The organism is Actinoplanes sp. NPDC051851 (genome assembly GCF_040681165.1).
Taxonomy (GTDB): Bacteria; Actinomycetota; Actinomycetes; order Mycobacteriales; family Micromonosporaceae; genus Actinoplanes.
This window is the reverse complement of the sequence record NZ_JBFAYF010000007.1, coordinates 171,150-226,986: the sequence shown is the minus strand read 5'-3', so window position 1 is coordinate 226,986 and position 55,837 is coordinate 171,150. Positions and strand designations below refer to the sequence as shown.

At 71.6% G+C, this 55,837-nt stretch carries 54 protein-coding genes, 2 pseudogenes and 1 riboswitch (1 of these 57 running past the window's edge); of the genes and pseudogenes, 35 read left to right on the top strand and 21 right to left on the bottom strand.

The annotated features are described in order from the left end of the window. Positions 1-506: the 3' portion of an arylamine N-acetyltransferase gene (locus AB0M08_RS10325; protein WP_364491213.1), read on the top strand. 367 nt of this gene lie to the left of the window's left edge; only the last 506 of its 873 coding nucleotides appear in the window; its start codon lies off the left edge, out of view; its stop codon occupies positions 504-506. Between the two features lie 81 nt (positions 507-587). Here the strand turns inward: AB0M08_RS10325 and AB0M08_RS10320 are convergent, their stop codons facing one another. The 3 genes from AB0M08_RS10320 to AB0M08_RS10310 all read right to left on the bottom strand — a co-directional run bounded on the left by AB0M08_RS10320 (position 588) and on the right by AB0M08_RS10310 (position 1,934). Then, positions 588-1,022, bottom strand: a complete 435-nt coding sequence (locus AB0M08_RS10320; RefSeq protein WP_364491211.1) for a hypothetical protein — start codon at positions 1,020-1,022, stop codon at positions 588-590. Between the two features lie 44 nt (positions 1,023-1,066). After that, positions 1,067-1,441 carry a hypothetical protein gene (locus AB0M08_RS10315; protein WP_364491210.1) on the bottom strand — a complete coding sequence of 125 codons (375 nt, stop codon included), beginning with the start codon at positions 1,439-1,441 and terminating at the stop codon, positions 1,067-1,069. Between the two features lie 70 nt (positions 1,442-1,511). Continuing rightward, a complete protein-coding gene (locus tag AB0M08_RS10310; protein ID WP_364491208.1) occupies positions 1,512-1,934 on the bottom strand; it encodes a hypothetical protein in 423 nt (140 codons plus the stop codon). Between the two features lie 48 nt (positions 1,935-1,982). Here AB0M08_RS10310 and AB0M08_RS10305 point away from each other — a divergent pair, with 48 nt between their 5' ends. The 4 genes from AB0M08_RS10305 (at position 1,983) to AB0M08_RS10290 (ending at position 5,675) form a co-directional block, all read left to right on the top strand. Then, complete coding sequence (locus tag AB0M08_RS10305) at positions 1,983-3,122, top strand: acyl-CoA dehydrogenase family protein (protein WP_364491206.1); 1,140 nt, start codon at positions 1,983-1,985, stop codon at positions 3,120-3,122. Between the two features lie 28 nt (positions 3,123-3,150). Further along, positions 3,151-3,612 carry an Lrp/AsnC family transcriptional regulator gene (locus AB0M08_RS10300; RefSeq protein WP_364491204.1) on the top strand — a complete coding sequence of 154 codons (462 nt, stop codon included), beginning with the start codon at positions 3,151-3,153 and terminating at the stop codon, positions 3,610-3,612. 149 nt (positions 3,613-3,761) lie between these two features. Continuing rightward, entirely contained in the window at positions 3,762-4,331 is a 570-nt protein-coding gene (locus AB0M08_RS10295; RefSeq protein WP_364491202.1) for a maleylpyruvate isomerase N-terminal domain-containing protein, read from the top strand. A 480-nt stretch (positions 4,332-4,811) separates the two neighbouring features. Then, positions 4,812-5,675, top strand: a complete 864-nt coding sequence (locus AB0M08_RS10290; RefSeq protein ID WP_364491200.1) for a glycosyl hydrolase — start codon at positions 4,812-4,814, stop codon at positions 5,673-5,675. A gap of 85 nt (positions 5,676-5,760) precedes the next feature. Here the strand turns inward: AB0M08_RS10290 and AB0M08_RS10285 are convergent, their stop codons facing one another. Next, positions 5,761-8,454 (bottom strand): DUF6493 family protein, encoded by a 2,694-nt coding sequence (locus AB0M08_RS10285; RefSeq protein ID WP_364491198.1) that lies wholly within the window; start codon positions 8,452-8,454, stop codon positions 5,761-5,763. Between the two features lie 61 nt (positions 8,455-8,515). On the opposite strand from AB0M08_RS10285, the gene AB0M08_RS10280 reads away from it, so the two are divergent. Then, positions 8,516-9,046 (top strand): hypothetical protein, encoded by a 531-nt coding sequence (locus tag AB0M08_RS10280; protein ID WP_364491196.1) that lies wholly within the window; start codon positions 8,516-8,518, stop codon positions 9,044-9,046. Positions 9,047-9,122: 76 nt separating this feature from the next. On the opposite strand, the gene AB0M08_RS10275 is transcribed toward AB0M08_RS10280, so the two are convergent. The 3 genes from AB0M08_RS10275 to AB0M08_RS10265 are packed head-to-tail and all read right to left on the bottom strand — an operon-like array spanning position 9,123 to position 11,209. Beyond that, the gene (locus AB0M08_RS10275) at positions 9,123-9,542 is read right to left on the bottom strand and encodes a nitroreductase family deazaflavin-dependent oxidoreductase (RefSeq protein WP_364491195.1); all 420 of its coding nucleotides are present in this window, start codon (positions 9,540-9,542) and stop codon (positions 9,123-9,125) included. A 54-nt stretch (positions 9,543-9,596) separates the two neighbouring features. Continuing rightward, positions 9,597-10,295 carry a response regulator transcription factor gene (locus AB0M08_RS10270; protein WP_364491193.1) on the bottom strand — a complete coding sequence of 233 codons (699 nt, stop codon included), beginning with the start codon at positions 10,293-10,295 and terminating at the stop codon, positions 9,597-9,599. Continuing rightward, a complete protein-coding gene (locus tag AB0M08_RS10265; protein WP_364491263.1) occupies positions 10,292-11,209 on the bottom strand; it encodes a histidine kinase in 918 nt (305 codons plus the stop codon). Before AB0M08_RS10265 ends, AB0M08_RS10270 begins: the two co-directional genes overlap by 4 nt. Positions 11,210-11,325: 116 nt before the next feature. Here AB0M08_RS10265 and AB0M08_RS10260 point away from each other — a divergent pair, with 116 nt between their 5' ends. Both AB0M08_RS10260 and AB0M08_RS10255 read left to right on the top strand, forming a co-directional pair. Further along, positions 11,326-12,021, top strand: a complete 696-nt coding sequence (locus tag AB0M08_RS10260; protein ID WP_364491191.1) for an ABC transporter ATP-binding protein — start codon at positions 11,326-11,328, stop codon at positions 12,019-12,021. Beyond that, positions 12,018-14,351 (top strand): FtsX-like permease family protein, encoded by a 2,334-nt coding sequence (locus tag AB0M08_RS10255; RefSeq protein WP_364491189.1) that lies wholly within the window; start codon positions 12,018-12,020, stop codon positions 14,349-14,351. Before AB0M08_RS10260 ends, AB0M08_RS10255 begins: the two co-directional genes overlap by 4 nt. A gap of 121 nt (positions 14,352-14,472) precedes the next feature. On the opposite strand, the gene AB0M08_RS10250 is transcribed toward AB0M08_RS10255, so the two are convergent. After that, positions 14,473-15,120 (bottom strand): response regulator transcription factor, encoded by a 648-nt coding sequence (locus AB0M08_RS10250; RefSeq protein ID WP_364491187.1) that lies wholly within the window; start codon positions 15,118-15,120, stop codon positions 14,473-14,475. Continuing rightward, complete coding sequence (locus AB0M08_RS10245) at positions 15,117-16,652, bottom strand: histidine kinase (RefSeq protein ID WP_364491186.1); 1,536 nt, start codon at positions 16,650-16,652, stop codon at positions 15,117-15,119. The genes AB0M08_RS10250 and AB0M08_RS10245 overlap by 4 nt, the downstream gene beginning before the upstream one ends. 122 nt (positions 16,653-16,774) lie before the next feature. Here AB0M08_RS10245 and AB0M08_RS10240 point away from each other — a divergent pair, with 122 nt between their 5' ends. From AB0M08_RS10240 to AB0M08_RS10195, 10 genes and pseudogenes are all read left to right on the top strand, one after another. Then, a complete protein-coding gene (locus AB0M08_RS10240) occupies positions 16,775-17,500 on the top strand; it encodes an ATP-binding cassette domain-containing protein (protein ID WP_364491261.1) in 726 nt (241 codons plus the stop codon). Beyond that, positions 17,497-18,189, top strand: coding sequence for a hypothetical protein (locus AB0M08_RS10235; protein ID WP_364491184.1), 693 nt, complete (start codon positions 17,497-17,499; stop codon positions 18,187-18,189). The genes AB0M08_RS10240 and AB0M08_RS10235 overlap by 4 nt, the downstream gene beginning before the upstream one ends. Before the next feature lie 99 nt (positions 18,190-18,288). Beyond that, positions 18,289-19,066 (top strand): annotated as a pseudogene (locus AB0M08_RS10230) (aldo/keto reductase). A 505-nt stretch (positions 19,067-19,571) separates the two neighbouring features. Next, positions 19,572-21,329: a cytochrome c oxidase subunit I gene (gene ctaD / locus AB0M08_RS10225; protein ID WP_364491183.1), complete on the top strand. Its 1,758-nt coding sequence runs from the start codon at positions 19,572-19,574 to the stop codon at positions 21,327-21,329. Between the two features lie 85 nt (positions 21,330-21,414). Beyond that, positions 21,415-22,353, top strand: a complete 939-nt coding sequence (locus tag AB0M08_RS10220) for an LLM class F420-dependent oxidoreductase (RefSeq protein WP_364491181.1) — start codon at positions 21,415-21,417, stop codon at positions 22,351-22,353. A gap of 157 nt (positions 22,354-22,510) precedes the next feature. Then, positions 22,511-23,725 (top strand): endonuclease, encoded by a 1,215-nt coding sequence (locus AB0M08_RS10215; protein ID WP_364491179.1) that lies wholly within the window; start codon positions 22,511-22,513, stop codon positions 23,723-23,725. An 85-nt stretch (positions 23,726-23,810) separates the two neighbouring features. Continuing rightward, positions 23,811-24,719, top strand: coding sequence for a 5'-3' exonuclease (locus tag AB0M08_RS10210; RefSeq protein ID WP_364491178.1), 909 nt, complete (start codon positions 23,811-23,813; stop codon positions 24,717-24,719). A gap of 104 nt (positions 24,720-24,823) precedes the next feature. Then, on the top strand, positions 24,824-27,871 hold the full coding sequence (locus AB0M08_RS10205; RefSeq protein ID WP_364491176.1) for an EAL domain-containing protein: 3,048 nt from the start codon (positions 24,824-24,826) through the stop codon (positions 27,869-27,871). Positions 27,872-28,106: 235 nt separating this feature from the next. Beyond that, positions 28,107-28,769, top strand: a complete 663-nt coding sequence (locus AB0M08_RS10200) for a GNAT family N-acetyltransferase (protein ID WP_364491174.1) — start codon at positions 28,107-28,109, stop codon at positions 28,767-28,769. Between the two features lie 286 nt (positions 28,770-29,055). Then, the gene (locus tag AB0M08_RS10195; RefSeq protein ID WP_364491172.1) at positions 29,056-29,394 is read left to right on the top strand and encodes a hypothetical protein; all 339 of its coding nucleotides are present in this window, start codon (positions 29,056-29,058) and stop codon (positions 29,392-29,394) included. A 169-nt stretch (positions 29,395-29,563) separates the two neighbouring features. Here the strand turns inward: AB0M08_RS10195 and bluB are convergent. The 8 genes and pseudogenes from bluB to AB0M08_RS10155 form a co-directional block, all read right to left on the bottom strand. Then, positions 29,564-30,190: pseudogene (gene bluB, locus AB0M08_RS10190) on the bottom strand (5,6-dimethylbenzimidazole synthase); the annotation flags it as partial. A 15-nt stretch (positions 30,191-30,205) separates the two neighbouring features. Continuing rightward, positions 30,206-30,463, bottom strand: a riboswitch (cobalamin riboswitch). Between the two features lie 97 nt (positions 30,464-30,560). Next, entirely contained in the window at positions 30,561-31,196 is a 636-nt protein-coding gene (locus AB0M08_RS10185) for a response regulator transcription factor (RefSeq protein ID WP_364491170.1), read from the bottom strand. A gap of 263 nt (positions 31,197-31,459) precedes the next feature. After that, a complete protein-coding gene (eccB, locus tag AB0M08_RS10180) occupies positions 31,460-32,884 on the bottom strand; it encodes a type VII secretion protein EccB (protein WP_364491168.1) in 1,425 nt (474 codons plus the stop codon). A 600-nt stretch (positions 32,885-33,484) separates the two neighbouring features. Continuing rightward, the gene (locus AB0M08_RS10175; RefSeq protein ID WP_364491166.1) at positions 33,485-34,021 is read right to left on the bottom strand and encodes a hypothetical protein; all 537 of its coding nucleotides are present in this window, start codon (positions 34,019-34,021) and stop codon (positions 33,485-33,487) included. Between the two features lie 783 nt (positions 34,022-34,804). Then, on the bottom strand, positions 34,805-36,454 hold the full coding sequence (locus AB0M08_RS10170; RefSeq protein WP_364491164.1) for an EsaB/YukD family protein: 1,650 nt from the start codon (positions 36,452-36,454) through the stop codon (positions 34,805-34,807). Positions 36,455-36,623: 169 nt separating this feature from the next. Further along, complete coding sequence (locus tag AB0M08_RS10165; protein ID WP_364491162.1) at positions 36,624-37,127, bottom strand: YbaB/EbfC family nucleoid-associated protein; 504 nt, start codon at positions 37,125-37,127, stop codon at positions 36,624-36,626. 5 nt (positions 37,128-37,132) lie between these two features. Then, positions 37,133-37,717, bottom strand: coding sequence for a hypothetical protein (locus AB0M08_RS10160; RefSeq protein WP_364491160.1), 585 nt, complete (start codon positions 37,715-37,717; stop codon positions 37,133-37,135). A gap of 7 nt (positions 37,718-37,724) precedes the next feature. Beyond that, positions 37,725-38,069, bottom strand: a complete 345-nt coding sequence (locus AB0M08_RS10155) for a hypothetical protein (RefSeq protein WP_364491158.1) — start codon at positions 38,067-38,069, stop codon at positions 37,725-37,727. Between the two features lie 140 nt (positions 38,070-38,209). Between AB0M08_RS10155 and eccCa the strand changes: the two genes are divergently transcribed. The 5 genes from eccCa to AB0M08_RS10130 all read left to right on the top strand — a co-directional run bounded on the left by eccCa (position 38,210) and on the right by AB0M08_RS10130 (position 44,381). After that, positions 38,210-42,094, top strand: coding sequence for a type VII secretion protein EccCa (eccCa, locus tag AB0M08_RS10150; protein ID WP_364491156.1), 3,885 nt, complete (start codon positions 38,210-38,212; stop codon positions 42,092-42,094). A gap of 68 nt (positions 42,095-42,162) precedes the next feature. After that, positions 42,163-42,510 (top strand): WXG100 family type VII secretion target, encoded by a 348-nt coding sequence (locus tag AB0M08_RS10145; RefSeq protein ID WP_364491154.1) that lies wholly within the window; start codon positions 42,163-42,165, stop codon positions 42,508-42,510. 19 nt (positions 42,511-42,529) lie between these two features. Then, positions 42,530-42,832 (top strand): hypothetical protein, encoded by a 303-nt coding sequence (locus AB0M08_RS10140; protein ID WP_364491152.1) that lies wholly within the window; start codon positions 42,530-42,532, stop codon positions 42,830-42,832. Positions 42,833-42,983: 151 nt separating this feature from the next. After that, positions 42,984-43,346: a hypothetical protein gene (locus AB0M08_RS10135; protein ID WP_364491150.1), complete on the top strand. Its 363-nt coding sequence runs from the start codon at positions 42,984-42,986 to the stop codon at positions 43,344-43,346. A 3-nt stretch (positions 43,347-43,349) separates the two neighbouring features. Continuing rightward, the gene (locus AB0M08_RS10130; protein ID WP_364491148.1) at positions 43,350-44,381 is read left to right on the top strand and encodes a hypothetical protein; all 1,032 of its coding nucleotides are present in this window, start codon (positions 43,350-43,352) and stop codon (positions 44,379-44,381) included. Here the strand turns inward: AB0M08_RS10130 and AB0M08_RS10125 are convergent. Further along, positions 44,353-45,225, bottom strand: coding sequence for an ATP-binding protein (locus AB0M08_RS10125; protein ID WP_364491146.1), 873 nt, complete (start codon positions 45,223-45,225; stop codon positions 44,353-44,355). The genes AB0M08_RS10130 and AB0M08_RS10125 overlap by 29 nt on opposite strands. Positions 45,226-45,357: 132 nt before the next feature. On the opposite strand from AB0M08_RS10125, the gene AB0M08_RS10120 reads away from it, so the two are divergent. Genes AB0M08_RS10120 through AB0M08_RS10085 form a run of 8 tightly spaced genes read left to right on the top strand, consistent with a single transcriptional unit; the run spans position 45,358 to position 50,128 of the window. Next, positions 45,358-46,101, top strand: a complete 744-nt coding sequence (locus AB0M08_RS10120) for a hypothetical protein (protein WP_364491144.1) — start codon at positions 45,358-45,360, stop codon at positions 46,099-46,101. Further along, on the top strand, positions 46,098-46,646 hold the full coding sequence (locus AB0M08_RS10115; protein WP_364491142.1) for a DUF6529 family protein: 549 nt from the start codon (positions 46,098-46,100) through the stop codon (positions 46,644-46,646). The genes AB0M08_RS10120 and AB0M08_RS10115 overlap by 4 nt, the downstream gene beginning before the upstream one ends. A gap of 45 nt (positions 46,647-46,691) precedes the next feature. After that, positions 46,692-47,261 (top strand): sigma-70 family RNA polymerase sigma factor, encoded by a 570-nt coding sequence (locus AB0M08_RS10110; RefSeq protein WP_364491140.1) that lies wholly within the window; start codon positions 46,692-46,694, stop codon positions 47,259-47,261. After that, complete coding sequence (locus AB0M08_RS10105; protein WP_364491138.1) at positions 47,258-48,001, top strand: anti-sigma factor; 744 nt, start codon at positions 47,258-47,260, stop codon at positions 47,999-48,001. The genes AB0M08_RS10110 and AB0M08_RS10105 overlap by 4 nt, the downstream gene beginning before the upstream one ends. Before the next feature lie 27 nt (positions 48,002-48,028). After that, complete coding sequence (locus AB0M08_RS10100; protein ID WP_364491136.1) at positions 48,029-48,418, top strand: YbaB/EbfC family nucleoid-associated protein; 390 nt, start codon at positions 48,029-48,031, stop codon at positions 48,416-48,418. Beyond that, positions 48,415-48,726 carry a type VII secretion target gene (locus AB0M08_RS10095; protein ID WP_364491134.1) on the top strand — a complete coding sequence of 104 codons (312 nt, stop codon included), beginning with the start codon at positions 48,415-48,417 and terminating at the stop codon, positions 48,724-48,726. Before AB0M08_RS10100 ends, AB0M08_RS10095 begins: the two co-directional genes overlap by 4 nt. Then, the gene (locus AB0M08_RS10090) at positions 48,726-49,838 is read left to right on the top strand and encodes a hypothetical protein (RefSeq protein WP_364491132.1); all 1,113 of its coding nucleotides are present in this window, start codon (positions 48,726-48,728) and stop codon (positions 49,836-49,838) included. Before AB0M08_RS10095 ends, AB0M08_RS10090 begins: the two co-directional genes overlap by 1 nt. After that, a complete protein-coding gene (locus tag AB0M08_RS10085) occupies positions 49,835-50,128 on the top strand; it encodes a hypothetical protein (RefSeq protein WP_364491130.1) in 294 nt (97 codons plus the stop codon). Before AB0M08_RS10090 ends, AB0M08_RS10085 begins: the two co-directional genes overlap by 4 nt. On the opposite strand, the gene AB0M08_RS10080 is transcribed toward AB0M08_RS10085, so the two are convergent. Next, positions 50,125-51,567: a GGDEF domain-containing protein gene (locus tag AB0M08_RS10080; protein WP_364491128.1), complete on the bottom strand. Its 1,443-nt coding sequence runs from the start codon at positions 51,565-51,567 to the stop codon at positions 50,125-50,127. The two genes, AB0M08_RS10085 and AB0M08_RS10080, sit on opposite strands and share 4 nt — an antisense overlap. Before the next feature lie 106 nt (positions 51,568-51,673). On the opposite strand from AB0M08_RS10080, the gene AB0M08_RS10075 reads away from it, so the two are divergent. From AB0M08_RS10075 to AB0M08_RS10065, 3 genes are all read left to right on the top strand, one after another. Then, on the top strand, positions 51,674-52,855 hold the full coding sequence (locus AB0M08_RS10075) for an acyl-CoA dehydrogenase family protein (RefSeq protein ID WP_364491126.1): 1,182 nt from the start codon (positions 51,674-51,676) through the stop codon (positions 52,853-52,855). Positions 52,856-52,932: 77 nt separating this feature from the next. Then, entirely contained in the window at positions 52,933-53,406 is a 474-nt protein-coding gene (locus tag AB0M08_RS10070) for a hypothetical protein (RefSeq protein ID WP_364491124.1), read from the top strand. Between the two features lie 20 nt (positions 53,407-53,426). After that, a complete protein-coding gene (locus AB0M08_RS10065; RefSeq protein ID WP_364491122.1) occupies positions 53,427-54,164 on the top strand; it encodes a GNAT family N-acetyltransferase in 738 nt (245 codons plus the stop codon). Here AB0M08_RS10065 and AB0M08_RS10060 read toward each other — a convergent pair. Both AB0M08_RS10060 and AB0M08_RS10055 read right to left on the bottom strand, forming a co-directional pair. Beyond that, the gene (locus AB0M08_RS10060) at positions 54,161-54,460 is read right to left on the bottom strand and encodes a hypothetical protein (protein ID WP_364491120.1); all 300 of its coding nucleotides are present in this window, start codon (positions 54,458-54,460) and stop codon (positions 54,161-54,163) included. The two genes, AB0M08_RS10065 and AB0M08_RS10060, sit on opposite strands and share 4 nt — an antisense overlap. Then, positions 54,448-54,954: an Appr-1-p processing protein gene (locus tag AB0M08_RS10055; protein ID WP_364491118.1), complete on the bottom strand. Its 507-nt coding sequence runs from the start codon at positions 54,952-54,954 to the stop codon at positions 54,448-54,450. Before AB0M08_RS10055 ends, AB0M08_RS10060 begins: the two co-directional genes overlap by 13 nt. A gap of 163 nt (positions 54,955-55,117) precedes the next feature. On the opposite strand from AB0M08_RS10055, the gene AB0M08_RS10050 reads away from it, so the two are divergent. Continuing rightward, on the top strand, positions 55,118-55,753 hold the full coding sequence (locus AB0M08_RS10050; protein ID WP_364491116.1) for an HNH endonuclease family protein: 636 nt from the start codon (positions 55,118-55,120) through the stop codon (positions 55,751-55,753). Positions 55,754-55,837: the final 84 nt, after the last annotated feature.

Here is a 55,837-nt window from a genome sequence, read left to right as displayed (position 1 = left end):
ACGCGCCGGACGGGGAGTGGCTGGTCGACCTCGGGATGGGGGACGGTCTGCACGCACCGCTGCCGCTGGTGGCCGGGGATCATCGTCAGGGGCCTTTCCGGTACGCGCTCCGCACGTCGGCTGCCGAACCCGGGGGATGGCGGTTCGACCACGATCCACGGGGGAGCTTCCTCGGCATGGACTTCCGGGCCGAGGCGGTGGGGATGCCGGCGTTCGCCGAGATGCACCGGCACCTGACGACCTCGCCGGAGTCGGGGTTCGTGCAGGTGCTGGTGGTGGCGCGACGGGACGCGGGCGGCGCGGACATCCTGCGCGGGCGGACGCTGACCCGGATCGGCGAGGACAGCCGGCGGACCACGGTGGAGTCCGCGGACGACTACTTCGCGGTGCTCGCCGAGCTCTTCGGGATCCCCCTCGGCGAGCTGGACTCGAGCGGGCGCGCCGCGCTGTGGCGACGGGTGTCGGCGGCCCACGACGAGTGGCGACGCCAACAGGACGCGGCCTGAAAAGCAGACAGGACGCGGCCCGAGAGGCAGACAGGACGCGGCCTGATACGGCGTACGCTGGAAGCAGCGGAAGCGGAACGCTCAGAGTGACCCGACCGCATCGGCGTAGTAGTCGTCGGCCACGTGCAGCGCCACCTCGCGCAGGGTCCAGGCATCGCCCTCGACGAGATCCAGGCGGGCGTCGTCGAGCGTGCCCAGCCGGGCCGACCAGATCTGGGCGAGCCGGGTCAGGCGGCTGCGGGCCTCCTCGAGGTCCCGCTCGGTGAACGGCGCCAGGTCGGCGGGGGTGGTGATCGCCGAGGCGTGCCAGTGGTCGGGGAACGTGGGGAGGCCGGCCAGCCGCGCCTCCATCTCGGCGAGGTGGTCGATCAGGTGGTCGGTGATCCGGCGGAGCGCCTTGTGCGGGGTGTAGACGCGGTCGTCGACCCGGATCGGGGTGCCGTTCCACCGGGGCCAGGTCTCGGCGAGGGCGAGGGCGTGCGTGACGTGCCGTTCCACGGCGGAGGCGGGGTTCATGGACCGGACCGTAGGGCGCGCACCGTTCGGTCGCGGCCGAACCGTCAGCGGTAGACCTTGAGCGTCCAGGTGCAGTTGTACCAGGTGCTGACCTCGAAGTAGCCGTTGCGGGCGCCGCGCTTGCCGGTCAGTGTGATGGTGCCCTTGGCCTTCCGGGACTGGGCCATCTCGAAGGCGAACGGGGTGCCGTGCCAGGAGACGTAGAGGTATCCGCCGGCGGATCCGGTGCACTTGTAGGTGGCGACGGCCCGGTACTTCTTGGCGGGGAGTTTGACCGTGGCGCTGGTCCAGGACGTGGTGCCGGTGTACGTCCGGAAGAGCGTCGACGGGGTGGCGGCCCGAGCCGGGAGAACGGTGCTGGCGGCCAGCGCGCAGCCGGTGGTGACGGCGGCGAGGAAGCGGGTCAGCCGGGTGGGCATGCGGATCCTTCCGATGGGTACCGGGGGTCAGGGCGGCATATCGGGAGTTATCCGGCGGGCTTGAGGGGAATCAGCTCAGCAGCCAGGCGGACATCCGGGAGCCGTACTCGGTGAACGCGACCGCGGCCAGGATCCCCCACAGCCCGGTGCTGATCAGGAGCAGTCGCACCGTCCGGCGGTCCCCGACGCTCCCGGCGTGCAGGGCGGCCACCACTCCCATCACCACCAGCATCACGATCACCGGGAACCCGGCCGCCGCCAGCATCCGGCCGATCCCGAACAGCCACGTCAGCGGGTTCCGCGAGGAGGTCGGGCCGACCTCCGCCGGGTCACCGAGCAGAGCGGGGTTCGGGTCCACGATCCCGGCCAGGTCGCCGCTGCGGACGACGGCCGTCAGCAGTAGCCCGAAACTGCCCGCGACGTAGAAGACCAGCACCAACGCCTGTGCCCCGGCGACCACGCGGCCGCCACGTGAGGATTTCCCGCTTTTCATCGAGGGCAATCTACTCCGCGGGTGTTGAACGAGCGTTAAGCTGGAGCGGTGACTGTGGAGAGACTGCTTCCCACCCCCGAGGCGTACGACCTCCTCGACCTGACCCGCGAACTCACCACCCGTGAGCTGGCCGGACGGGTCGACGACTTCGAGGCACGCGGCGAGTTCCCGAGGGAGGTGCTGCGCACGCTGGGGCGCTCCGGACTGCTCGGACTCCCCTACCCGGAGGCCGACGGCGGGTCCGCCCAATCGTACGAAGTCTATCTCCAAGTCCTGGAGATCCTGGCCTCGACATGGCTGGGCATCGCCGAGGCGGTCAGCGTGCACACGCTCTCCTGCTTCCCGGTCGCGCTCTACGGCTCGGAACGCCAGCGCAAGGCCCTGCCGGAGATGCTCGGCGGCGAACTCCTGGGCGCCTACTGCCTCTCCGAGCCGCACGGGGGCTCGGACGCGGCGGGCCTCACCACCCGCGCGGTCTCCGACGGCGAGGACTGGGTGGTCACCGGCACCAAGGCCTGGATCACCCACGGCGGCCAGGCCGACTTCTACAACATCTTCTGCCGTACGGGAGAAGACGGGCCTAAAGGCATCTCGTGCCTCCTGGCCGCCGCCGACACGCCGGGCCTCCTGCCGCAGGCGACCGAGCGGCTGATGGGCCTGCGCTCGACGGCGCCGGCGCAGATCGTGCTCGACGGCGCCCGGATCCCGCACGACCGCCTCGTCGGCGGGGAGGGCCAGGGCTTCGCCATCGCGATGAAGGCGCTCGACGCCGGGCGGCTCGGCATCGCCGCCTGCGCGGTCGGGCTGGCCCAGGCCGCCACCGACTACGCGACCGGATACGCCAAGGAGCGCGAGCAGTTCGGCCGCCCCATCGGGCGCTTCCAGGGCGTCGGGTTCATGCTGGCCGACATGGCCACCCAGGTCTCCGCCGCACGGGCGCTGCTGCTCGCCGCCGCGCGCCTCAAGGACGCCGGGCGACCGTTCTCGATCGAGGCGGCCAAGGCGAAGCTCTTCGCCACCGACGCCGCGATGCGGGTCACCACCGACGCGGTCCAGATCCTCGGCGGGTACGGCTACGTCGCCGACCATCCCGTGGAGCGCTGGTTCCGGGAGGCCAAGGTGCTCCAGATCGTCGAGGGCACCAACCAGATCCAGCGCCTGGTGATCAGCCGGTCACTGACGGGCTGACCGGGGTGGGTCGGCTAGGGTTACCGCCGTGGAAGAGATCGACCGCGCGATCGTGTCGGCCCTCACCCTGGACGGGCGGTTGTCCTACACCGACCTGGCCGAACGGGTGGGCCTCAGCGTCTCCGCCGTGCACCAGCGCGTCCGCCGCCTCGAACAGCGCGGCGTCATCGCCGGGTACACGGCGAAGGTGTCGTACGAGGCGCTCGACCTGCCGTTGACGGCGTTCGTGGCGATCCGCCCGTTCGACCCCTCCCAGCCGGACGACGCCCCGGACCGGCTGGCCCACCTCTCCGAGATCGAGTCCTGCTACTCGGTCGCCGGCGAGGACTTCTACATGCTCCTCGTCCGGGTGAAGAGCCCCGCCGACCTGGAACGCCTGCTCCAGGACATCCGTACGGCCGCCAACGTCACGACCCGGACGACGGTGGTGCTGTCCACGCCGTACGAGAACCGCCCACCACGAATGACCGCCGCCGAGGACCACAGCTAGCCCGGGCGTTTCCGCTTCGTCCCGGGCGCCCGGCCCTCTACGGCTCTCCCTTTCCCTCACCCCTCCCTTCCTGCCGGCGGATCCGCCCCTCCCGCAGGCCCGGGCGAAAATCCGCGCGGGGCCGGCGGGGTGGGCTCTACGCTCGCGAAATGACGGGTGACGATGTCGAGCGGGCTCTGGGGGAACTGCTGGCGGCGTTGACGCCGCTCACCGAGGATGATTGGCAGGCCGCCGCCGGCGACCTGGAGTGGACCTGCCGCGCGACCGTCGCCCACATCGCTCACGACCTTTTCGCGTACGCGGCACAGCTCGCCACCGGTGCGAAGGACGCCTATCTGCCCCACGACCTCGTGGCGCGCCCGGTCGCGTCGAACGCGGAACTGCTACAGGTAGTGACGGCCGCCGGGCGCATCCTGGCGACGGTCGTGCGCTCCCGCGGCCCCGAAGCGCGCGCCTGGCACTGGGGCCCGACCGGCCCGGACGGGTTCGCGGCGCTCGGTGTCAACGAGATCCTGCTACACACGTGGGACGTGACCCGCGGCCTGGGCGCTCCGGAGTGGCGTCCTCCCGCCGACCTGTGCGCCGCGGTGCTGGCCCGGCTGTTCCCGAACGCCCCCGGCGCGGACCCGGTCGACGGCCTGCTGTGGTGCACGGGCCGGATCGCCCTGCCGGACCGCCCACGCTTGACATCCTGGAAGCTCCACGCCTCTCTGGACTGATCAGTTCCGGCCTACCGGACCGTCGGCCCCACCCACCCGCCCCGCCCGCCCAAGCCCGGCACCACCTCGCCCTGCCCGCCCTGTCCGCCCTGCCCACCCGGCCCACCCGGCCCGCCCGGCCCGGCCGGCCCGGCCTGTCCGGCCGCCCTCGCCCTCGCTCGCCCTCGCTCGCCCAGCCCGGATCCGTCGGTCTCGCACGGCCCCGTCCGTCGCCGCCCGCTCGTGCTTGCGGATATTTCCGATTTTCCGGATATTTCATGGCGCAGGATCGTCACAGCATCGCCCGGCATGATGGGACGCCGTATCTGCCGCCGGTCTTGAGGAGATGGTGTGAGCAACGGCCGTGGCCTGGGCCGCCGGAGCGTGCTGTCACTCTTCGCCCTGACACTCCCCGCAGCGTGTTCCGCTTCGCCGTCCTCGTCCGGCGCCGCCGTCTCCGAACCCTCGTCAGCAGCGGCTTCACCGAGCACCACATCATCCGTGACCTCGGCGAACACCGCCGGGGGCGCCGTACCGTTCGAGGAGGGCCGGGCCATGCTCGGCTCGTACCTCTCGCTCGAGGGGAAGACGTACGCCGAAGCCCTCGCCTTCCGTCGCGAACAACTCGGCCGGGACCAGGCGATCGAGCACGTCTTCTACCCGTGGACCGGCTGGATGCCTGGGTCACTTCCGGACATCGGCGCCGACAGCGTCCTGATGATCTCGTGGAAGGGCGGGGACCTCGGCCCGATCAACGACGGCTCGCAGGACGAGATGATCGCCACCGCCGCGAAGACCATGGCCGGGATGAACCGCCCGATCCTGCTCCGCTGGGCATGGGAGATGAACGGCTACTGGTTCGCCTGGGACGGCACCCACAACGACAAGAAGCCCGCCCTCTTCATCAAGGCCTGGCGCCGGATGCGCAAGATCTTCACCGAGAACGGCGCCGACGCCACGGTGGCCTGGTGCTGGGCCCCGAACTGGGCCGACAACCCGGACGCCTCCTGGAACGCCATGGACCACTACTACCCGGGCGACGACTACGTCGACTGGGTCGGCGTCTCCGGTTACAACTTCTCCGGCGAGTCCCCGACCACGCTCTTCACCCACATCGTGAAGAGCTACGGCGCCCGCAAGCCCATCGTCCTCGCCGAGACCGCCGCCGTCTCCGCCAAGGCCACATGGATCAAGAAGCTTTCCGCGTACGTCACCAAGACGTCCTCCATCGGCGCCGTCGTCTGGTTCGACACCGACAACCAGCCCGGCACGAAGTACAACTTCCGCTTCGACACGGACACCGCCGCGTTGGCCGCCTACAGATCCATGGCTTCCAGCACCCGTTTCTCCGGCTCCCTCCCGTAACTCACCACACCCGGCACCCGGCACCCGGCACCCGGCACCCGGCACCCGGCACCCGGCACCCGGCACATTGTCCCGTTTTCGCAGCTCAGCGTGTCAACATCGCCTGCAGACGTCTCGCCTCCTTGACCAGCCGGGAGCTTCCCCGCCGCTGAGCGACCACGGCGAGCCCCGGAATCTCGGCTCGGACACCAATCGCCCCGGCCACCTGCGATCCCAGTTCCAGCAGATCCGCCAGCCCTCGCTGCGCGGGTGCGGGCACCGTCGGATCCGATGCCTCCTGCGGTGCGGGCCGGAGAACGAGCGGCAGCATGGCGAACACGAGTTCGCCGACTGCCTGAGACGCACCACCATGATGAGCATCGGCCAGGGCGAGCACCGTACGGTTCAGCTTCACCATCCCGCCGTTCGCCAGCTCAGCGAGGTCCCGGCCCACGGCCACGGTGAACGGCTCTCCGGCCGGGGTTCGGGAGTCTCCCGAGGCGGCCAGGGCCAGAAAGGCGTCGACCGCGGCGACCCGATCGGCGTCATCGCGAGCGGACAGCCCATAGGCCAGCGCCAACGACATCGCCGGCCCGATCGGCCCGGAACACTCGGCGAGCCGGGGCAGGATCTCTCCCCCACCGCGCCTGTCCTCGTCGGCCTGCGCCGCGATCCCGGACAGCAGCCACGCCGCGCTCACCTCCCGGTGGTGCGGCAGCGTCGCGAGCAGGACCTCGGCGTTCAGGACCCAGCGCCCCCGGTCGAAGGCTCGCACCGGAAACCGGTCATAGGTGACCAATGGCTCCTCGACGCTGAGCCGCCCCGCACGGGCCGGCACCAGGCTGACCACGATCCGCGCGACGCCACCCGATCCTTCCCGGTCAGCGGTCTGCCCCACGCGCACACCGACCGGGTCCGTCAGACCGTCACCGGCCAGCCAGTCCGCCAGCCGCCGCCCCGCTGCCGTGGTCAGACCGTCCGTCACCGCCGGATCGGTGCCCCGCGGCAACCGCAGCAACGCCTGCTCCAGATCGAGCGGCAACGGCTCCCAGCCTTCCGCTTCCGCCCTCCGCAGCCGCGCGACCAGCGTCCCCGCATCCAGACTCCCGTTCGCCAGCGTCGGCGTCGCCATCAGCACCGGCACACCGGCCACCGTTCCCGGCCGGTCCTGTCGTCGTCGCGTCCCCGATGTCACCACACCTGAACCGCCGTTCCGGGCCGCCGCCTCATCGCCACTACCGTCGCCGCCCACACTGCTGTCCGCGCCGCCAGCGCCGTCGTAGCCACGACCGGCGTTTTGGTCCCCGCTCCCGCTCCCGCTCCCGCTCCCGCCGTCGCCGTCGCCGTCGCCGTCGCCGTCCATGGTGTGGGCTTCGTCGCCGGCCGGTGTGACGCTGTCAGCGCTGGTTGGGGTGCCTGTACCCGACAACGCCGCGGCCACCTCCGCGACTCGTAATGCCAGCAGCCGATCAGGCGCCGTGCGCAGTAGCGGCGTTTCCCCGGTGATCCGTTCGACGTCGACCGGCCTGCCGATCAGATGGCACATCGCGGCGTAGAGGCTGGTGAAATGCGGACGTGGGGGCCACACGACTCGCTCGAAGTCCGCACCGACCCGCCCGACGACGGTCCGCAGCACCGCGACGTCATCGGTGGGCCGCACGGCGACGAGGGCGGCTACGATTCGCTCCCACCGCACTGCGGTCTCCTGATACGGCAGCGCGCCGATCTCCTCAGCCAGCTCGACCACGCTCCCGATCGGCGCCGGCATCACCGCGACCGGCGCCGCGGCTCCCACCAGCGGCCCGACTCCCGCCGATGCCACGGCTCCCACCATCGGCGCGAATGCCACGGACAGCGCGGATCCCGTGGGCGCCGACGCGACCGTCGGTGTCACGACGGCCCGCTCCGGTGCCGAGCAGGTCGGCGAACCAGACGGCCGCGGTGGTGTGGGTGCCACGCCCCTCGGCACCAGGATGGGACCGGAGTCGGGCGTGGAGGAGGCTGCCGCGGGTCCAGAGGCTGCGGACAAGCGGGTGATGCGAGCGGGCAGGTCGGCGCCGAGCGTGTGTGCGACCTCGCTCAGTACGACGGCGGTGGTGGGGTCCAGGTGTGCCACATGGCGTTCGATCACGGTGACGGCATGGTCCTGGATGTCGAGCGCGGGGTGGGTGAACGCGGCCATCGCCGTCGCCGTGAGTTCGCCGGCGCGGGTGCCCGACCTGTGGGCCACTTTGTCGAGCCAGGACAGCTGGCTCTTGACCAGGGACTTCTCCGGACGGGCCAGGACCGGGCCGCTCACCTCGAGCAGCGTGTCGAGCGGGAGCAAGGCCGCGTCGTCGACGGCTCGCAACGCACGCTGGGCCAGCGTGGCGACAGCCGAGGGCGCGGTCATCAGGATCCGGGCGTAGTCGTCCGCGCGCGCCGCCAGTTCGGGAACGGTCGGCTGCAGGCCGTCGTGCAGCATCACGAAAGGGCGAAGGGCGGCCACGCTGTCACCGTGGAGCAGCCGCCGCACGGTCGCGTCGAGGACCGTCGTGCGATCGAGGCGGTCCTCGGCCACCAGCGCGACCACGGCGCCCGGGAACTCCGGGTTCGTGCCCCAGGCCCCGGTCCGCGCATCCCAGGTCTTCCCCGCCAGCTCACGACCGAACCCGTCGAGTTCGAAGAGGGCCGGAAAGAGCAGATCAAGGTACGGGTTGTCCCTAAGCCGATCGACCAGCCGGCTCCGACGCGACGCGACCGCCGGACGAAACAGGTCGGTGAGCCAGCCACGCACCACGGCCTCGGACGGCAGCGGCACCGAGCCCGTCTCGGCAGGCACTCCGGGCGCGGGGGACAACGCTGGCCCCACCCTCGCCGTCATGCGAGGAGCGGACGACAGCACCGATTCCACCTCGGCAGACGACGCCGAGCAGGCCGTGGCGGGGGTGGTGGACCTGGGTGATGGTGGGGCAGCAGCCTCGGTCAGCACGGCCGCGATCAGTTCCCAGCCACGGTCCCCGCTGCCCGCCGGGCGGAAACGAGTGCTCAACGAAGAACCGAGCTCGGCGAGCCACGGCAGGGGCCGCCGGGCCCGGAGCACCGCGGCGGCCGGGCCGGCGGGGATCCGGCCCCACTTCGATCGCATGTCCGCCCTGCTCAGGAGCGTGACGACCGCGGACGCGGAGGGCATCGTGCCGAGGACGGCCAGACCGTACGCACCGCTGGGGTCGGCCTCGGCGCGCCACCAGCTCTCCGGCGTCATGGCGCGCAGGCGGGCACGGACCTCGCCGGCGAACGCCAGCCGATCGGGCTCCGCGGCCTCGATCAGCATGGCGCCCACCGCCGCGATGTCGCCCGTGCGGGCGCGGCGGTCGAGGTCTTCCCAGGTCAAGCTCACGCGAGGACCCTAGAACAGGGGTACGACAGTTCCGGGCCGGCGACGATGGTGTGCTGACGGCGTACGCGAAAAGGAAGAAAAGCCGCCGGCTAGCGGCGCTCAAGGACCACGACGGGGATCTCGCGGGCGGTCTTCTTCTGGTAGTTGTCGTAGTCGGGCCAGGCCTCGACCATCGTCGCCCACATCGCCGGCTTCTCCTCCGGGGTGGCGACGCGCGCCGTGGCCGCGAAACGCTCGCCCTTGATCTGGACCTCGACCTGCGGGTCGGCCTCGAGGTTGACGAACCAGGCGGGCGGGGCGTCGTTGCCGCCCTTCGAGGCGACGACCAGGTAGGCGCCCGCGTGCTCGCGGAAGATCAGCGCGTGCGATCGCTGCTGACCGGACTTGCGGCCCTTGGTGAAAAGGATCAGGATCGTCGTCCCGTTCCGCCAGTGGAAGCCGTCCTCACCGGCGGTCTCCAGGTAGCGCTCGACGTGCGGGTCACCGTGCAGGTTAATGGCAGAGGTCATGATCTCGACATTACCCACCTGGGGCGGGCGAATCGTCCTCGGCGGGAGCGGACATCACCCACCTGGAGTGACCAGACCGGTCTCGTAGGCGAGCACCACGGCCTGTGCGCGGTCCCGCAGGTCGAGCTTGGCGAAGATCCGGGCCACGTGTGTCTTGACCGTCGCCTCGCTGAGGGTGAGCGTCGCGGCGATTTCGGTGTTCGACAGGCCACGGCCGAGCAGGGTGAGAACCTCCCGTTCGCGCGGAGTGAGCGGTGTCAGATCGCGGTGCGCCGTGCTCCGCTCGGTGGGGCCGCCGGCGAAGCGCTCCACCAGGCGCCGGGTGATCGACGGGGCGAGCAGGGCGTCACCGGTGCCGACCAGCCGGACCGCGTTGGCCAGGTGATCGGCGGTGACGTCCTTGAGCAGGAACCCGCTCGCGCCGATGGCGAGTGCCACGTAGACGTAGCGATCCAGGTCGAACGTGGTCAGCATGAGCACCCGGCAGCGCGGGCTCCGGGCCAGGATGCGGCGGGTCGCCTCCAGGCCGTCCATGGTCGGCATCCGGATGTCCATCAGGACCACGTCGGGGGCGAGCCTGCGCTCGGCGGCGACCGCCCCGGCGCCGTCGGCCGCCTCTCCCACCACCGTGATGCCGCGAACGGTGAGGATCATCCGGAATCCCGCCCGGATCAGCTCCTGATCATCGACGATCAGCACTCGGGGCGCCTCGGACTCTGCCGGGAGCGCGCACAGGTCGGCGGATGCGGTCATCTGCGGTCCTCCACCGGGATGCGGGCGCGGACGCGGTAGCCGCCGCCCAGACGCCGACGGGCGTCGAGGTCGCCGCCGTAGACGGCGACGCGCTGGCGCAGCCCGAGCAGGCCACGGCCGATCCCGGTTTCGGTCGGGACATGCGCGGCGGCGCTCTTCACATCCGCATCGGCGGGGCCGGCGCCACGCGGTGGCGGCGGGGCAGGGCTGGTGAGGACGCTCGGGCCGGTGGTCAGGATCTCGACACGGACGGCGTGGTCGGTATAGCGGATGGTGACCTCGGCCTTGCCGCCCGAGCCGTGCTTACCCGAGCCGTGCTTACCCGAGCCGTGCTTACCCGAGCCGTGCTTACCCGAGCCGTGCTTAAGGGCGTTGGTGAGCGCCTCCTGCACGATCCGGTAGGCCGTCGCGTCGATGCCGGAGGGCAGCGGGCGTGCCTCGCCGGAGAGGCGAACCTCGACCGGGAGACCGGCGAAGGCGATCCGGTCGACCAGCGCGCCGAGCCGGGTCAGGCCGGGCTGCGGCAGAAGATCGTCCTCGACGCCGTCGGCCGGGGGTGCCAGGAGGCCGAGCAGGTGGCGCAACTCCGTCATGGTGGTGCGCCCGGCGGCCTCGACCGCCTCCATCGCGCTCGCCGCGGCCTCCGGCGCGACGGCGAGCACCTCGCGGGCCGCCGTGGTCTGGACGATCATCACGCTGACGTTGTGGCTGACGATGTCGTGCAACTCGCGGGCGATCCGGGCGCGCTCCTCGTCGACCGCCGCGCGGGCAGCCGTCTCCCGATCCCGTTCGAGCAGCCAGCCGCGCTCCCCCAGCGCTCGCGCGTGGCGGCGCCGGGCGCCGGCGAGCGCCACGGCCAGCCAGGCGGCCACGGCGCTCGCCGCGACGGCGAGGAGAGTGGCGAGGAGAGTCAGGAGAAGCACGCGACCACCCTCGCAGACCGCGACGCTGGGCACATCATCCCGTGGATTGACATCCTTACATCCCTGGGTCGATGTTCCCGGGGACGGCGCTCCGTAGCGTTCCGGCCATGACCGATGACGACACTCCGGTGGTCCGCCTCGACGGCGTCCGCAAGGAGTACGGGGAGACCGTCGCGCTCGACGGCGTCAGCCTGGCGATCCGCTCCGGCGAGGCGGTGGCCGTGATGGGCCCGTCCGGCTGCGGCAAGTCCACCCTGCTCAGCATGATCGCCGGGCTGGACCGCCCGTCCGCCGGCACGATCGAGGTACGGGGTGAGCGCCTGGACACCATGAACGAGACCCGGCTGGCGCTCTTCCGCCGCCACCACCTCGGCATGATCTTCCAGTTCTTCAACCTCCTCGACGACCTGACCGCACTCGACAACGTGGCCCTCGCCGCCCAGCTGACCGGTACCTCGGCGGGAGCGGCCCGCCGCCGCGCCCTGGAGCTGCTCGACGAGCTCGGCATCGCGGGACGGCGGAACACGTACCCGGCCACGCTCAGTGGCGGCGAGCGCCAGCGGGTCGCGGTGGCCCGCGCGCTGATGAACCGTCCGGCGCTGCTGCTCGCCGACGAGCCGACCGGCGCGCTGGACAGCAAGGCCGGCGAGCAGGTGATGGACCTGCTGCTGGACCTGAACCAGATCGGTCAGACGCTGCTGATCGTCACTCATGACGAACGCCTCGCGCACCGCTGCGCGAGCCGCCTGATCGAGTTCGGCGACGGGAAGATCGCCCGCGAGTCGGACCTGGAGCGGTGGTGAACGCGGTCTGGACGGCCGCGCGCGCCGCGGTGCGGCGGCGACGGCTGCAGACCTTCGTGATCGGCCTGGTGATTTTCTTCTGTACGGCCACCGGCGTGGTCTCGCTGGCTCTCCTGGACGCGGTCTCGGCGCCGTTCGACCGGGCGTTCGCGGAGCAGAACGGCGCTCATGCGGTGGCCGCCTTCGACCCGGCCGAGGTCAGCGACGCGCAACTCACCGCGGCGACCACCGGGGTGAGCGCGATGAACGGGCCGTTCCCACAGGTGGTGGTGGAGCCGGAGGGAGCCGACGGCCCGCTCCTCTCGGAACCGCTGACGGTGGCGGGGCGGGCCGACCCGGGTGGCGCCGTCGATCGGCTCGACCTCTGGCGCGGCCGGTGGCCGAGCGCGCCGGGCGAGATCGTGCTCGCGTCCGCGCCCCATCCGGAGGATTTCGATCTGGGACCGCTCGCCCAGACCACCGCCGTCACCACCGGCACCACGACACTGCGGGTGGTCGGCTGGGCGTACAGCATCAGCGGGTCGGCCGACGGATGGGTGACGCCTGAGCAGGTGGCGGCGCTGCACCCGACCGCGACCCAGATGCTGTACCGCTTCACCGGGGACGTGTCGACACGGGACGCGATACGGTCGCGGCTGGCCGGGGTGACCACGGGGCTCCCCGACGGTGCGCTGCTCGCGTCCCAGCCGTACCTCGTACTCAAGGAGAAGGCCGCCGAAGGCGCCGGAACCTATCTCCCCTTCCTGGCCACCTTCGGGGTGCTCGGTCTGCTGGCCACGGTGATCATCGTGGGGAACGTGGTCAGCGGGGCCGTCGTCTCCGGATTCCGGCACATCGGCGTGCTGAAGGCGATCGGGTTCACCCCGCGCCAGGTGGTCGGCGTCTACCTGACCATGGTCACCGTCCCGGCCGTGGCCGGAGCGGTGCTCGGCACGGTGATCGGGGCGAACGCGGCACGGCCGATGCTGGCCGACACGTTCCGCGGACTCGGATTCGGACAGAACGCGGCGGCTCGCCCCTGGGTCTGGATCGCGGGGCTGGTGGGCGCGCCCCTGATCGTGGTCCTGGCCGCGCTGCTGCCAGCCCTCCGTGCTCACCGGCTCTCCGCGGCCGAGGCCATCTCGGCCGGCAGCGCGACGCACCGGGGCCGGGGTCCGCGGGTGCAACGCGCACTGAGCGGCACCCGGTTGCCCCGCTCGATCAGTCTCGGTCTGGGCCTGCCGTTCGCCCGGCCCGGCCGGACCGCGCTCACCCTGGCCACGCTGATCCTCGGCGTCACCACGGTGACCTTCGCGACCGGGCTGTCCGATTCGGTCATCCGGATCACCGACGTCGGCGAACGGGCGGCCGGCCAGATCGGCGTTCGCCCCTACGAACCTCGGCAGCACGCCACCACCACCCGATCGGACACCGAGATCGAAGCCATGCTGCGCGGTATGACGGGGGCCGCGCGGGTCGCCGTCTTCATCAGCCGGACGGTGTCGCTCTCCGGGTCGAGCGAGCCGGTCTTGATCAATTTCGGCCGTGGCGACGCCGCCGCGATGGGGTACGAGGCTCAGTTGCTGGAGGGGCACTGGATGACCGGCCCCGATCAGGTGGTGGCGCCGACACAGCTGCTCCATCGGCGCGGGCTCAAGGTGGGTGATCGTCTCACCGTCGAGCTCGGCGGCGGCCGCAGCACCTTGACCATCGTCGGCGAGACCGTCCGCGGCGTGCCCGGCCCGGAAGGCCTGTTCGCCGACGCGGCGGCCCTCGAGCGGCTCGACCCGGACGGGCCCCTGAGACCGGCCGACTACTTCTATCAGGTCCAGGTCGCCGAGGGCACCGACGTCGACGGGTACGTCGCCGCGGTACGGGCCGTCGACCCCGGGCTCTACACCTGGAACAACACCGGCGACAACACCTTCGCGGTGATCGTGACCGGCTTCTCCGGTGTGCTGTCGGTGCTGTTGTCCCTGGTGACCGCACTGGGCGTGCTGAACACCGTCGCACTCAACGTCCTGGACCGGCGCCGCGACCTGGGCATGCTCAAGTCGATCGGGATGACACCGCGCCAGGTGGTGACGATGATGGTCGCCTCGGTGGTCGTGCTCGGAACGGCCGGCGGACTGATCGGCATCCCTTTCGGCATGCTCGCCCACCGGATCGTCGTGCCGCTCGCCGCGAAGTCCGCCTCCGTCCGCCTGCCCGCGGAGGTGCTGCGGGTCTGGCATCCGGGAGTTCTGCTGCTGCTGGTGCTCAGCGGGGTGCTCATCGCCGTGGTCGGCGCGCTGATCCCGGCCCGGGCCGCGGCGCGCCTGACGATCGCCCAGGTGCTGCACAACGAGTAGCGCACCGGCTCCGAGCGAAACAGCTCCGAGCGAAACGGCACCGAGCGAAACGGCGATCAGGAGGGCGACCGTCATAATCCGGGTCATGGCTCGACCAGGAGGGCGACCGTCATGACCCGGGTCATGGCTCGACCAGGCCGGCGCGGTGAGCGAGAAGGACCAGATGGACTCGGTCGCGCGCCACCAGTTTCTGCATCAGCTTGCTGATATGGGATTTCACCGTCGCCACGGAGAGGTACACCTTCTGCGCGATCTCGGCGTTGTTCAGGCCGTAACCGACCAGGGTCAGCACCTCACGTTCCCGGTCGGACAGGCAGTCCAGCGCAGGCGCCGCGACCGGCGCGGGCAGGCGCAGGGCGCGCTCGATCAGGCGGCGGGTGACGCTCGGTGCCACCAGGGCGTTGCCCGCCGCGACAACCCGGATCGCGGCGACGATCTCATCGAGGTCCATGTCCTTGACCAGGAAGCCGGAGGCCCCCGCCTGCAGCGCGCCGTAGATGTAGGCGTCGTCGTCGAACGTGGTGAGCACGAGGACCCGGGAGCCGCTCTTCCCGGCGATGATCTGCCTGGTCGCCTCCATCCCGTCCACGCCGGGCATCCTGATGTCCATCAGCACCACGTCCGGGCAGAGGTCCTCGGTCAGGCGGATCGCCTCCGCCCCGGTCTCGGCCTCGCCGGCCACCTCGATGTCCTCGACGTCGGCGAGGATCATCCGCATCGCGTTCCGGATGAACCTCTGATCATCGACGAGCAGCACACGAACGGTCATCGCAGAGCATCCTCCGGCTCCGCGGGCAGCCGGGCGGCCACCCGGAATCCGCCCTCCGGCAGAACGCCGGCCGTCATCGAGCCGTTCAGGAGCGCCACCCGTTCCCGCAGCCCGAGAAGCCCGTATCCGGCACCGGCCGCGTCGGCGGAGTGGCCGTGCCAGGCCGCGATCCTGTCCCCGCCCGGCCCGGCGGAACCACCCACCGGATCGAGCCCGTGTCTCCCCGATTCGGCGACAGGGGCGGTGCCGGCATCGTCGAGGACGCCGGCCGGGAGGAAGGGCGAAGCAGTGGCCGTGCGGGACGGCACCGTGTCGCCCGGACCGTCGACCGCGGCGACGGGTAGAACCGGCATCGATGTGAGCGGCGAGCGACGACAGCCACCGAAACCGTAGCCGGCACGACCGTTGTCGACGACCTCGATGTCCACGGCGGCATGGCTGAACTCCACCGAGACACGGCATGCCGACGCACGCGAATGCCGCAGGACGTTGGTGAGCGACTCCTGGATGATCCGGTAGGCGGACAGGTCGACCTCGGCCGGCAGCGATCGCCCGGTGCCGGCCCAGCAGAGATCGACGGTGACCCCGGCGGTGGTGGCCGACCGGACGAGGCCGTCGATGTCGGCGAGGCCCGGCGCCGGAGCCAGGGGCAAGGCATCGCCGAGCGGATCCTGCGGACCGGGCCTGCCCGGCCGCGACGGGTTCTCTCTCGGATGCCCGGGTGACTCATCACGGAGGCGCAGGCCGACGAGCATGCGCCGCAGGCCGGCCAGGGTCTCCCGGCTGGTGCTCTCGATCGCACGGACCGCCTCCCGGGCCTGCTCCGGCTGGGTGTCCATGACACGTGCCGCCGCGCCGGCCTGGAACGCGATGGCCCCGATGTTGTGCGCCACGTGGTCGTGCAGTTCACGGGAGATCCGCAGGCGCTCCGCGACCACCGCCTGGACGGCCGCCTGATCGCTGAGGCGTCGCGCGTAGTTATGGGTCTGCCGGATCAGGAAGCCGACGAGCACGGCCACCACGGCGGGCATGAACGCGTAGGCCACCCAGATGGTGGTGCTCGTCCTGTCCCAGCCACCACCGTCCGCGGGATGGTCGAGGCGTGAGCCGAGAAGGCCTCCGGCGGGCAGCGCGGCCAGCACCGGGAGAATCCCCACGGCCCAGGTCCACCGGGCACGGGTCGCGACGAGAAGGGCCAACACCAGGTCGGCGGCGACCGTGAACTGGGCCAGCAGGATCGCCGGTGAGCCGGGCAGGCCGGCCGTCCCGACCGCGAAAACGATGATGACGGCCGCGAGCACGAGGCCATACAGCGCGGGGAGCGGGCGGGAGCGGACCTGGGCGGAGGCGGCGAGCGCCGCCGCCACGGCCACGGCCACCAGCGCCCACCGCCAGGCGGGCCGGTCCGGCAGGCCCGCCGGCATGCCGGGCAGACCGGAATAGCCGCGGAGCGCCACGAACGCCGCGACGCACCAGAGCAGCGCGGCCCAGGCGCCCAACGGCAGTGCTCGCAGGGATCGTGTCAGATGCATGTGGGGATGGTAGGCACCTGAGACGGCTCCGGGCATCAGCCTGTGGACGGACGACCACGGTCTATGTGGATCTAGACCGTGGTCTGATGACATCGCCGCTCCCGGAGCGGGACGGTATCGACATGATTCACGTCGACCAGCTCGTCAAACGCTTCGGATCCGGCACGGCGGTGGCCGGGCTCTCCTTCACCGCGCACCCAGGCCGGGTCACCGGTTTCCTGGGGCCCAACGGGGCCGGCAAGACGACCACCCTGCGGGTTCTGCTCGGCCTGGACGCGCCGACCAGCGGCACCGCGACGATCGGCGGCGTGCGGTTCCGCGACCATCGGCGCGGCCTTCGGCACGCGGGTGCGCTGCTGGACGCCGGGCAGGCTCATCCGGGGCGCAGCGCGGCGGTGCATCTCAGGGCTCTCGCCCTCGCCGGCGGGCTGCCGCGCCGCCGGGTGGACGAGGTCCTCGGCGAGGTCGGACTGGCCGATGTCGCGGGGCGCCGGGTCGGGACGTATTCGCTGGGCATGCGCCAGCGTCTGGGAGTGGCCACCGCACTGCTCGGCGATCCTCCGGTGCTGCTCTTCGACGAGCCGGTGAACGGGATGGACCCCGAGGGCGTCCGCTGGGCGCGGGGTCTGTTCCGGCGGCTCGCGGCCGAGGGCCGGACGGTCTTCCTCTCCAGTCATCTGATCGGTGAGATGGCAGCGACGGCGGACGAGGTCGTGATCATCGGCCGGGGACGACTGCTCGCCGCCGGGCCAGTGGACGAGTTGGCCGGGCCGTCGAGCTCGCTGGAGGACGTGTTCCTGGCGCTCACCGCGGGCAGCCTGGACTACCGGGCCGGGGGTGCACGATGACCGGGCTGATCGCGGCGGAATGGCTCAAGACCCGCTCGCTGCGCTCGACGTGGTGGGCGCTGGGCCTGACCACGGCCGCGGTGCTCGGCGCCTCGGCGCTGGATCGTGACGGCGCCTTCCCGCTGGCCGGCTATCTGATGCTCATCGTGGTGGCGACCGGCTCCGGGGCCGCCGCCATGGTCGGCGAGTACAGCAGCGGCCTGATCCGGGCCACCACGGTGGCGGTGCCGTCCCGGGCGGAGCTGATCATGGCCAAGGCCGTGGTGCTGGCCACGTACTGGACCGTCGCCGGCGCGCTCATCGCGGTCGGCTCGTATGCCACCGCACAATCGCCCGGGCCGATGCCCGGCGCCACGGCCTTTGTCGCGGCGGCTCTGGTCGCGCCGGTGTGCGCGCTGGTCGGGCTCGGGCTCGCGGTGGTGCTGCGACACGCCGGGGCGACGTATGTGACCGGGGTCCTCCTCGTGGTGCTCGCCCCGCAAATGTTCGGCGGCAACCACGACAGCACCCGGGCGGTCAACCACGCGATGATCGTGCCGGCCTGGGAGCGCCTGACCCTCGCGCACGGATCGCCGGAGGCGGTCGGAGCCGCCTACACCACTGCTACCGAGGCATGGCTGGTCTACGCCCTGTGGCCGCTGCTCGCCGTGGCCGCCGCGGTCCTGGCCCACCACTGGCGCGACGTGTGACAGCACCGCGATGTGTGACAGCACGGGGGTGAGGTACGGCACGGTAGGCCGCAGGAAACCGGGCGGCGAGGACAGTACCGGATGAATGGGGTGCGAATCATGGAATACATCCGGCTCGGTGGGACCGGCCTGAACGTCTCGCGCATCTGTCTCGGCATGATGACCTACGGATCGACCGACTGGCGGGGCGGGTGCTCGACGAGGAGCGGGCCGCGCCGATCGTGCGGTGGGCCGCCGAAGCAGGGATCACCTTCTACGACACCGCGGACATGTATTCGAACGGGGTTAGCGAGGCGACCACCGGACGGCTGCTGTGGTCGCTCTTCGCCCAACGGCACGACTACGTGCTGGCCAGCAAGGTGTTCTTCCCGAGCGGTCCGAGGCCGAACGATCGAGGGCTGTCCCGCAAGCACATCATGGCCTCGGTCGACGCGTCGCTGCGGAGGCTCGGCACCGACCACCTGGACCTCTACCAGATCCACCGGTGGGACCCGAACACGCCGATCGAGGAGACCATGGAGGCGCTGCACGATGTGGTCCGCGCGGGCAAGGCCCGCTACATCGGGGCCTCCAGCATGTACGCCTGGCAGTTCGCGACGGCGCAGCACACCGCCGAGCGGCACGGCTGGACGAAGGTTCGTGTCGATGCAGCCGCATTACAACCTGGCGTACTGGGAGGAGGAGCGGGACGTTTCCGGCAGCGCGGGTGGCTCTCGCCTGGCTGCTCGCCAAGCCCGCGGTGACCGCCCCGATCATCGGCGCGTCGAAGGAGCGACACATCGACGACGCGGTGGCTGCGGTCGACCTGAAGCTCAGTGAGGAGGAGATCGCCACGCTGGAAGCGCCCTACCGCCCGCACGCGGTGATCGGCCACTGACCGGCCGCGACGAGCGGCAAACGGCAGGAAGCGGCGAACGACGAGCGGCTGGGGCGCTCGGCGCGGCGGGACAGCCGGCGGCACGGCGAGCTGGCCCGCGGCGCGGCGGCCGCCCGGCGGGCTGCCGGGCTGCCGGGCTGGGCGGGCTGGGCGGCTGAGCGGGCTGGGCGGCTGAGCGGGCTGCCCGGCTGAGCGGGCTGGGCGGCTGAGCGGGCTGGGCGGCTGAGCGGGCTGGGCGGCTGAGCGGGCTGCCCGGCTGAGCGGGCTGGGCGGCTGAGCGGACTGCCCGGCTGAGCGGACTGCCGGGGTGGCGAGCCGACGGGCCACCCGGCAGCGGGCGCGCAGCGGGAGCTGGTGGGCCGATGTCGGGGCGGCGTCACCCGAATCGGCGTCAACGGCAGAAACGGAATGCGGCTGATGCGGCGATCTGGCACGTATTGCTCCGGGCAAAGCATATAACGGAGTGTGAGCAACAGCTCTCCGTATGTGCAGCTGAGGAGCTTGTATGACCACCGTCGCCGCGAGGCCGGTTCCGACACGGCCGCATCCGGTTCGCCGGCAGGTGAAAGGGTCGGCGCTAGCGCGGATCCTGCGCACCACCGATGCGAAGCAGATCGGCATCAACTACATGATCACGTCGATCATCTTCTACATCGTCGGCGGCATCATGGCGCTGCTGATGCGGGCGGAGCTGGCCCGGCCGGGTATGCAGATCCTCTCGCCGGAGCAGTTCAACCAGCTGTTCACCATGCACGGGACGGCGATGCTGCTGTTCTTCGCGACGCCGATCGTGTTCGCGTTCGCGAACTACGTGGTGCCGATCCAGATCGGTGCGCCGGACGTGGCGTTCCCCCGGCTGAACGCTTTCGCGTACTGGCTGTATCTGTTCGGGACGCTGATCGCGATGAGCGGCTTCCTGATGCCGGGCGGCGCGGCCGACTTCGGCTGGTTCGCGTACACGCCGCTGAGCGACTCGCTGCACTCCCCCGGCATCGGCGGTAACTGCTGGGTGGTCGGCCTGGCGATCGGTGGTCTCGGCTCCATCCTCGGCGCGGTCAACCTGATCACCACGATCCTGACCCTGCGCGCGCCCGGCATGACGATGTTCCGGATGCCGATCCTGACGTGGAACATGCTGGTCACGAGCCTGCTGGTGATCCTGATCTTCCCGTTCCTGGCGGCCGCGCTGTTCGCGCTCGCGGCGGACCGGGTGGTGGGGGCGCACGTCTTCGACATCCAGACCGGCGGGCCGATGCTCTGGCAGCATCTCTTCTGGTTCTTCGGCCATCCCGAGGTCTACGTCATCGCGCTACCGTTCTTCGGCATCATCACCGAGGTCATCCCGGTCTTCAGCCGCAAGCCGCTCTTCGGCTACAAGGGCCTGGTCGCCGCGACCATCGCGATCGCCGCGCTCTCGATGAGCGTCTGGGCGCACCACATGTACGCCACCGGCCAGGTCCTGCTCCCGTTCTTCAGCTTCCTGACCTTCATGATCGGCGTACCGACCGGTATGAAGTTCTTCACCTGGATCGGCACCATGTGGCGGGGACAGATCACGTTCGAGACCCCGATGATCTGGGCGGTCGGCTTCCTGGTGACGTTCCTCTTCGGCGGGCTCTCCGGCATCATCCTGGCCTCGCCGCCGATGGACTTCCACGTCTCCGACTCGTACTTCGTGGTGGCGCACTTCCACTACGTGCTCTTCGGCACGATCGTGTTCGCCGTCTTCTCCGGGATCTACTTCTGGTTTCCGAAGATGTTCGGCCGGATGCTCGACGAGCGGCTCGGCAAGCTGCACTTCTGGCTGACCTTCATCGGCTTCCACACCACGTTCCTGGTCCAGCACTGGGTCGGCACCGAGGGCATGCCCCGGCGGTACGCCGACTACCTGCCCGGTGACGGCTTCACCACGCTCAACACCATCTCGTCGATCGGCTCGTTCATCCTGGGCCTGGCCACGCTGCCGTTCCTCTACAACGTGTGGAAGTCGTACAAGGTCGGCACGATCGTGACCGACCCCGACCCGTGGGGCCACGGCAACTCCCTGGAGTGGGCCACCTCGACGCCGCCGCCGCTGCGCAACTTCGACAAGATGCCCCGGATCCGCTCCGAGCGCCCCGCCTTCGACCTGAAGTTCCCCGAACTGGCCGCGGGTGAGCAGTCCATCGCCGGCCCGCCCGAGGGCGGCGCGAAGCCCCGGACCCGGGCCTCCGACGGCGGCGCCACCTACAAGGACGACATCGGCGCCGACAAGGACAGATAATACGAAATAGCCGATAATTCGGGTGGAGAACGTGAGGGCGGAAAGCCGCGAGCACCGACGGACCCGCGCGTGGAAGGGTAAAGGTATGACCATTCGGCTCGGTTACCAGATCCCCAACTTCACCTACCCGGACACGCCGGTGGATCGGCTGTTCGAGACGGTGGTGGCCCAGGCCCGCGAGGCGGAGTCGTCCGGCTTCGACACGGTGCTGGTGATGGACCACTTCTACCAGCTCCCCGGCATCGGGACGCCGGACAACCCGATGCTGGAGGCGTACACCACGCTCGGCGCGCTCTCCGGCGTCACCTCGACGATCCAGTTGTCGACGCTGGTCACCGGAAACACGTACCGGAATCCGGCGATGCTGGCCAAGACGGTGACCACCCTCGACGTGGCCTCGAAGGGCCGCGCGATCCTCGGCATCGGCGCCGGCTGGTTCGAGCTGGAGCACCAGCAGCTCGGCTACGAGTTCGGCACCTTCACCGACCGGTTCGAGCGGCTCGACGAGGCGCTGCAGATCATCGCGCCGATGCTGCGCGGCGAGAACCCGACCTTCAGCGGGAAGTGGTACAGGGTCGAGTCCGCGATGAACAACCCGCGGCTGCGCCCGACGATCCCGATCATGCTGGGTGGCTCGGGTGAGCAGAAGACGTTCCGGATGGCGGCCCGCTTCGCCGACCACATGAACATCATCTGCCCCCGCGAGGCGATCGCGCACAAGGTGTCGGTGCTGGCGCAGCGCTGCGAGGAGATCGACCGCGACCCGGCGTCGCTGCCCACCAGCTTCCTCGCCTCGGTAGTGCTGACCGACTCGGACGAGGAGACGAAACGGATCCTCGACGGGCTGCCGCCGGAGGTCCAGGGCCGCCTCTTCATCGGCACCGGCGAACAGGTCGCCGAGGGATTGAAGCGGGACATCCTGGATCAGGGCATCACCGGCCTCACCATCAACATGGTGCTCAACGGCCACGTACCGGGCAAAGTCACCCAGGCCGGTGAGGCGCTGAAGCCGCTGGTCGCCTGAGTTTTGTTTCGCACACGTTACGGATCGGCGCCTTGGAGGCGCCGATCCGTAACCAACATTTCACAGGCGAGATTTACATATCGTTAATGTTCGATGGGTTGGCCGGCCTTAGCCTGATCGGAATCGAGCTGCTCCTCACCCCCGGAACGGAGCTCACATGTCCGGCTGGACTCCCCGCAAAAGAGCCCTGGCCTTCACCCTCCCGGCCGTCGTCGCTCTTTTCGCCCTTCTCGGCAGCATCACCATCGCACCTTTCAACCCCCCGGCGTACGCGGCCACCACGCTGACCGTCGCGCAGGCGATCAGCTCGCAGACCGGCAGCAGCGGCACGGTCCGCGGCTACATCGTCGGTGAGCCGACCGCCACCGACACCGTGCGCTTCAGCGACTTCACCGGCGACACCGCCTTCGCGATCGCCGACAGCAAGAGCACCACCAGCACCAGCAGCATGCTGTACGTGCAGATCACCAGCTCGTACCGGTCCGCCTGGGGCCTGGCCACGAACCCGAGCCTGATCGGCACCCAGATCGACGTGACCGGGACGCTCACCGCGTACTTCGCGCACGCCGGGCTCAAGTCGCCGTCGTCCATCGCCAAGGTGACCACCACGGCGACGGCGACCGCGACGGCGACCGCCACCGCGACGGCAACGGCGACCGCCACGGCGACCGCGTCCAGCAGCACCGACACGTACTACGCCAACGCGCTCGGCAAGTCGGGCTCCAGCCTGAAGACCGCGTTGCACACGATCATCTCGACCAACGTCACCAAGCTCTCCTACGACGGTGTCTGGGACGCGCTCAAGGCCACCGACCAGGACCCGAGCAACTCGTCGAACGTCATCCTGATCTACTCGGGGATCAGCCGGTCCAAGTCGCTGAACGGCGGCGACTCCGGCGACTGGAACCGCGAGCACGTCTGGGCGAAGTCGCACGGTGACTTCGGCACCACGGCGGGCCCCGGCACCGACCTGCACCACCTGCGCCCCGAGGACGTCACCGTCAACTCGATCCGCAACAACCTGGACTTCGACGAGGGCGGCAGCGCGGTCTCCGGCGCGTCCGGCAACTACTACGACTCGGACTCCTTCGAGCCCCGCGACGCCGTCAAGGGCGACGTGGCCCGGATGATCTTCTACATGGCGGTCCGCTACTCGGGTGACGACGGTTTCGCCGACCTCGAGGTCAACGACTCGGTCGGCAACGGCAGCAACCCGTACATCGGGCGTCTCTCCAAGCTGCTGGCCTGGAACGACGAGGACCCGCCGGACTCCTTCGAGATGAACCGCAACAACGTCATCTACAACACCTACCAGCACAACCGGAACCCGTTCATCGATCACCCCGAGTGGGTCGACTCGATCTTCGGCTGACGCCGGAAGAGCATCGGAAGGGACGTGGGCGCGCCTGGCGCCCACGTCCTCCTTTTTTGTCGTACGGCTATGGCAGGGTGGTCCCGTGAACCGACCTCTGCTGGCCGTCGACGCCCCCAGCCTCTACTTCCGGGCGTTCCACGGCATCCCGGAGAAGGCCGCGCAGACCGCCGACGGCGAGCCGGTCAACGCGATCCGCGGCTTCCTCGACATGATCGCCCAGCTGGTGCGCACCCGCCGCCCCGACCGCCTGGTCTGCGCCCTCGACGCGGACTGGCGCCCGGCCTGGCGGGTCGCGCTGGTCCCGTCGTACAAGGCGCACCGGGTCGCGCACGGCGAGGTCGAGGAGGTGCCGGCCTCGCTGGAGAAGCAGGTGCCGGTCCTCCTGGAGGTGCTCGCCGCGATCGGCATCCCGGCCTTCGGCGTCCCCGGTTACGAGGCCGACGACGTGCTCGGCACGCTCACGGCCACCCAGGCCGCCCCGGTCGAGGTGGTCTCCGGCGACCGTGACCTGTTCCAGCTGGTCGACGACGCCCGCGCCACCCGGCTGCTCTACTGCGGCCGCGGCGTCGCCAAGCTGGAGGACGCCGACGAGGCCCTGGTCACCGCGAAGTACGGCGTCGCGGCGCGGCACTACGCCGACTTCGCGGCGATGCGCGGCGACCCCAGCGACGGCCTGCCCGGCGTCCCCGGCGTCGGCGAGAAGACCGCGGCCCGGCTGATCGAGCGCTACGGCGGTGTCGCGGAGATCCTCGCGGCCCTGGACGACCCGGCGTCCGGGTTCGCGCCCGGGGTCCGGACGAAGTTGGACGCCTCCCGGGCGTACCTGGAGAAGGCCCTGCCGGTCTGCCGGGTGGCTCTCGACGTCAAGCTGCCCGATTTTGATCCGGCCCTGCCGACGGCGCCGCGCGATCCGGACGCCCTGCTGGCCCTCGCCGACCGCTGGAACCTGGCGAGTTCGGCCCGCCGCCTGGTGGATGCCATGGCCGGCTGAGACCCCGGACACTGCGGCGAAGAGCGCGGCGCAAAAGATCTCAGTTTCTCCCCGGGCACCCCGATATCGCCTGCATCGGTAGCCGCCAACCCCGGGGAGTACGCATGACGTCGCGTGTCGTTCGCGCGTGCTACGCCGTGTGGATCCTGCTGATCACCAGCCTGTACTACGCGCTGCCGGACGATCACCTCTACACGTGGGCGGCGCTCGGCTACTCCAGCGCGGTCGCGGTGCTGGTCGGCATCCGGATCTACCGGCCCGCCCAGCGGCTGCCGTGGTACCTGATCAGCGCCGCGCTGGCCACCTTCACCACCGGGGACAGCTGGTACAACCTGGTCCTGGCGCTCGGTGAGCAGCCCGGCTTCCCGGGGCTGGCCGACGTCTTCTACCTGCTGGTCTACCCGCTGCTGACCACCGCCCTGCTGCTGCTGATCCGGGCCCGCTCGGGCGGCGGCGACAACCGGGCGGCGCTGCTCGACGGGCTGGTCCCGACGGTCGGCATGGGCCTGCTCGCCTGGGTCTACTGGATCGCGCCGTTCACCCGTTCCACGGACCTCTCGCTGCTGGAGAAGATCGTCTCGATCGGCTACCCGCTCGGCGACATCCTGGTGATCGCGATGATCCTGCGGATGCTGACCGCGATCGGCAAGCGGCCGCGGGCGCTCTCCAGCCTCACCGCCGCGATGGTCGGCCTGCTGATCTCGGACATCTTCTACGGCCAGTCCCAGCTGCGCGCCGAGTGGTCGCTCGGCGGGCCGGTCGACCTCGGCTGGATCGTCTTCTACGCAGGCATGGGCTACACCGCGCTGCGGCCCTCCATGCTCGGTCTCGCCGAGCCCGCGCCGCACGCCCGCGCGGTGATCGGCCGGCACCGGCTGATCTGGCTGACCGGCGCCGCGCTGATCGCCCCGGCCGTCCTGATGCTGGAGGACGTGCAGGGTCACGACGTCGAGGTGGCCCGCGGCGGCATCGTCGACGCGCCGGTGATCGCGGCCGCCGCCACCGTGATGTTCCTGCTGGTCCTGGCCCGGGTCTCCGGCCTGGCTATGGCCCAGCGGCAGGCCGTCGCCCGGGAGCGGGCACTGCGCGAGGCCGGCGCCCTGCTGGTGCGGGCGAACTCGGTGGAGGAGGTGGCCGGCGCCCTGCGCGACGCCGTCGACCGGTTGATGCCCGCCGACTGCGCCTACCACCTGGACGTCGTCCCGCCCTCGCCGGGCACCGCGGAGGCGTCCGTCCAGCTGCGCGACGCCGCAGGCCTGCCCGACGGGCTCGGCTCGGGCGGCTTCCGCACCGTGCTGTACCTGACCCAGCCGCTCAGCGACGACCGGCACGGCACCATGATCCTCGGCGCGCCGGAGAACGTCCTGCACGCGGTCCGCCCCTCGTTGGAGACGCTCGCCGCGCAGGTCGACGCGGTGATCGAACGGATCTACCTCTCCGCCGAGGTGAGCCGCCGCGACAGTGAGGCCTATTTCCGTACGCTCATCCAGAACACCGCCGACGTCATCCTGATCGTCGAGGACGACGACACCGTGCGCTACGCCAGCCCGTCCGCGGTCAAGCTGTTCGGCGCGATCATCACGGCCGGCACCCCGCTGACCGGGCTCTTCACGCCCGACAGCCAGGACGGGCTGACCGAGGTGCTGGACCGGCTGCGGCGCGGCCACGGCGAGCTGGACGGCATCGAGCTGGCCGCGCACGGTTCCGGCCGCCGCCGCGTCGAGGTCGAGTGCGACCTGCGTGACCTGCGGGAGGACCCGACCGTACGCGGGCTCGTGGTCACCATGCGCGACGTCACCGAGCGCCGCCGCCTGGAGGACGACCTGACCCACCAGGCGTTCCACGACTCGTTGACCGGGCTCGCCAACCGGGTGCTGTTCCGCAACCGCCTGGAGCAGGCCTTCATGGTCGCCGAGCGGGACGGTGCCACCCTCGGCGTGCTCTTCGTCGACCTGGACGACTTCAAGGACGTCAACGAGACCCTCGGGCACGGCGTCGGCGACCAGTTGCTGATCACCGTGGCGCAGCGGATCTCGGCGATCATCGGCGCCGGCAGCACCGCGGCCCGGATGGGCGGCGACGAGTTCGCCATCCTGATCGAGCAGAGCCACAGCGCCGACGCGGCCGACGACGCCGCGGCCCGGATCGTCGCCGCGCTGGAGGCGCCGATCGAGGTCGCCGACGGCGAGGGAAACACCCACCTGGTCAGCGGCAAGGTCAGCGTCGGCGTCGCCACCAACCGGGACGCGGACGGCTCCACCGAGTTGCTGCGGCACGCCGATCTCGCGCTCTACCTGGCCAAGGGGATGGGCAAGGGCAGCTGGCAGCGGTACCAGAGTGACCTGCACCACGAGATGGTGCAGCGGCTGGAGATGCGCACCCAGCTGCACGAGGCGATCGAGGGCGAGCAGTTCGTGCTGCAGTTCCAGCCGATCGTCGAGATCGGCGCGAGCCGGGTCAGCGGCGTCGAGGCCCTGGTCCGCTGGCAGCACCCGGCGCGCGGGCTGCTCGGCCCGTTCCACTTCGTCGAGGCCGCCGAGGAGAACGGCGCGATCGTCGGCATCGGCAACTGGGTGCTGCGGGAGGCCCTGCGCCAGTTCGCCGAGTGGCAGGCCGCCGACCCGGACACCACGCTGCGCTACGTCAGCGTCAACGTGTCGCCGCGCCAGTTCCGCACCGGCGACTTCGTCGACCAGGTCCGGGACGCCCTCGCCACGACCGGGGCCCGGCCCGAGTGGCTGCTCCTGGAGATCACCGAGAGCCTGGTGCTCCGCGACGCCGACAAGGTGGTCCAGGATCTGCGTTCCTTGCGGGCGCTGGGGGTACGGGTGGCGATCGACGATTTCGGCACCGGATACTCGTCACTCAGCTACCTGCGGCAGATGCCGGTCGACGTACTGAAGCTGGACAAGTCCTTCATCGACGACGTCCTCACCAGCCGCCAGCAGCACGCTCTCGTCGAGGCGATCGTCACGCTCGCCGCCAACCTGGATCTGGACGTGGTCGCCGAGGGCATCGAGGAGCCGGGCCAGCGGGCGGCGCTGGACGCGATGGGCTGCCGCTACGGCCAGGGCTACCACTTCGCGAAGCCCCTCTGGCCCGCCGACATCCCGCCGATGACGTCCACGAGCCCGGCCCTGCTGAGCGCGTAGGACATCCACGAGCCCGGCCCTGCTGAGCGCGCAGCACATCCACGAGCCCGGCCCTGCCGAGCGCGCAGCACATCCACGAGCCCGGCCTTACCGAGCGCGCAGCCCGCCACTTTCGACCGATTTATCATCCTATATCCGGTGATCGCCTCGCTGTCGGTGATCGGTCAATAACACTTCGGGCGTGTCACGGCGATAACGGCTGGCGTGACTCGCCAGTAGGCGGCAGGGTCGGGGTGTGCTGAACAATTCCGTCTGGGCCGCACTCGAAGGACCGCACGCCGGGTTCGCCGAGGCCGCCGGCAACGCCGCCCGCTACCTGCCCGAGATCGCCCCGTTCTGCGCCGTCAGCGACCCCGCCGACCCGGCGGCCTGGCGCGACCTCGCCACCCTCACCGACCACGCCCTGCTGACCGGTCCGTCCCTGACCCCCCGCTCCGGCTGGGAACAGGAGTCGATCACGTACGGCGTGCAGATGACCGGCACCGCGATGACCGCCGTCGACGACCCGGAGGCCGTCCCGCTCACCGAGCACGACGTCCCCGAGATGCTGGAACTGGTGGCCCGCGCCCAGCCCGGCCCGTTCCGCAAGCGCACCATCGACCTGGGCCGCTACCTGGGCATCCGTGCCCGGGACGGCCGCCTGATCTCGATGGCCGGCGAGCGCTTCCGCCTCCCCGGCTGGACCGAGGTCTCCGCCGTCTGCACCGACCCCGCGTTCCGCGGCCAGGGCCTCGGCGCCCGCCTCACCGCCGCGGTCGCCGCCGGCATCCTGGCCCGCGGCGAGCTCCCGTTCCTGCACGTGGTCTCCGACAACGACAGCGCGATCCGCCTCTACGAACGCCTCGGCTTCCAGCAGAGCACCGAGGTCGTCTTCGCCTCCTTCCGCCACCACGGCTGACGAGCGCAGCCGACCACCACCGCAGCAGCCGGTGTGGCACCCCGCGGCGGGCGAGGCGAGCTTTCGCCCCCCTCCGCCGCCGGGGCCACATCCCTGTCGTTCATCACCGCACATCCCTGTCGTTCATCACCGCACATCCCTGTCGCTCATCACCGCACATCGGTGACGACGCCCGGACGGGACCTCCGTGGCGCGCCCCCTCACCGAGGTCGCGGCGGGCCGCACCGCGACGATGTCCGGCCGGACGGGTCGGGGTCCCTGATCCGCTCGCCGTAACCTGGTCGGCATGGCCCACTCGGACGACGTACGCCGGATCGCGCTCGCTCTCGACCACGTCGTGGAGATCGACAGTGACGGGTTCGACTTCCGGGTGCACGACAGGGGGTTCGTGTGGTCGTACCCGGAACGGACGCCGGGGCAGCGCCGCACCATCCGCACCGACGTCGCCGTGCTCTACGTCGGTGACGAGGCGGAGAAGCAGGCGCTACTCCTCGGTGAGCCGGAGCTCTTCTTCACCACGTCCGGCTACGACGGTCTCCCCCTGGTCATGCTGCGGCTGCCGGAGGTGACCGTCGACCGCCTGGACGAGTTGATCACCGACGCATGGCGGATGCGCTCGGAGTGAGCAGACCCGAGGCCGGCCCACCCGGAGTGAGCAGACCCGAGGCCGGCCCACCCGGAGTGAGCAGGTCCGGCGCCGGCCCACCCGAAGTGAGCAGGTCCGGGCCCGGCGCGCCCGAAGTGAGCAGGTCCGGCGCCGGCCCACCCGAAGTGAGCAGGTGCGAACCCGGCGCGCTCGGCGTGAACCGATCGTGGTGTACCGCGGCCTCCAGCGGACGGCGGGCGCGCCAGCCGTGCCGTTCGAGATCCGGTGTCCGCTGCAGGGCGCTCACCGGCCCGACGCAGAGCCAGGCCACCGCGCGCATCGGCGCCGGGATGCCGACCAGGTCGTTCAGGAAATCCTCGCGGTAGAATGACACCCAGCCCACGCCGAGCCCCTCCGCGGTCGCCGCCAGCCACAGGTTCTGGATCGCCAGGCAGACCGAGTAAAGTCCGGCGTCCGCGATCGCGTGCCGCCCCAGGATCGCCGGTCCGCCGCGTTCCGGGTCGTAGGTCACCACGATCGACAGCGCCGACTCCAGCACCCCGTCGATCTTGATCCGGGCGAACCGCTCCTTCGCCGCGCCGTCGAGCGTCGCCGCGAACACCGCCCGCTCCTCGTGCACGTGCCGGTGGAAGGCCTCCCGGATCACACGATCCCGGATCAGCACGAAATCCCACGGCTGCGACATTCCGACGCTCGGCGCGGCATGCGCGGCTTTCAACACCTTTTCGAGTACGCCGTCCGGCACGTCGTCACCGGTGAACTCGGCACGGACATCGCGCCGTGCGTGGATCACATCGTACAAATCGCTCAACATCTGGACAGACTCCCGCTGTGGTTCTCCACGCGAGGCCGGTCTTCGGACTCCCGGATCGTCGCCTCACCACCCGCCTTCCCAGCCGTTCCCAGCCAGTGGCTGCGCCCTCCCGCGCTCACCGGGCCGGGCCGATCTCACTCGGCCGTGATCCGAAAGCGCCCTCAGGCACACAGGTGGCGGCTCCCCGGTCACCGCGGCGGGCTCCGTGCCGGATTCACACCGGCTTCCCGATTCTCCCCACCGAAGCGGGGCACCTCGCTGACAGTTTCGTCGCCACCTTCACACTACCTTCCCCCTTCTCCGGTACGCCGCAGCCCGGGCAGGTCACGCAGCTCACACCGCTTCCCCAGTACGCCGGCCCCCGGACAGGTCAGGCCGCCACCCGCCGGGCGAGCAGGCCCTCGCCGATCGCGAAGCGGGTCAGCTCCGAACGCCGCCGGTGTCCCGTCTTCTCCCGGATCCGGTCCAGGTGCGACCGCACGGTTCGTACGCTGATCACCAGGGCCTCCGCGATGTCCACGTCGCGCTCCCCCTCGGCGAGCAGGGCCAGCACCTCGCGCTCCCGGGGCGTCAGCGTCAGCCGGGGCCCCGCATGCCGCCGGCCCGCACTGTCCAGCAGGAACGCCGCGAGCGTCGCCGACACGAACGTCCCGCCGTCGGCCACCTGCCGGACCGCCGAACCCACCTCGGCCGCGTCCGCCGACTTCGTCAGGTACCCCCGGGCCCCCGCCGCGAGCGCGGCCAGCACGTCCGCCTGCCCGGACTGCGCCGACACGATCAGCGGCCGGTGCCCGGCGGCGGAGAGGGCGAGCACCGCCGCGGCCCCCTGCAGCCCCGGCAGGTGCAGATCGAGCAGGACGACTCCCCCAGCCGCGGCCCGGTACGCCAGGAACTCCTCCACCGACCCGGCCACCGGACCCGCCTCGACCCCGGGAAGCTCCTCGACCACCCGGGCCAGCGCCGCGCGGAACAGCGGATGATCCTCGACAACAGATACCAGTGTCATCTCGCGACCTCCCATCGGGCGCATCCCAGCGTCATTCCCCAGCCCTCTCATACCCCAGCCCTCTCGTTCCGCGCCCTCTTCATCCCCCAGCCCTCGCATCTCCCCGGCCCTCTCAATCCCCAGCCCCCGCATCTCCCCCGCCCTCTCAATCCCCGGCCCCCGCATCTCCCCGGACCGTTTCACTCCCCGGCCCCCGCATCTCCCCGGACCGTTTCACTCCCCGGCCCCCGCTTCTCCCCGGACCGTTTCACTCCCCGGCCCCCTCATGCCGTGGCCTCCTCTCGGGCAGCCTCGGCGGAGAGCCGCGGTCCGGACGGCAGCAGGTCCAGCAGCTTCGCGTCGACCGGGGACGGCGCCACGTCGCGATAGCCCAGCGCATCGAGATCGTCCTCGTCGACCGCGAACCGCACCCCCTGATCGGTCACCAGCGTCGCGGTCCCGGCATCCCCACCCGCCAGAACCCCGTGACCGGCGGTGACGTAGATCCGGACACCGCCGGTCACGGTCAGCGCCTTCGCTCCCGCGGGGACCGGAGCCGCGCCCGACGCCCAGAGCCGGACGCCGTCACCGGTGGTGCCCGCGCAGATGACCTTGGTGGAGACCGGCTTCGGCAGCACGGTGGGGTACTGCTCCGCCCGTACCGGAGAACTGATCTCTCCTGATGCGGCGATGTCGGCGGCGGCGACGGGCAGCGCGCGCGGGACACCGTCCGGGTAGGCGACCCGGTTCTCCGGAGCGGCCAGGATCAGCGCCGCCTCGGCCGGCGTCACCGGGTTCAGTCCCCCCTTGGCGACCACGTAGTACCGATCCCGGCCCCCGATGTCCTCGGCGCGGAGCACCTGCCCCACCCGCCTCGCCTCGCCACCTACCCGGACACCCCGGTTCCCGGCACCGCGAACCGCTCGGGGAACCAGATCAGCACCGCTGGGCAGCACCCCCAGCCACCCATCACTCACCGCCAGCGGAACCACCCCGTCATAGCCCAGCGCCACGGCGGCATCCCCGCGCATCCGGTACTTCCGCCCATCCGCGACCAGATACGTCCCCCCATCCGACGCCGCGTCCGCACCACCGGCCGACGCCGCGTCCGCACCACCGGCCGACGCCGTTTCCGCACCACCGGCCGACGCCGTTTCCGTGCCTCCCGGCGCCGTGACGACGATCGCCTGGTCGGTGGGCAGGCCCGAGGCCGGGAGCGGGGTACCGACGAGAACCGTGGTGCCCTCCCCACCGGAACAGACCGTCCACGGCCCGGCGATCAGCCGCGACGCACCGGGCAGGCTGTCCGGGGCCGCCGGGATACCCAGAGGCCGCCCGCGGGGAGCATCGGCGAGCCGCCCCGCCGGGATCGACACGGTCTTCGCGCCCCCGGTGAGCAGTCGCGCCGAGGCATAGTTCACCACCGGATGCACCAGCCCGTCCGCCCCGAGCACGTGCACCGCACCGGACTCCTTCTCGATCAGGATCTGCCCCGGTACGCGCCAGTCCACCGTGCCACCCGGCCGCACCAGCCCGAACACGAGGAACCCGCTCATCACGAGCAGCGTCCCGGCCACCCCACTGATCGCACCCACGGACACCCGCCGCCCCGGCGCCACGGGATGGTTCGCATCCCCGAACTGCAACGCCGACACGGTCCTGCGCCGAAGAAACTGCCCCGCCTGCAACTGATCACGCTGCGTCCACATCGGTCATCCCGTTGCTCATCCAGCATCGTCACCAGTTACTCCGCCGCACACCCCCCTCCGGTTCTCACCCACCCCTTCCTCTTTCTCCCCGCCCCGCTCCCAGCTTGTTCCCACCTGACGCCCAGCTTCTTCCCGCCCTGCCTCCAACCTCGCCGCCCTGCCTCCAACCTCGCCGCTCGGCCTCCAACTTCGCCGCCCTGCCTCCAGCTTCGCCACCCGGCTTCCAGCTTCGCTCCGCCCGGCTCCGGCCCTCTCCCCCTCACGGCGCCTCCCGTTCACGGCATGCGCTGCTCGCCTTCCGCCCGCCGCCACCCGCCCGCCGCCCGTGCCCAGGCCAGTGCTCCGGCGATGCGTTTTCCTCCCACCACCGAAATTCACCACAGCCAGTGTGGCGGATATTGTCGGAGTTAATCGATGAAATTGGCATGATCCAATACTGACCGAAGGGCTTGCGGACGGGGAAGAATTGAGGGCATGCGACAGGAATCGTTGTTCAGCAGAAGCGAAGTAGCAGCCATGCGCGACCGCACAAAGGCGCGCAATTATTCACCGTCACGCGAGGCATTCCGTCGCGACCATGAGCGACATCGCGCGTGGGGTTTACGACAACGCCACATCTCCCGGCTCCAGCAGCGGGGAAAGGATTCCCCCGAGAACATCCGGGCGTTGAACCACGCCTACTTCGCTCGCCTCCAGCAACTGAACCAGGCCGAGGCCCGGCACCCGATACCAAAGCCGAACATCCCCGCGAACCCGAGCTTCCCCACAAGGCCGGGCCGCCCCACACGCCCGGTCCGCCGCAGGGCCGATGCACCCTGTCCAGAGCAGTTGGCACTCCCCTTTCAGCCCAGCCCTCCACCCGAAGCCACCCCTCCAGCCCTTACCAACCACCCGGAACGCCCGGAAAGCCCGGAACGCCCGGAACGCCCGGAACGCCCGGAAGCACACGTCCTCCACATCGGCCCCGGCGCGCCACCCCAGGCGGATCCCACTCCCGCCGCACCCGACCAGCCAGCCCAGCCCGACCATCAGCCCGAGCTCAAGCGCGCGGACAATCCCGAGCACAAGCCCGAACGCGCGGACAATCCCGAGCACAAGCCCGAACGCGCGGACAATCCCGAGCACAAGCCCGAGCATGTGGACATGGATGAGCGCGTGGACACGGATGAACGCGTAGACACGGATGAACGCGTAGACACGAGTGAACGCGGTAGCCCGGCTCGATCAGGAGGCTTGGCCGAATCGGAGCATGCGGGCGCGCAGGGAATCCAGAAACAGCCGAATGGCCTGACCGAAGCGGTAAGACGAGCGGCTGCCGCGCCGCTTCCGCTCCTCGGCGTTGGGGCGCCTGCGGTGCGGGTCGGCTTGCCACTGAATGAATTCTGTTGCTCGAAATCCCGTGGTCCGTCAATAGCCTATCGCGCTTCGACTGCAACGCGCCGCTATCGGTATTCGGATCCACCCTATAAGGATGCCCCCAGCCCTCGCCCCGCAGAGGGTACTCCGCCGAGAGGGCCACCCGCCAACTCCGGCACTTTTCCCTCCTTCGCGCTTTGTTGCGCCTTCTGCAAATCTCTTGATCGACATTTTCAGCTTTCCCGGTCAGGGAGGATTGGTGGCTTTCCTGGGCTTCTCGCTCGGGAGAGAACACCTCGTGCAGACAGCCATCGGAACGGCGCTGGAGGACAAGGCCAGAGCGGCAACAGCTCACGGACGGGAGCCGACACCGGGTGGAAGCGTGCGGGGGCGCAGGCGGAAGCAGGCGCGGACCGAAGCCGAAGCAGGCACGGGCGCGGGGCCGAAGCAGGCGCGGGCGCAGAGGGCCGGCACGGGCGCGGGGCCGGCACGGGCGCGGGGCCGGCACGGGCGCGGGGGCCGGCACGGGCGCGGGGTGAGGTGGTTGGCGGGTGAGGGGGCCGGTTAGCCGGCTAGGGACTGGGCGGTGTGGTAGAGGCCGAGGACTGCGGCGGCGGTGGGGATCAAGGCGGTGACAGTGAGGAAATCGGTGATGTCGAGGAGGTGGGAGCGGTGTGGGGAAGGGGGGCGAGTGGTGGCGCGGAGGGCGTGGAGGGTGCAGCCGATGGCGGTGAGCAGGGTGGCGGCGGCGATCGAGTACGGGGCGGGCGGGCCGGAATGGAGGGCGAAGACCGTGGTGGCGGCGGGGAGTAGGAGGGCGCCTGTGGTCAGGAGGGTGGCCCGCTGTGGGGTGTGCGGGTAGGCGCGTGAACGGAGCAGGAGGGCCAAGCCTCCGAGGGCCGTGGTGAGCCAGGCGAAACTGTCGGGGGTGGAGAGGAGGATGGCGGCAGCCGGGAGGAGGAGGGAGACGGCCGCGGCGAGCAGGGCGGTCAGAGCTGTTTGGGCCAGGTGGGTGCGGGTGGTGACCTCGGTGGACGGGGTGGGCTGCTCGGTCTCGCGGAAAGCGGTCATGTCGGCGGGGACCTCCGGGATCGGGAGGGCGGCCAGACGGAGAGCGAGGGCGGGGAAGGCCGGGGTGATCAGGATCATCAGGACGAAGAGGACGGCGGCGGCGGCCGGTGCGGGGACGGCGGTGAGCGCCACGGTGGCGGCGGTCGTCGTGGCCAGGGCGGCGGCTCCGGCGACGGTGAGGAACCAGACACGATGGGGGGTGAGCAGGGCGGCGGCCAGGATGGCGTACGCGAAGAGGGAGACGCAAGCGATGGCGCAGCTCGCGGCCTGACCCGGCAGGAAGCCCGCGCTGAGCGCCGCGGCGAGCGATGCGGGCATGCCGGCGGCGGCCAGCACGGCGCCGACGACCGAGCTGCCGACGGAGGCGGTACCAGCGGAGGCTGAGACAGCGCCACCATGCCCGGCGCCACCATGCCCGGCGGCACCATGCCCGGCGCCAGCGGAGACGGCGCCAGCGGAGACCGGGCCACCATGCCCGGTGCCAGGGGAGGCGGAAACGGGCATGGTGGCCGACGCCGACCAGCCGAAAGGGGCCGCGCCGGACATGTTGGAGGGCACGGCACCGCTGGAGGGCACGGCACCGCTGGGGGACGCGGGGCCGGGTGCGATGGCGAGTGCCGAACCGCTGGAGGACGCGGCACCGGGTGCGGTGGCGGGGCGGCGGGAGAGGGCTGTGCCGGTGATGAGCAGGAGCAGGGCGGTCAAGGCCGCGGCGACGGCGCCGAATGGGTGTGGGGCGGTCGCGGCGGTGGTCACCGAGGCGGTCGCGAACGTGGCGGCGGCTGTGGTCAGGGCCAGGCGGCGGGACCAGAGAGGGCGCCAGCGGGACGGGGACGTCGCGACGTTGTCGGCCACGGCGTCGATCATGTCGTCGAAGAGGACCTCGGCGGCGGGGAAGGTGGTGGGGAGCAGGTGAAGTACCTCGCCGTCGTGGAGGGCGGTCGCGGCGACGGTTCGCTCCGGGCGCAGGGCGGGGCCCGCCAAACGGTGCAGGGCCCAGCCGGCCGGGGCGCCGGGGGCGCCGACGGCGCGGAGCAGGGCGGGCATCAGCTCGGCGATCGTGCAGCGGGCCGGGAGGGCTACGTCGATGCGGGCACCCTCGGCGATCACCGTGACACGCCGGGGCGCGGACGGCGCGGGCATCGGCGGCCGCGTGAGCCAGCCGGGATCCGGGGCAGGGCCGGCGGGCCAGCCGGGACCCGGGGCAGGGCCGGCGGGGTGGGTGAGCTGCGGGGGTGAGCCCGGCGGCGCGATGAACGGCGGGAGCGGGGGCAGGGCCGTCGTCGGGGTAGGCGCGGAGGAGAACATCGGGTCACGCAGCCGGGTAGGAGACGGGCGGGCAGGCCGGGTATGAGGCGGCCGGGTAGACCGGGCCAGCAGGATGGGAAACGGCCGGGTAAGCCGGGCCGGGCGGACAGGAGGCCGCCGAAGCGGAGCCGGGCGGGTAGGAAGTGGGCGGGTAGGAAGTGGGCGGGTAGGCCGGGGTGGTGGAGGGTGTGGGAGGGGCCGGGGGTGGGGTGAAGACGGACTGAGTGGCGGACTGCAGGCGGGTCAGGGCGTCGTTGATGGCGGTGAGGACCAGCTGGCCGACCGTGAAGGCGTCGTAGCGGCGCAGGGTGTCCGGGTCGATCGTCACGTCCAGGAAGGTGCCGGTGCCGGAGAGGCGGACCGTCACGGCGCCGTCGGCGGCGTAACCGGTGATCTCGCGGCGCCAGAGGTCCTCCTGGAGGGCCACGATCCGGGTGGTGTCGGTGTGGACCTGCTGGAGCAGGGTGTCCAGACCGGAGCGGAGCCGGTCGACGTCGATGCTGTCCACTGTTCTCAGCCCCTCGGGGTGTCGGTGCGGAGCAGGGTGTCCAGTTCGCCGGCGATCGTGACCAGGGCGGCGCCGAGCGTGGCGATCTGGGCGAAGGCGATCTGGTCGAGCTGGGTGCGTACGCCCTGGACGTAACCGTGCAGGCCGGCCGTCGCGCTGAGTGCCAGCGCGGTCGCGGCCGGGCGGGTGTGGATGTTCGAGAGCAGGGCGCGGACCGTGGGGTCGACCGAGCCGACGACCGAGCGGTACGCCTGCTGGACCAGCTGGAGCACGGTGGCGACCGTCTGCATCTGGGTGTCCAGGTTCTGGACCGTGGTGGTGATCCGCTGGAACGTCTCCAGCATCGCCCGGAGCTTCTCGATCGCGCCGTCCGAGGCGGTTCCGGTGGGCCACGCCTGGCGCAGGGCCTGCTTGTTCTGCTCGACCTGCTCGGCGAGCGCGATCAGGCGGGACATCCGCTGGGTGAGCTCCACGGCGTACTGGAGAAGGGTCTGAGGTTCTGTGGTGGCGATCCAGGGCAGGACGACCGTGCCGGGGCCGCGACCGTGCGCGGCGATGTCCATGGCGGTGGAGCCGGGTGCGGCGAACATGACGGGCCTACCTCCCGAACTGGCCGGTGGGCCCGAACGGGGCCGTGGAACGGAGCTGGTCCAGCGTGGTGGCCGTGGACTCGTCGGCCGTGTCGTAGTCGCGGGCGCTCGCGGCGATCCGCTGGTCGAGAGCCTGCAGCACCCGGGCGAACGCCTGGAGGGCGACGGCCAGCTGGGCGTGCGCGGTGGTGGTCGCCTGGCCGGCGCCGAGGCCGATCTGCCCGAACTGCGCGGTCGGTACGGCCAGACCCGCCAGGTCCGAGGTGCCGCTCACGAAGGTCGAGTGCAGGCCGTCGAGGGCCGTGACGATCCGTTCCACCTCGGGTACGGAGATCTGGAAACCGGAGCCCATGTCGCCTCCCTGGCCGGGCCGGATGTCTGTCATCACCGACGGTAGGCAGCGGTACGGGACGGCGGGCACGGCGGAAATACCCACCCGGACTACGGAGAACGGCCGCTGTGCGGGGACGCGCGCGCGGCCACCGTGGAGGGGTGACCACCGATCGAGAGATTGTCCTGCAGGCGCCGCCCACGCTGCCCCGGGGCGGCGGCGGCTCCTCGCAGCTGCTGTTCATGCTGCCGATGACGCTCGGCATGGGCGTGATGGCGTTCGCCTACATCGGACGGTCCAGCGGGACCGGCACGATCGTGTTCGGCGGGCTCTTCGTGATCGTGATGGCCGGGATGGTGGTCATGGCGCTCTCCCGGGGCGGTGCCGCGAAGAAGGCGCAGATCAACGACGACCGGCGCGACTACCTGCGCTATCTGGCCGGGTTGCGGGAGACGGTACGCCGGGCCGCGGGCGAGCAGCGGACGGCGATGCTGACCGCGGCGCCCGATCCGGAGAACCTCTGGACGGTGATCGGCACGCCGCGGATGTGGCGCCGCCCGCCCACCGACCCCGCGTTCGGCCGGGTCCGGGTCGGCCTCGGCCCGCAGCGCCTCGCCCGTTCGCTCCGCGCACCGCAGACCGCCCCTCTCGACGAGCTCGACCCGGTCTCGGCAACTTCTTTACGGCATTTCATTCGCACGTACGCCACGGTCCCCGCTCTCCCCGTCGCCGTCTCGCTGCGCGCCTTCACCCGGATCACGCTCGGCGGGGATCCGGTGGCCGCCCGCGATCTGGGCCGTGCCGTCCTCGCCCACCTGGCCACCATGCACGCGCCGACCGAGATGCGGATCGCCGTCTGCGCGGGGCCGGAGCGCGCCGCGGAGTGGTCCTGGACGAAGTGGCTCCCGCACCTCGCGCACCCGACGGCGACCGACGCGGCCGGGCCGGTACGGCTCTTCGGCGAGCGGCCCGCGGATCTGGCACCGCTGCTCGCCGGGGATCTGGCGGGACGGCCCCGGTTCCAGCCGGGTTCCGGCGCTCCGGCGGGCCGGGTCCACCTGGTGGTGCTGGCCGACCCGGGTACGGCGGGTGCACGGGAGGGGACGGCCGGGCCGGGTACGACGGGCCCGTGGGAGGGGCTGGCCGGGGTCACCGTGGTCACCTTCGGGGAACCGGAGGCCCGCACCGCGCCCGGGCGGCTCGACCTGGCGATCGCCGACGGGCGGCTGGGCACCCGGCGCCGGGAGGGCGTCACGCTGATCGGGGTGCCGGACCGGCTGGGCGCCGCCTCCGCCGAGGCCGCCGCCCGTCAGCTCGCCGCCTGGTACCAGCCGGCGCCGGCCGCCGCCTCCGGTCCGCGCCCGCCGGCCGAGCTGACCGAGCTGCTCGGCCTCGGCGATCCGCACGCGTTCGATCCGGGGTCCGCGTGGCAGCCCCGCGCGGCCCGGGACCGCCTGCGCATCCCGATCGGCGTGGACCCGGACGGCGCCCCGGTCGAACTGGACCTCAAGGAGTCCGCCGAGGGCGGGATGGGACCGCACGGCCTGGTCATCGGCGCGACCGGATCGGGCAAGAGCGAATTGCTGCGTACGCTGGTGACCGCGCTGGTCGCCACCCACTCCTCGGCGACGCTGAACCTCGCGCTGATCGACTTCAAGGGCGGCGCCACGTTCACCGGGATGGCCGGACTGCCGCACACCTGCGCCGTGATCACCAATCTCGCCGCCGAGTTGACCCTGGTGGACCGGATGGGCGACGCGCTGCGCGGCGAGATGGTCCGGCGCCAGGAACTGCTCCGGGCGGCGGGCGACTTCGCGTCGGTCCGCGACTACGAGCAGGCCCGGCGCAACGGCGCCCGGCTCGACCCGCTGCCGTCCCTGCTCGTGGTGATCGACGAGTTCAGCGAGCTGCTGGCGGCCCGGCCGGAGTTCACCGAGCTCTTCGTCGCGATCGGACGGCTGGGCCGCAGCCTGGCGATCCACCTGCTCTTCGCGTCCCAGCGCCTGGAGGAGGGGCGGCTGCGGGGCCTGGACAGCCACCTGAGCTACCGGATCGGCCTGCGCACGTTCTCCGCCGCGGAGAGCCGGACGGTGCTGGGTGTCCCGGACGCGCATCAGCTACCGCCGCGTCCGGGCGCCGGATATCTGCGGAGGGACACCAGCACGCTGCAGCGCTTCCAGGCCGCCTACGTCTCGGGCCCGGCCGTGGCGACGAGTACGGCGACCGGCGGCTGGCGGGACGTCCCGGCGATGGTGCCCTTCACGCTGACGGCTCAGGCGGCCCTGGCGAGGCCCGAACCGCCGGTCGCACTCAGCACCGGGCCCAGCACCGGGCCCAGCACCGTCGACTCGGGCGACACTCCCGGTTTTTCGGAAGTGTCGGTCATGGCGGCGCTGTTGGGGAGGATCGAGGGACGCGGGCCGGCGGCGCACGCGATCTGGCTGCCGCCGCTCAGCGACCCGCCGACCGTCGGGGAACTGGTGGCGGCATCGCACGAGACCCGGGAACTCGTCGTTCCGGTGGGCATCATCGACAAGCCGTTCGAGCAGCGGCGGGACGTCCTTCGGGCCGACTTCTCCGGCGGGTCCGGGCACGGTGTCGTCGTCGGGGCGCCGCAGAGCGGGAAGAGCACGCTCCTGCGGAGCGTCGTCTCCTCGTTCGCGCTCACCCATACGCCGCGGCAGGTGCAGTTCTTCCTCCTCGACTTCGGTGGGGGCGGGCTCGGGGCGCTCGCCGGGCTCCCGCACGTCAGCGGGGCCGCGGGACGACTCGAGCCCGGCACCTGCCGCCGCGTGGTCGCCGAGGTGGCCGCGCTGCTCGACGAGCGCGAGGAGAGCTTCCCCCGGTACGGCATCGACTCCGCCGCCGCGTTCCGCCGGAACCCGCCGCCCGCCGAGCGGGAGTTCGGGGACGTGTTCCTGGTGATCGACGGGTGGATGACGCTGCGGCAGGAGTTCGAGGACCTCGAGGAGACCGTGCAGACCATCGCGGCGCGCGGACTCGGGTTCGGCGTGCACGTGCTGCTCTCGGCGAACCGGTGGATGGAGCTGCGGCCGGCCCTGCGCGACGCGATCGGGACCGTCCTCGAACTCCGGCTCGGTGACCCGGCGGACTCCGCGATCGACCGGCGGGCGGCGGGGACCGTGCCGTCGGCGCCGGGGCGGGGACTGACCGGCGAGAAGCACCACTTCCTGGCCGCGGTGCCGCGATGCGACGGGCGACGGTCCGGCGAAGGGCTGGCCGCCGCCGTACGGGAGATGGTGGAGGAGGTGCGAACGGCCTGGAACGGACCGCCCGCGCCGCCCGTGCGCCTGCTGCCGCGGTCGATTCCGGCGGCGGAGCTGCCGGCCGGTGGGCGGACCGTGCCGATCGGGATCGCCGAGCGGGACCTGCGGCCGGTCTGCCTGGACTTCGACGCGGACCCGCACCTGATCGTCTTCGGCGACGGCGAGTCCGGCAAGACGGCGCTGCTCCGGCTGATCGCTTTCGGACTGATGCAGCGACGGACGCCGGCGCAGGCCGCGATCCTGACGGTCGACTACCGGCGCGGCCTGCTGGACGTCGTCACGGGCGAGCACCTGCTGACGTACGCGGGAGCGGAGCCGGCGCTGACCGCGGTGATGGGCGACGTCGCGCAGGGCGTCCGGAACCGGCTGCCCGGGCCCGAGGTGACCGCCGACCGGCTGCGCCGCCGTGACTGGTGGACCGGGCCGGAGCTGTTCGTGATCGTGGACGACTACGACCTGGTCGCCGGGCAGGGCGGGAATCCCCTGCTCAGCCTCCTCGACCTGCTGCCACAGGCGCGCGACGTCGGGCTGCACCTGATCGTGGCGCGGCGTACCGGCGGCGCCGGGCGGGCGATGTTCGAGCCGCTGCTGCAACGGCTGCGCGAGCTCGGCACACCCGGCGTGCTGCTCTCCGGATCCCGCGAGGAGGGTGCCCTGCTCGGCGGGGTGAAGGCCGCGCCGCGCCCGCCCGGCCAGGGTGTGCACATCGACCGGCACGGCTCCTCGTCGGTCCTGCAAGTGGCCTGGCAAGAGGGGTAAAAACACCGTGATGCCGATCATCAACGGTCAATAGCCTGAAGGAAAGAACCCCGGAGAGGAGAACGGAGATGGCCGGAACCGGCTTCCAGAGCGACGCCGCCGCGATGGCCCGCGCGGTCAGCGGATTCGATGAGTCCGCGGCCGAGGCACGGTCCGCGATGACCGCGCTGGAGAACGAGTTGCTGAGCATCCTGAGCCGCTACCAGGGCGCGCAGGCCACGTCCTTCTGGCAGCTGCACACCCGGCTGCAGGAGGACATGCGCACCGCGAGCCGCGAGCTCGACACCATGTCCCGGCTGGTCCGGGAGAGCGCCACCGACTACGGCACCGGCGACGACGAGGCCTCCTCGTCGATCGGCTCGCTGGTCGGTCAGACCGGAAACGCCATCCTCGGCCGCCTCTCCGGCGGCGTCTAGCCAGTAGGGAGTACCCGTCATGCCCGCTGAAGTGATCACCGTCGACTTCGCCGCCCTGCAGTCCGCCTCCGACCAGCTGTCGGTCAAGGCCCGGGCGCTCGAGTCGACCATGGACACCCTGGTGCAGTCCCTGAACCCGGTCAAGGAGACCTGGTACGCCTCGGGCAGCTCCGCCGGACAGGCCGCCGAGCAGTCGGAGACCCGCCTGCGCGCCGCGATCGCGGACGTCATCGGGGTGATCGCGCAGTTCTCCGCGAAGGTCGCCGAGTCGCGCGAGAACCAGCTCCTCATCGAGAACACCAACACCGGCCGCTTCAACTGATTCCGCCGGGTTCCGTGATCCGCAGGTTCGCAGATCCACAGGTCATGCAGATCCACAGATCCACAGATCCACAGATCCACAGGTTCGCAGGTTCGCAGATCCACAGGTTCACTGATTCGCTGATTCGCTGATTCGCTGAGGAGCGTGCACCGTGTCGTCCTTCGAGGTCCGGCCGGCCGAGCTGATCCGGGTCGCCGGCGAGCTCGCCGCCCGGAACGACGCGGCCCGCCATCCCGCCGAACGCCTCGCCACACTGGCCACCGGGCCTCTAGCGCCCGGCGCGTTCGCCGAGGCGGCCGCGCTCGCCGAGGCGCACACGGCCGCGGCCACCCGGATGCACGACCTGGTCCGGGCGGCCGCGGCGGCGCTCGGCGTCGCGTCGGAGATGACCCGGGCGGCCGCGAACCGGTACACGGCCGCCGACGAGGACGCCGCGGGGTCGTACCGGGCACTGGGGACGGTCTACGTCTCGCGCAACACGGTCTCCGTCTCCCCGAACGTCAAGGAGGGCTGAGCCGTGCACGCGGTGGCCACCATCTGGACGGACTTCTCCCAGTACTCGCACGAGGATCTGATCCGGGCGCTCTCCGCGGCGGATCCGGCCGGGATGACCGCCGCCGGGGACGCGTGGGGGCAGGTGGCGGAGGCGCTCTTCGAGCTCGCCGCCCCGGTCACCGCGTCGTCGTGGCGCGGCGTCTCCGCCGACGACCACCAGGCCATGCTCTCGGAGATCACGGTGGGTCTGCGGCGGCTGGGTGCCGCTGCCGCCGCTTCGAGAGATTTCGCGTACGACGCCAGCGAGGCCGTCGTCGTCGCGTGGAACAGCATGCCACCGGTGGCGGGCGAGGCGGCCCGGAGACAGGCGGTGCTGGTGATGGCGACGCTGGCCGAGCGGTACCTGGAGGCTGCGGGCGGCCTGAACGACGCGATGGCGGAGCTGGGCGACGGGCGGGAGCTGTTCGGGAGGGTGGGGCGGTACCTGCCCGCGTTCTCCTCCCTGTTCCCGTCCTCGCCGCTGGCCCCGTCCGGTAACGATCAGGCAGCGGGCTCCGGCCAGTCGTCCGGTTCCGATCAGGCCGGCGGTGCCGCCTCGCCGCTTGATCCCACCGCGCAACCCGGCGCGGGCCGCACCGCCGACGAGAAGTCCTCGATGTCCGCTCTGTCGAGCGGGTCGAGCGGGTCGAGCGGGTCGGGCGGGTCGGGCAGCGGGTTCGGGGGGTTCGGGGGGTTCGGCAGCGGTTCCGGTTTCGGCTCCGGCGCCGGCTCCGGCGCCGGCGCCGGCCTCGCAAACCCGACATTTCACGATATGAGCGGGAGTGGCTCGATGGCCTCGACGGGCATCGCGGCGGCGACCGGAGCGGTCGCCGCGACCACCGCCACCCGCGGGATGCAGGCGCCGCCGATGATGCCGATGGGCATGATGGGCGCCGGCGAGGGCGGGGGGACCTCCCGCCGCCTGCCGCCCTGGCTGGTCGAGACCGAGAACGTCTGGGGCGAGGCGACCACGGTCACCGCCCCGGTCATCGGCGAAGAAGGTGCCGGGTGGTAGCCCTCTCGGGGATCCAGAGCCGGACCCGCGTCCCCCTGCCCGGCGCCGACTCCACGGTCGCCGTACCGCCCGCCTCCCGGACCCGCTCGGTGATCGACTGTCGGATCCCGAACCCCGGCTCGGTGCACCTCGGATCGAAGCCCCGGCCATCGTCGCGTACCACCACCGCCACTCCCCCGGCGGACTCCGCGACCCGGACCACGATCCGCCCGGCCCCCGCGTGCCGCACCGCGTTGCCCAGCGCCGCCCGCGCCGCGTCCCGCAACACGTCCCGGCCGGCGTCGCTCAGCGCGACCGCCGGCTCCACACCGACCACCTCGACGCGCGGACCGTCCACGGGCAGGTCCCCGGCCACCGCGGAGAGCGCCCCGACCAGCGTGCCCGGCACCTGCGGACCGTCCGGCCCGCCCCCGGGCCACAGACCGTCCGGCCCGCCCCCGGGCCACAGACCGTCCGGCCCGCCCCCGGGCCACGGACCCTCCGGCCCACCCCCGGGCCACGGGCCGGGCGGCGCCGCGCGCGTGCCGCGGGGCCGCGGGGTCGCCAGCAGCGCCAGGTTGCCGCGCAGGATCAGGGCCTCCCGCCGGGCCGACGCGCGGACCCGGCGCAGCGCCTCGGCCGGCGCGTCCCGGTCGGAATCGCAGTCCAGCGCCATCGCCTCCAGCGACTGCAGCGCCGTGTCGTGCAGCAGCCGCAGCCAGTGCGCCTGTTCCGCGGCCCGCCCGGCCCGGTACGCCGCCCGCACCCGCCCGGCCCGGTACGCCGCACCCACCCGGACGGCCGCGACGGCGATCGCCAGCGCGACGGCGGCCCACCACTCGAACCGGTCCACGAAGGATTCCATCGTCACCCACCTCCGGCAGGTACTCCGCCGCGGTCACCCGGATCGGTTCGCCGAAATCTGTCACCCCTTCGGCGAACCGTTTCCCGGCGGATCACGGACACACTGGTGAGCGACGCGGACCCGGAGGCCGAGATGAGACGCAACGGACCGATGTTCACCCTGCTGGCCGGCATCGCGCTGGCGGCGGTCTTCTTCCTGCTGAGCATGCGCGCCACCCGTACCGCCTCGTTCGCCACCACGCCCACGCCGCCCGCCGGCAGCACCGCCGAGGACAGCACCGCCGAGGACAGCGGCGCCTCGGACGGTGCGGCTCCGGGCGGTGCGGCAGCGGGGGCGTCCGGCACGGCCACCGCCGGAGGATCGGCGCCCGCCACCGCGCCGTCCATCGACCGGGTGCCGCTCGCCGCACCGGTACGGACCACCGCCACCTGGGCGGGCACCCTGAAGGTAGGCACGCTCGCGGTCTCCGCCAAGAACGGCACCGCGATCGGCTACCTCTGCGACGGCGAGCGGATCGAGGCCTGGCTGAAGGGCACCGCCGAGGACGGCAGACTCCGGATGACCAGCACCAAGGGGGCCCGGCTGACCGGCAGTTTCGACGAGGACTCGGCGGCCGGGACGCTCCGGGTCGGCGGGGACAGCTTCTCGTTCGCGATCAGCGCGGTCCGCAAGCCGTCCGGCCTCTACCGGGCGACCGCCGAGATCCGCGGGAGCAAGGTCGTCGGCGGCTGGATCGTGCTGGCCGACGGCAGCCAGGTCGGGCTCGGCACGGTGGACGGCACGGTTCGCGAGACGTCCCCTCTCAACCTGACGGATGGAACGGCGACCATCGATGGAAGTACGGTGGCCGCATCCCGTACGGAGGGCGTCGCATGACCGATACCGGCACCCGCCCCACCGCGATCCTGCTGACCCCGCTGCTGGCCGGCGGCGCGGTCGCGATCACGCTCGGCGTCTACGCACGACTGCACCCGCCCGGCGGTGCCGGCGTCCACCTCGCCGTGTTCAGCAGCCCACTGACCGCCAAGGTCTGGCTCGCCACCGGCGCCCTCCTCTTCGCGCTGGTCCAAGTCGGCTCCGCCGCGGTGCTCTACGGCCGCGTCCCCGGCGTACCCCCGGCGCGCTGGACCGGCAGCCTGCACCGCTGGTCCGGCCGGGTCGCGTTCCTGCTCACCGTCCCGGTCGCGGTGCACTGCCTCTACGTGCTCGGCCTCCAGGGCGGCAGCCCCCGTACGCTGATCCACTCGCTCGCCGGCTGTCTCTTCTTCGGCGCGTTCACCGCCAAGATGCTCGCGCTCCCCCGCCCCGGCCTCCCGTGGTGGGCGCTGCCGCTGCTCGGCGGCGTGGTCTTCACCACGCTGACCGCGCTCTGGCTCACCTCGTCGCTCTGGTTCCTCGTGACCGCCGGCCCCCGGATCTGACATGATCGATGACGGACGATATCCATGCCTACGATCGGCGCCGCGATGGATGACACGACGCTCGCCGGGCGGTTCGCCGAGGGCCACGAGGACGGTTTCACCGCCGTCTATACGGCGTACCGCGGACCGGTCTTCGGTGTCGCCGTGAACCTGCTGGCCAACCCGGGACTGGCCGAGGAGGCGACCCAGCAGACCTTCATCGGGCTCTGGCGCAACCGGGCCCGGTACGATCCGCAGCGCAGCCTGGCGGCCTGGATCTTCGGGATCGCCCGGAAGACCGCCATCGACGTCTACCGGCGGGAGCGGCGCCAGCCCGCCACCGTCGACCAGGAACCGGAGATCGCCGTCGAGGCCTTCTCCGCCGAACGGTTGTGGGAGGTGTGGGAGGTGCGCCGCGCCGTCGAACAGTTACCGCCGGAGGAGTCCGCCGTCGTCCGGCTGTCGCACTACTACCAGATGACGCACAGCGAGATAGCCACGTCGCTGGGAGTGCCGGTGGGCACGGTCAAGTCCCGCTCGCACCGCGCTCATCGCCGCCTCGCCGAGTCCCTGGGCCACCTGCACGAGGCCCCCGCCACCAGGGACGACCCCGTGACGGCCGGAGACGAGTCATGACCGACGACGACCTCGAACGCCGCGCCGCCATCCTGGAATCCCTCGCCACCCCCGACGAGTCGGACGCCGACGGCCCCGCGCTGCAGCGGGTGAGCACCCTGCTGGCCCACCCCGGGACGTGGCAGGACGCACCCCCGATGTCCGCCGCCCTGCTCGCCGAGATCCGGGCTCCCGAAACGCCGATCCCGGCTCCGGCTCCGGCCCCGGCCCCGGCTCCGACTCCGGCTCCGGCTCCGGCTCCGGCTCCGGCTCCGGCTCCGGACTCAGCGGAAGCACCGGCGGAACGGAAGCGTCGCTGGTCCTGGTCGCTGCCCCGTCCGTCGCTCGGTCTCGCGGTCGCCTTCGCCGCCGCGATCCTCGCCGTGGTCATGTTCGGCGTCGACCTGCTGCCCGGCACCGGCACCCCGTCCGAGCAGCCGATCGCCCGGATCAGCCTGACCGGCACGAGCAGCGCCCCGGCCGCCCGCGCCACCGTCCAGGCCATCGAGCGCGCCGCCGGCTGGCGCCTGGTACTCGACATCGAGGGCCTCGCCCCGGCCGCCCCGGACACGTACTACGAGGGCTGGGCGATCCGCGGCACCGACCACGTCCCGCTCGGCACCTTCCACATGCACCAGCAGGGCCAGGTCGAACTCTGGTCCGGCGTACCGCTGCGCACCTTCTCCCGCATCGAGATCACCACCCAGCGGGTCGGCACGGACCTCACCCCCGGCCCCGTCGTGATGGCCGGCCAGATGTAACCCACCACGCTCCGGGAGGCTCCGGCGATGCTCGACGACACACCCTGGGACGACGCCGACGACCGCATCGGCGCCTGGCAGGACCGCATCGAGGCCCGGGCGAGCCGTGTGCGGGCCCTGGCCGTCCGGCTCCGGGAACTCCGGGCCACCGCGTCGTCCGGCGGCGGCCTGGTCCGGGTCACCGTGGACAGTGGCGGCGCGCTGACCGCCCTCCACCTGGACGACGCGGTACGCCGCCACTCCGCACCCTGGATCGCCGAACAGGTGCTCGCCGCCTTCGCCGGGGCACGCGCCGAGCTGTCCCGGCAGGCCGAGCGGATGGCCCGCGAGGACGATTCGACGGAGGGCCGGGCCCTGCTGACCGCGCTGACCGACCGCTGGTCCGGGACCGGCCGACGGGACGGGACCGCACGATGACCGGTCCGATGTCGGCGACCCCCGGAGAGCTCCGCCGGCACGCCGCACACCTGGAGACGATCGCCCAGGACCTCGGCGCCGCGCATCGGGCCGCCGGCCGCACCGCTCCGGCTCCGGACTCTTACGGCCGTCTCTGCGTCATGGTTCCCGATCTTCTCGTACGCCTCCAAACGCCCCTGACCGAGGCGTTGGAAGCCGCCGCCGGGGCGATCGCCCGGACGGCGTCCTCGGTCCACGGCGCCGCCGAGAGCTACGAGCTCACCGACGAGGACGCCGCCGGCGCGCTCCGGCACGACGGGCCGGACTGATGGCCGACCCGACGGCCACCGCCTGGACCGGCATCTGGATCGCCGAGGACATCGACCTGATCCGCACCGGCGTCGAGAACGGCAGCTGGATCGACGGCTCCCTCGGCGTGGCCGGCGCCGCGCTCGACGGGCTCGCCATGACCTTCGACCCGTTGGGCACGCTGCTGCAGTGCGGCGCCGCCTGGATGATCGAGCACGTCCGCCCGCTCACCGAGGCCCTGGACTGGCTGGCCGGCGACCCGCCCGCGATCGCCGGCCACGCGCAGACCTGGCGGGACGTCGCCACCGGCCTGCACACCCGGGCCGACGACCTGGCGTACGCGGTCCGCATGGACCTCTCCGAGTGGACCGGCGCGGCCGCGGCCGCCTACCGCACGCGCTCGACCGAGCAGCAGGAGGCGCTGACCGCCCTGGCCAAGGCGTCCGAGACGATGGCCGCGATCACCGAGGGCGCATCCATGCTGATCGCCGCGGTCCGGGTGCTGATCCGCGACGCGATCGCCACCGTGGTCTCCCGCCTGATCGTCTACGCCGCCGAGGAGCTGGCCACCTGGGGCGCCGCCACCCCACTGGTCGTCCAGCAGGTCACCACCTTGATCGCCACCTGGTCCGCCCGCATCGCCCACTGGCTCCGCAAACTCCTCTCCAGCCTCCGCAACCTCCTCCCCATCACCCACCGCCTCACCACCCACATCGACGAGATCAAGCAGGTTCTCAACCGCCTCCACCACCAGGAACCCGCCCTGAACCGGGTCCGGGGACGTGGAGCAGGACCGATCCAGCTCTACAACATGGAATCGGTCCGCAGCATCGCCGCCAAATACGGCATCGACATCGCCGGCCTGAGGATCCAATTGGGACCCAAGAACATCCGCGGTTGGCACGGCAAGACGAAGCCGGACGGCTCGATCGTGCTCTTCGTAACCGGCTTTCGCAGCGAGGAGGATCTGGCCCGGACTCTCGTTCACGAGAAGTTTCATCACGACGAGCTCGCGGCTGGCAGGCCTTATCCAGATCTCGATGCGACGAAAGCCTACGAGGATCGGGCCTACGCACACGAGGACCGATGGTGGAATAATCAACCGATCCGACCCGAACCGAGAACCCGATGACGGCGACCTACGACCAGTGGCTGGAAACCTACAGCGACGCCTTCGACGCGTCTCCCGGCCGGATCGGCATCGCCTGCCCCAACTGTGGCCACTTCTGCCTGCAACGAATCTTCACCGGTGACCTCGACCGCCTGGTCGGCTACTGCCATTTCTGGTGCGACAACTGCCGCACTGGCATCTTCGTCGGCCGTACCGATATCCCGGAGGGCGCTGTCATCCGGGACATTCACGTACCGGAGAACGAACGAGTGCCGAGGATTCCCAGCTATCGGTTGATCCAAGACCTCTAGGCGACGGCCTCGAGGGAGTCGGTCCAGATGGCCCAGCGGGTGTCGGGGCCCATGGACTTGGCGCGGTACATCGCCAGGTCGCCGCGGTGGACGATCTCGTCGTGGGTCAGTTCGCCCGGGGCCGAGACAGCGACGCCGATGCTGGCGGCCAGGGCGATCAGTTTGCCCTCGATCACCACCGGGCCCATCGCGGCGGCCAGGCGGCCCGCCACCTCGTAGGCCTCCTCCGGGCGCAGCAGGTCCGCGAGCACCACGGCGAACTCGTCGCCGCCGAGACGGCACGGCAGGCCGGCGGCGGGGACGCAGTCGCGCAGCACCCGGCTGAACTCGATCAGGACCTGGTCGCCGGACTTGTGGCCGAGGGTGTCGTTGACCTCCTTGAAGCCGTTCATGTCGATCACCAGGACCGCCGAGGAGCGGCCGGACTTCGCGCCGCGGACCAGGCCGGCGTTGGACGTGGCGCGGAACAGGCTGCGGTTGGCCAGGCCGGTCAGCGGGTCGGTGACCGCCTGCTCGTCGCTCTCCCGCTGGACCAGGGTCTGCCGGAAGAGGACCAGCGCGCTCAGCGTCGCGCCGCCCAGGGCCAGGCCGCCCCACGGGAAGAGCGAGTGCTCCTTCACCGCCGCGGCCAGCATCAGCAGGTGGGCGACGGCGATCGCGGCGTACGGCAGGTACTTGCCCCGCCCGGCCTGCTCCCGCAGCGAACGGGCCACCGCGCCGCGCACCCGGCTCTGCTCCACGGCGGCGGCCGCGAGCAGCGCGTCCGCGGTCAGCCAGCAGACGAACTGCCAGGCGGAGTGGAGTTCCAGCTGGCCGCCGCCCTTGAGGTAGCCGTGCACCGCGTCGCCGGCGAAGAGCACCAGCGTGCCGGCGGTGAGCAGGCGGAGCGGGTGCTGGGCGGACTCGTCGGAGCCGCGCAGCAGGGCCCGGGCCACCACGAAGAGCAGGGCCAGGTCGGCGACCGGGTAGACGACCGCGGTGATCAGCACCGTGGTGTTCAGGCCGTGCGCCTCCACGTACGGGCCGAACGAGGTGTAGAAGAGCACCATCGTGCCGCCGACCAGGACGATCCCCGCGTCGAGTCCGGTCTTCCAGCGGTCCCTGGTGTTCATCGGGGCGAGCGGGAACCGGAGCAGCGCGATCAGCAGGGCGAGCACGAAGGCGATGTGCGTGATGTCGTCGGCGGTCGACGAGGTGCCGTCACCGTCGAAGAGCATCAGCAGCGGCGGCGAGGCGACCAGCACCACGAAGCTGACCGCGACCGCCCGCCAGGCCTGCCGCTGCCGGGACGGCAACGTGTGCTCGCGGGCCGCACGGAACGCCGCGACCAGCCCGATCAGGCCGAAGGTGACCCGTGCGGCCTCGGCGACGTACTCGTGCTCGCGCAGCGCGAACATCGTCACGTAGAGCAGCCAGAGCACGAGATGTACCGGCGACACGCGGCGTCCCCAGACCTGCATGTGCCCCCTCCCGGCGCTCCGACGCCCTGGGTGATCGGTCGCGGCGGGGCGGACTTGAGGGGCCCGCCGTCCGTAGGATTCCGGCATGTCCGTACCCCAGACGCACGACGACGCGGTCACCCTCGCCCACGCGGTCGCCGACGGGCTCCGGCCCGGCGCGGCCCAGCGCGACCGGGACGGCGCCGCGGTGATCCCGTACGACGCCCTCGCCACCCTCGACGCCTCCGGTCTCCTCGCGATCACGGTGCCCGTCGCCGACGGCGGCCCCGGCCTCGGCCCGCGCACCCTCGCCGAGGTGACCCGGATCCTGGCCGCCGCCGACCCGGCCGTCGCCCAGGTGCCACAGGGCCACTTCCTGCTCGTCGACGTGCTCGCGCTGCACGGCTCGCCGGAGGCCCGCAAGCGGCTGTTCGCCGAGGTGCTGGCCGGCCGCCGGTTCGGCAACGCGCTCGCCGAGCGGGGCGGGGCACACGCCCAGGACCTGCGCACCCGGATCACCGGTGGGCGCCTCGACGGGGTGAAGTACTACACGACCGGGGCCCTGACCAGCGCCTGGATCGCGGTCAGCGCGCTCGACGAGGACGGGCGGCTGGTCCTCGCCCTCGTCCCACGGGACGCGCCGGGCGTGCACGTCGACACCGACTGGGACGTGATCGGGCAGCGGGCCACGATCAGCGGCACCGCCACGTTCACCGGGGTCGAGGTGGAGCCGGCGCTGCGGGTCGACTACGCGGCCGCCTGGGCGGTCCCGCAGCAGCTCGGCGCCCGGGCCCAGCTGGTGCACACGGCGATCGAGACCGGGATCGCCGGTGCCGCCCTCGCGGACGCCCGCGAGTACCTGCGCACGAAGGCCCGCCCGTCGACCGAGGCGGTCCGCGCGGGTGCGGCGGGTGCGGCCGACGACCCGCACGTCCGGCACCGCTACGGACGGCTGGTCACCCGGGTCCGGGCCGCCGAGGCGTTGCTGGACAGCTCCGCTCGTACCCTGGAAAGGGTTGGACTCGTGCCTGTCGACGCGGAATCCGCGGCTCACGGATCGCTCACGGTCGCGGCCGCGAAGGCCTTCGCCAGCGAGATCGCGGTGGAGGCCGGCTCGGAACTCTTCGCGCTCTGCGGCACCAGCGCGACGGCGGCGAAGTACGCCCTGGACCGGCACTGGCGCAACGCCCGCACCCACAGCGTGCACGACCCGGTCGACTGGAAATACCACCACATCGCGGCCTTCGAGCTCGCGGACGTGCTGCCGCCCAGCCACGGTCAGCTCTGACCGGTACGCGGCCCCGCGAACCGGATTGAACCGCGCGGGGCCGCCGTACGACATACCGGTGACGAAGGGAACCGACGGTGCAGGACCTCGATCCGGACAGCATGACGTGGATGACGGCCCAGGAGCGGCAGGCGCTCGACGGGACGACCAAGGCGTGGAAGGACCACTACGACAGTAGCCCCAACCCGGAGAGCAGGCTGCAGTACCAGCGCTCGATCCGGGTCCACCTGCTGCACGGGATGAACGGCTCCCCGTCCCAGGGCATCGCCGTCGGCGTCGTCGCCGCCGCCGAGCTGAAGGACTTCCAGAACGCGACCCGGCTCGACAATCCCGAGGACCCCAAGTACAACAGCAGGCTGGCCATGACCCCGGTGGCCAAGAGCCTCTGGGAGAACCTCGCCAAGGTGAACCGGTTCGCGGGCGCGGCGGGCGGCCCGGGCCCCCAGCACCTCCCGGCCCAGCACCTCCCGGCCCAGCAGCCGCGCAGCGGCAGCCCCACGCCCAGCGTCACGGCGCCGGCCGCGGCGAACCAGAACAGCCAGTCGCTGTAGGGACGTCTAAGATCCACGGCGTGACGGGACCCGGCATCTACCTCGCGAACACCGTGGCCATGTGGACCGCCCTGGTCCCCGGTGCCCGGATCCTTCCCGGTCACCTGGAGGCCGAACGGCCGCGGTCCACGCGGGTCGTCCTCCGGGACCGGGCCGCCGCGCCCGCGCTGAACTCCCGCCTGGCCACCCTGGCACCGGACCGGATCCTGCAGGTCGAGGACGTGTTCGGGGTGCTGTACCCGCCGCCCGGCTCCCGATCCACCCGGATGCCGGTCATGGATCGGCCGATTTCGCCCGGCATTTCCAATAAATCGGATTTGTCGGTTAAGGCGGATTTGTCGGTTAAAGCGGTCGACACTCCCGCCGAACTGGAGTTCGCTGAGCGGATCATGGTGGACGGCTTCCCGCTCCCGGCCCACCAGCCCCTGGTCCCCGGCCGCACACTGCCGCCGCACGTGCTGACCACGCCCGGCTTCCGGGTCTGGCGCAGCGGCGAGGGCGCGGCCGCGTACACCTTCGACGACGGCGCCGCGGTCGGCCTCTACTGGCTGGCCACCCTCCCCGAGCACCGCTCGAAGGGCCTGGCCCGCCGCCTGCTGACCACCGCGATCGCCGCCCACCCGGACCGCGTCTTCACGCTGGTCGCGACGCCGGAGGGGCGGCCACTCTACGAGTCCCTGGGCTTCACCGAGGTCGCCACGGCCACCTGGCACACCCGCCCACCGAAGAACCAGCCCGTGTTGCGGAACGCGGGCTAGACGGGCAACTCCACCCGGCGGCCGCCGCCGGTCTCGTCGAGCTGGTCGTCGGTGACCATCGCCCACGCGCCCGGCGGCACGCCCTCCATCTCGGCGACCTGTGAGGCCGCGTCGAGCAGCGCCTCCTCGCTCGCCGCGTGGATGAAGAACACGTGGGCGTCGTTGAACTCCTCGCCGTCGTCGTAGACGGCGACCTCTCCCCGGTCGTCGAGGCCCTCGAGATAGTCCTCGACCTCATCGATCCACCCGGCCGGGCCGCCACCCCTCGGCACATGGATCTCGACTAGCAAAGCCACGATCCCATCGTAGGTCTCTCATCGAAGTCGTAGACCGTCACCGCGACATCCCGCTCGCAGAGGCTCGCCGTGACCAGCGGCTCGATCCGCTCCCACGTCCCGCCGGCCAGCCCGCAGCCGATCCGGGGCATGTGCACCGAGGCCTTGCGCCGCAGCGCCTCCCGCCCGACCGTCGCCAGGCAGGCGCCGATCGCGTCATACCGCACCGGCGGGCCCGCGCTGCCCGGTTTCAGCCCGTGCTGGCCCACCATGTTCGCCACCCAGACGTCCGGGGTCACCTGGATCAGCCGGGTCGCGCCGAGCCCGAAGTCGTTGCCCGCCCGCGCCCGGTGCCACTGCCGGAAGTCCCGTTCCGGCTCCGGCCACCGTCTGGAGAGCGCGAGCACGAACCCCTTGCCCCAGCCCCCGACGTCGTTGCACACATGCGCGACGATCTTCGGCCCCTTGGCCTGAGGACTGGTCGCGTCACCCTTGATGATCTTCATCTCCACCATGCCGACATCATCGCCCCGACCCCTGACGGAAATCGAACGGAAATTCGTCTTCGCCGCTGGGCAACGAGAAGTTCACGCCGAAACACATCCATGGACGTCGACGCCCCGTAGATCTTGTGTGTCCGGTGGAACCGCCTCCGGACATCCCTCGATGGGAGCTCCCATGCGCCTGATCCCCCGTCTGGTGGCCACCGCGGTCACCGGCGTGCTCGCCGTGGGCCTGCTGGCCTCGCCGGCCCAGGCAACGCCGCCCAACATCCCCTCCAAGGCCACCGCGACCACCGAACTGGCCGCGCTGACGGTGGCCGCCGAGGCGAACGCCGACACGTACGACCGGGACCTGTTCCCGCACTGGATCACGATCTCGGGCACCTGCAACACGCGCGAGACGGTCCTCAAGCGGGACGGCACGAGCGTCGTCGTCAGCTCGGCCTGCGCCGCCACCTCCGGCAGCTGGTACTCGCCCTACGACGGCGAGACCTGGACCGCCGCGAGCGACCTGGACATCGACCACATCGTCCCGCTCGCCGAGGCGTGGCGTTCCGGCGCCAGCGCCTGGACCACCAGCAAGCGCCAGGACTTCGCGAACGACCTGACCCGGCCGCAGCTCATCGCGGTGACCGACAACGTCAACCAGTCGAAGAGCGACCAGGACCCGACCACCTGGAAGCCGCCGCTGACCTCGTACTACTGCACCTACGCCAAGATGTGGGTGGCCGTGAAGTACTACTGGGGTCTCACCCTCCAGTCGGCCGAGAAGACCGCGCTCACCAGCATGCTCAGCACCTGCAGCAGCTGAGCGATTCCTCCCGGGCAACCCCGTTCCTGGTCACGGCCGTCGCTTCCCCGCGGCGGCCGTTCCCCTTTCCCTCGTACGCCCTAC

Excerpts from the sequence above, each read along its gene's own strand:
- eccB (WP_364491168.1), bottom strand. The coding sequence starts at position 32,884 with ATGTGGACGCAGCGTGATCAGTTGCAGGCGGGGCAGTTTCTTCGGCGC.
- AB0M08_RS10205 (WP_364491176.1), top strand. The coding sequence starts at position 24,824 with ATGACGTCGCGTGTCGTTCGCGCGTGCTACGCCGTGTGGATCCTGCTG.
- AB0M08_RS10110 (WP_364491140.1), top strand. The coding sequence starts at position 46,692 with ATGGATGACACGACGCTCGCCGGGCGGTTCGCCGAGGGCCACGAGGAC.
- AB0M08_RS10095 (WP_364491134.1), top strand. The coding sequence starts at position 48,415 with ATGACCGGTCCGATGTCGGCGACCCCCGGAGAGCTCCGCCGGCACGCC.
- AB0M08_RS10295 (WP_364491202.1), top strand. The coding sequence starts at position 3,762 with ATGACGGGTGACGATGTCGAGCGGGCTCTGGGGGAACTGCTGGCGGCG.
- AB0M08_RS10185 (WP_364491170.1), bottom strand. The coding sequence starts at position 31,196 with ATGACACTGGTATCTGTTGTCGAGGATCATCCGCTGTTCCGCGCGGCG.
- AB0M08_RS10170 (WP_364491164.1), bottom strand. The coding sequence starts at position 36,454 with ATGCCCGCGCCGTCCGCGCCCCGGCGTGTCACGGTGATCGCCGAGGGT.
- AB0M08_RS10175 (WP_364491166.1), bottom strand. The coding sequence starts at position 34,021 with ATGCTCGGGCTTGTGCTCGGGATTGTCCGCGCGTTCGGGCTTGTGCTC.
- AB0M08_RS10315 (WP_364491210.1), bottom strand. The coding sequence starts at position 1,441 with ATGCCCACCCGGCTGACCCGCTTCCTCGCCGCCGTCACCACCGGCTGC.
- AB0M08_RS10090 (WP_364491132.1), top strand. The coding sequence starts at position 48,726 with ATGGCCGACCCGACGGCCACCGCCTGGACCGGCATCTGGATCGCCGAG.
- AB0M08_RS10280 (WP_364491196.1), top strand. The coding sequence starts at position 8,516 with ATGCGAGGAGCGGACGACAGCACCGATTCCACCTCGGCAGACGACGCC.
- AB0M08_RS10085 (WP_364491130.1), top strand. The coding sequence starts at position 49,835 with ATGACGGCGACCTACGACCAGTGGCTGGAAACCTACAGCGACGCCTTC.
- AB0M08_RS10310 (WP_364491208.1), bottom strand. The coding sequence starts at position 1,934 with ATGAAAAGCGGGAAATCCTCACGTGGCGGCCGCGTGGTCGCCGGGGCA.
- AB0M08_RS10140 (WP_364491152.1), top strand. The coding sequence starts at position 42,530 with ATGCCCGCTGAAGTGATCACCGTCGACTTCGCCGCCCTGCAGTCCGCC.
- AB0M08_RS10100 (WP_364491136.1), top strand. The coding sequence starts at position 48,029 with ATGCTCGACGACACACCCTGGGACGACGCCGACGACCGCATCGGCGCC.
- AB0M08_RS10240 (WP_364491261.1), top strand. The coding sequence starts at position 16,775 with ATGATTCACGTCGACCAGCTCGTCAAACGCTTCGGATCCGGCACGGCG.
- AB0M08_RS10075 (WP_364491126.1), top strand. The coding sequence starts at position 51,674 with ATGTCCGTACCCCAGACGCACGACGACGCGGTCACCCTCGCCCACGCG.
- AB0M08_RS10215 (WP_364491179.1), top strand. The coding sequence starts at position 22,511 with ATGTCCGGCTGGACTCCCCGCAAAAGAGCCCTGGCCTTCACCCTCCCG.
- AB0M08_RS10155 (WP_364491158.1), bottom strand. The coding sequence starts at position 38,069 with ATGGGCTCCGGTTTCCAGATCTCCGTACCCGAGGTGGAACGGATCGTC.
- ctaD (WP_364491183.1), top strand. The coding sequence starts at position 19,572 with ATGACCACCGTCGCCGCGAGGCCGGTTCCGACACGGCCGCATCCGGTT.
- AB0M08_RS10160 (WP_364491160.1), bottom strand. The coding sequence starts at position 37,717 with ATGTTCGCCGCACCCGGCTCCACCGCCATGGACATCGCCGCGCACGGT.
- AB0M08_RS10195 (WP_364491172.1), top strand. The coding sequence starts at position 29,056 with ATGGCCCACTCGGACGACGTACGCCGGATCGCGCTCGCTCTCGACCAC.
- AB0M08_RS10320 (WP_364491211.1), bottom strand. The coding sequence starts at position 1,022 with ATGAACCCCGCCTCCGCCGTGGAACGGCACGTCACGCACGCCCTCGCC.
- AB0M08_RS10270 (WP_364491193.1), bottom strand. The coding sequence starts at position 10,295 with ATGACCGCATCCGCCGACCTGTGCGCGCTCCCGGCAGAGTCCGAGGCG.
- AB0M08_RS10055 (WP_364491118.1), bottom strand. The coding sequence starts at position 54,954 with ATGGTGGAGATGAAGATCATCAAGGGTGACGCGACCAGTCCTCAGGCC.
- AB0M08_RS10145 (WP_364491154.1), top strand. The coding sequence starts at position 42,163 with ATGGCCGGAACCGGCTTCCAGAGCGACGCCGCCGCGATGGCCCGCGCG.
- AB0M08_RS10220 (WP_364491181.1), top strand. The coding sequence starts at position 21,415 with ATGACCATTCGGCTCGGTTACCAGATCCCCAACTTCACCTACCCGGAC.
- AB0M08_RS10245 (WP_364491186.1), bottom strand. The coding sequence starts at position 16,652 with ATGCATCTGACACGATCCCTGCGAGCACTGCCGTTGGGCGCCTGGGCC.
- AB0M08_RS10260 (WP_364491191.1), top strand. The coding sequence starts at position 11,326 with ATGACCGATGACGACACTCCGGTGGTCCGCCTCGACGGCGTCCGCAAG.
- AB0M08_RS10125 (WP_364491146.1), bottom strand. The coding sequence starts at position 45,225 with ATGGAATCCTTCGTGGACCGGTTCGAGTGGTGGGCCGCCGTCGCGCTG.
- AB0M08_RS10235 (WP_364491184.1), top strand. The coding sequence starts at position 17,497 with ATGACCGGGCTGATCGCGGCGGAATGGCTCAAGACCCGCTCGCTGCGC.
- AB0M08_RS10250 (WP_364491187.1), bottom strand. The coding sequence starts at position 15,120 with ATGACCGTTCGTGTGCTGCTCGTCGATGATCAGAGGTTCATCCGGAAC.
- AB0M08_RS10275 (WP_364491195.1), bottom strand. The coding sequence starts at position 9,542 with ATGACCTCTGCCATTAACCTGCACGGTGACCCGCACGTCGAGCGCTAC.
- AB0M08_RS10115 (WP_364491142.1), top strand. The coding sequence starts at position 46,098 with ATGACCGATACCGGCACCCGCCCCACCGCGATCCTGCTGACCCCGCTG.
- AB0M08_RS10105 (WP_364491138.1), top strand. The coding sequence starts at position 47,258 with ATGACCGACGACGACCTCGAACGCCGCGCCGCCATCCTGGAATCCCTC.
- AB0M08_RS10120 (WP_364491144.1), top strand. The coding sequence starts at position 45,358 with ATGAGACGCAACGGACCGATGTTCACCCTGCTGGCCGGCATCGCGCTG.
- AB0M08_RS10050 (WP_364491116.1), top strand. The coding sequence starts at position 55,118 with ATGCGCCTGATCCCCCGTCTGGTGGCCACCGCGGTCACCGGCGTGCTC.